Here is a 56541-nt window from a genome sequence, read left to right on the forward strand (position 1 = left end):
ACCGCATCGTCGCCGCGCGCGTCGACGCCGAGCTCGGCGAGGCGGCGGGTGACGGCGTTGTGTGCGGCCTCGGCCTGGCGCTGGGCGGCGCGGACCTCGTCGGCGGCGGCCTCGGCCTCGGCGTGGGCGTCGCGGGCCGCCGCGAGCTGTTCGCGCAGCCTGGCGGCGAGGGATTCGGCGGCGATCTTGCCGTCGCGGGCCTCGTCGACCGCGGCCTGGATCTCGATGTAGGACTGGGCCTTCGCGGATCCGCCATGGGCGGTGGCCGCGCCGAGGACGTCGCCTGCTCGGGTGACCGCGGTGAGTTCGGGGTGTGCGGCGACGATGTCGCGGGCGGCGTCGAGGTCGTCGGCGACGACCATGCCCCCCAGGAGTGATCGGACGGTGCCGGCGATTGCGGAGGACGCCGAGACGGTATCGGCGACGGCCTTGAACTCGGGCGGAACGGTGGCGTGCGAAGCGGCCCCGGCGATCAGGAAACTGGCCTGGCCGGCGTCTTCGTCGCGGAGGATCTGGAGCGCGGCGGCGGCGCTGGAGGCGTCGGTGACGGCGATGGCGTCGGCGAGGCGGCCGAGCGCGGCGGCGAGGACGGGCTCGTAGCCGGGTTCGACCGTCAGGAGCGCGGCGACGGAGCCGAGCAGGCCGGGGACGGCGTGTTCGCGGGCGAGGAGCGCGTCGGCGCCGTCCTTGCGGCGCAGACCGACGGCGAGGGCCTCTTCGCGCGCGCTCCACTGGGAGGCCTCGCGGTCGGCGGCGCGCTCGGCCGCGGTGAGCCGGTCGACCTCGGCCTTCGCCGCCGCCAGGCGCTCCTTGGCGGCGGCGAGCCGCTCGTCGAACTCGGTGTCGGCCTCGACCGCTTCGCCTTCGGCCTCGGCTTCGGCGACGGCCTCGGCGGCCGCCTCGGCGCGCTCCTCGGCCTCGGCGAGGGCGACGGAGGCGCGTTCGAGTTCTTCGGCCGCGGCGGCGGTGCGACTGCGCAGGGAGTCGACGCGGCCGCGGAGTTTGGCGAGCGTCTCACGCCGCTCGGCGGCGGCCTTGACGGCGCCGACGATGCGCTGCTCGGCCTCGGCGAGGGCTTCCTCGGTCCGCTCGCGGGCCTCGACGGCGGTGGCGAGGCGCTCGGAGTCCTCGGCGATGCCCTCGCGCAGCTCGATCTCCTGCTCGCGGATGCGCTGGGCCTCGGCCTCGAGGACGTCGGGGTCGCGTCCGGCGCGGTCGTCGGCGGTGTCCTCGGAGAGGTAGCGGCGGCGCTCGGCGGCGAGCTGGGCGGTGGAGCGCAGGCGCTCGGCGACGGCCTGGAGGCGGTACCAGGTCTCCTGGAGGCGGGCCAGGCGCGGCTTGTCGGCGGCGTGGGCGGCCTCGATCTCGCCGATCTGGGCGGCGAGGCGTTCGTGCTCCTCGGCGAGGACGGATTTGCGCTCGTGGAGGGCCGCTTCGTCGGCGAGGTCCTTGGCGATGTTGGTGCGCAGGCTGTGGAGGTCGTCGGCGAGCAGGCGCAGGCGGGCCTCGCGCAGGTCGGCCTGGATGGTCTGGGCGCGGCGGGCGAGTTCGGCCTGGCGGCCCAGGGGCTTGAGCTGGCGGCGCAGCTCGGAGGTGAGGTCGCCCAGGCGGTCGAGGTTGCCCTGCATGCCTTCGAGCTTGCGCAGGGCCTTCTCTTTGCGCTTGCGGTGCTTGAGGACGCCGGCCGCCTCCTCGATGAAGGAGCGGCGGTCCTCGGGGCGGGCGTGGAGGTAGGAGTCGAGCTTGCCCTGGCCGACCAGGACGTGCATCTCGCGGCCGATGCCGGCGTCGGAGAGGAGGTCCTGGACGTCGAGGAGCCGGCAGCGGTCGCCGTTGATCTCGTATTCGCCCTCGCCGGAGCGGAACATGCGGCGGGTGATCGAGACTTCGGTGTAGTCGATGGGGATGGCGCCGTCGGAGTTGTCGATGGTGAGGGTGACCTCGGCGCGGCCGAGTGCGGGCCGGCCCGTGGTGCCGGCGAAGATGACGTCCTCCATCTTGCCGCCGCGCAGGGACTTCGCGCCCTGTTCGCCCAGGACCCAGGCGATGGCGTCGACGACGTTGGACTTGCCGGAGCCGTTGGGGCCGACGACGCAGGTGATACCCGGTTCGAAACGCAGGGTCGTGGCCGAGGCGAAGGACTTGAATCCCTTCAGCGTGAGGCTCTTGAGGTACACCGGTCAACTCCGTGGCGCGGTCTGCGTGGCTGGGTCGGTCCCAGACTACAAGGCGCCACCGACCTCGACGGGCACATCGGCGGGCCCCGAACACGACAATGCGCGCCGGCTGTCGGGCAGCTGGCGCGCTGGTGTTTCCGTGGCGCGAGTGACGCTAAGTCAACGCAGGCTCTGACAGCCGCATCAACTCCTCGGCTTCCTCATGTCGCACCTCGATCTCGCGAGCGCGAAGCTCGGCGAGCTCGGTCTCGAGGTTGCGTACTCGCGCGCGTAGCTGGACCACTTCTTCCATCAGTCGCTTGCTGGGCGCCTGACCGATGTGGCCGTAGAGGGCTTTCGCCATAGTTTCTCCTTGCGATCGCGTCGTTTGGTGACGGTGGTGTGCGCACCATAAATAACGTCGCATCTACCTGAGTGAATTTTTGTGACTTGGGCCGATTGCTCAAGCCTCGACCAGTGGAGCACGGCTCGTGAACACCGGCCGTCTCTGCATATCATCCGCCTCAACGGCGGTTCTCGTCAAGCTTTACACAGGCTTTGCCCCACGGATTCGACGGGGGTCACATTTAGGGGCTCCCCGGGCGTCGCCGCACCTGATAGGGTGTCCGACAAAACGGAAGATACTTCACGTACTCACCGTAACGAGGCCGCCGCATTCCATGAGCAGACCCAGGGGCGGGCGCCATCGCGACCCCGCCGAAACGCGACGCCGGATGTTCCTCGCGATCCTCCTGGCCTTCGGCCTCAGCACGGCGGCCACTTCACTGTGGGCGGTCGCTTCGCCACCGGGCGAAACCGCCGCCTCCTCCGCCGACGCCGAGCCGACCACGCAGGCCGTCGAGACGCCCTCCGAGTCCGCGCTGCCGGAACTGCGGATCGGCGACTCCTCGATCCAGCCCCAAGAGGCCGAGGAGACGCCCACGACCGAGGCGCCGAGCGAGAGCGGCGAAGCGACCGAGCCCGAGCCCGAGGACAAGGACGAGGCCGAGGACGAGCCCGGGGAACCGGAGCCCGATCCCGACCGCTCCACCGAGGATTCCCTGGTCGAGGCCGTCAACGCCGAGCGGTCCGGGGCCGGCTGCGGCGCCTTGGAGAGCGACGGGCGCCTCGACACCGCCGCGCGGCTGCACGCCGAGGACATGGCGGTCAACGACTACTTCTCGCACACCTCCCAGGACGGGCGCAGCCCCACCGACCGGGCCGCCGAGCAGGGCTACCAGGGCGGCGTCGGCGAGAACATCGCCGCCGGCTACCCGGACGTCGCCTCGGTCATGGAGGGCTGGATGAACTCCGAGGGCCACCGCGCGAACATCCTCAACTGCGATTACGACGTCATCGGCATCGGCATCGCCGACCGCGACGGAACCCTGTACTGGGTGCAGAACTTCGGCTGAAGACCGACATTATCGCAGCTCGGAACCGATCCATACCCCGTTGTGTCGGCCATCCGACTCAAGCCTGGACTCGGCGATTACAACCGGTCATTCTGAGATAGCCGCCTGAATGGGCGCGCGACTGGGGAGGCGGCCAAAAACCTGAAGGACGAGGTGTCAACCGTGCGTGTAATGCTGTACGACCCCAATCAGGTGTTCTCAGCCAGTATCCGACCGCTCCTCCACCGCCGAGGCGACGTCGCGATCGAAGCGAGGAGCGCCAAGGCACTCCTCTCGGAAGAACAGGTCGACTGCTGCCTGGTCGCGCTGGAGGCGGTCTCCCGCAACCGGGTCCTGACCGACTGCAAGCGGCCTGTGTTTCTCATCACCGACCGCGACGACGGCTCGGTGCTGCGCAAGGCCGTATCGGTGTCGGCGGTCGGCATCGCGAGCACCCACATCATGCCGAAAGAGCTGCTCAACGCGATCGACCAGGGGCTCACCAGCCCTCCGTACTACGATCCCCAGCTCCTGCGGGCGGCACTCCAGCCCGCGCCGCTGCTCGGCGCGCAGGACGCCCACGAGCTCGCCCACCACCTGACGCCCCGCGAGGACGACGTCCTGCGCCGCATCGTCCGGGGCGAGGCCACCAGCCACATGGCCGACGCGATGGGAGTCTCGGTCTCGACCGTCCGCTCGCACGTCCAGAACGTCCTCGGCAAGCTCGGCGTGAACTCGCGGCTCGCCGCGATCGCCTTCGCCATCAACTACGGCCTCGATCCGGTGCGTGAGAAGCACCCGCAAATGAGTTAGCGGGATCCGCTCCTCATACTGGAAGGGTGCCGGAACTTCCCGAAGTCGAGACGGTCCGCCGCGGGGTCGATGCGGCCTTCCGCGGCGGGCGCATCAGCGCCGTCGAGGTCTACAACCCGAGAGCGGTGCGCCGCCACCTGCCCGGAGCCGAGGACTTCACCGCGAACCTGAACGGTCTCACCGTCGCCGGAAGCGGCAGGCGCGGCAAGTTCATGTGGCTCCATTTGGACGACGGGCGAGCCCTGGTCTGCCATCTGGGGATGAGCGGCCAGTTCCGCGTCATGGACGCCGGGGCCGAGCCGCACAAGCACCTGCGGGCGCGGCTGCGCTTCGACGACGGCCGCGAGCTGTGGTTCGTCGACCAGCGCACCTTCGGCTTCCTCGAGCTGGCCGAGCTCGAAGGCGCGGTGCCCAAGACGCTCGCCCACATCGCACCGGACGTGTTCGAGCCCGAATTCGACGCGGCGCTGTGCGCGACGAGGCTGCGCGCCAGACGCATCGAGGTGAAGAAGGCACTGCTCGACCAGGCGTGGATCAGCGGGGTCGGGAACATCTACGCCGACGAGGCGCTGTGGCGCGCCGGCATCCGCGGGCGTCGCCTCGGCGAGAAGATCTCCCAGCGCAAGGGCCTCGAACTGCTCGTGCACGTCCGGGAAGTGCTGGAGGAGGCGCTCGCCGCCGGCGGCACCTCGTTCGACGCGCTGTATGTGCGCGTCAACGGCCAGTCAGGGTACTTCTCACGGGAGCTCGCGGTCTACGGCAGGGCCGGTCAGCCGTGCCGCCGCTGCGGCACGCCGATCCGCCGAGAGGTCATCGGGGACCGCTCGGCGCACTACTGCCCGAAATGCCAGCGCTGAGCCGGCCCCGCAAGGCCTACCGCTCGACGAACGCGGCGAGGTTCGCCAGGGAAGAGGCGAGTCCCGCGGCGTGGTCTTCCGCGGAGATCCCGTCCGGGACGTCGGTGGCGACGATATCGACGCGGGTCCCCGCTTCGACGGCCGCGACCTCCCACGTCATGGTCATCGTGCCGGCGAAAGCCGGGTCGTCGGAGACGAAGTCGATCGCCTGAACGACCCGCACGCCGGGGACGACGTCGACGAAGCGGGCCTCGACGACGTCGGAGTCCGCGGTGGACTTCCCCGTGGCGTCGGCCGCGTCGGCATAGGTCAGCACCATCCGGTACGACCCGCCCGGACGGGCGTCGAACCGCTCGAACCTGCCGGTCATCCCGGTCGGAGGAAGCCATGCGGCGAGCGCCTCGGGATCGAGGAGCGCGACCCAGACGTGATCGGGTGGTGCGGCGATGACGCGCGATGCCTGGTCCGTACGTGGCATGGCGCGACTCTAGCAGCCGCGCTGAGAGCTCGGCGACGCTTGCGAGCCGTGATGCGCTAGCGCTGCTTGACGCCGAGTCGCTCGGAGAGCACCCGCCAGGCCAGTTCGGCCGCGATCTGCTCGGCGTCCTTCTTCGAGCCGCCCGTGCCCTCGCCGAACTCCTCGCCGGCCACGACCGCCCAGGCGGTGAACTCCTTGGCGTGGTCGGGGCCCGACTCGGAAATCCGGTACTCGGGCACGCCGAGACCGGAGTCGGCGGTGAGTTCCTGGAGGCTCGTCTTCCAGTCCAGGGCCGCGCCCTGGCCGGCGGCGCGCTCCATGAGCGGGTCGAAGAACTGGTGCACGACGCGCTTGGCCGTGTCGACGCCGTACTGGAGGTAGATCGCGCCGAGCAGCGCCTCGACGGCGTCGGCCAGGATCGAGTTCTTGTTGCGCCCGCCCGAGGACTCCTCGCCCTTGCCGAGGTACAGGTGCGGCCCCAGCCCACCGGCGCCCATGCGGCGCGCGACCGTGGCCAGCGCCTTCATGTTCACCACCGACGCCCGCAGCCGCGCGAGCTGCCCCTCGGGCAGCTCGGGGTGGTTGCGGTAGAGCGCGGTGGTGATCACCAGACTGAGCACCGAGTCCCCGAGGAACTCGAGTCGCTCATTGGTGGGGATGCCGCCGTTCTCGTAGGCGTAGGAGCGGTGAGTCAGGGCGAGACGCAGCAGTTCGGGGTCGATGTCACTGACCCCGAACACCGCTTCGAAATGTTCTACTGCCTTGTCGCCCATGGACGGGAAGTCTTAGACCTCGAGGACCTGGCGGCCCTTGTACGTTCCACAGACCTCGCAGACCTGGTGGCCGCGCTTCTTCGCGTGGCACTGCGGGCACTCGACCAGAGCGACCGGGGCAGCCTTCCACTGCGAACGGCGGTGCCGGGTGTTGCTACGCGACATACGACGCTTCGGGACAGCCACTTTAGAACTCCATACTGTTTCGCTGTGCTATTTCGGTTCGTCGTCGCCATCGGCGTCGGCGAGCCGCAAGGTCTCCAATGCCGCCCAACGCGGGTCCACGGTCTCGTGACCGTGGTCGTCGGGCAGTTCGTCCCAGGGCACGCCGCATTCGGCGCACAATCCCGGGCAGTCGGGCCGGCACAGCGGGGTGACCGGCATTGCCAGCACCAGCGCGTCCCGAACCGCGGGCTCCAGATCGAGCAGGTCCCCCTGGAGCCGCAGAATCTCGTCGGCGTCAGTGGTCTCCTCGGTGGCGGAGCCTTCATAAGCGTACAGCTCCTGCACTTGCACCCTGAGGGTGTCCTCGATGGGTGCGAGGCACCTCGCACACTCCCCCTGCGCCGTGGCCTCCACGTCGCCGTTGGCGAAGACGCCTTCGCCGGCCGCGGTGAGGGTGAGGTCGATGGACAGCGGCGAGGACTCCGGGACCTTGTACACCTCGAGACCGAACGCCTCGGGGGCGTCGACCTCCCGCGCGACCTGCATGGTCGCGCCGGCGCTGTGCCCGAGCTCCACGGTGTCGACCACCATTGGAGAAGCGGGGTTCAGAGCGGTGCTGGTCATGGGTGAACTGCTGTCCTTACCTTGGGAGATGCGCCTCGATCGAGGCCGACCGACAATGCTACCTCAGGGCGCGGGACGCTCCCAAGCGAGGTCGACGGCGCGGAACCGGCGTCCTGTCGCCCCTAGATCTGCGGGAGCGGCTTCTCGTCTTCGGTGTCCTCGTGCTGCTGCGGGGCGAACGAGCCGATCTCGCGCAGCGTGTGCATCTTGTCGCGCCCGCGCTCGACACCGGACAGGGCCCGGTGCAGGAACTGCTCGAAGTTCGCGAGCGTCGTGTCGACGTACTCGTCGACCTCGTCGCGCAGGCGCTGGGCCTCGCCGCGGGCCTCGGAGATGATCCGGTTGCCCTCGTGTTCGGCCGAGACCGTCACCTCGTGGCGGGACACGAGCCTGGCGTGCTCGGCCTCGCCTTCGGAGATGATCCGCTCGGCTTCGCGCTCGCCGGCCTCGATGATCTTGTCGCGCTCATGGAGCATGGCCTCGGCACGGCGGATGTCGCCGGGCAGCTCGGCCTGGAGGTCTTCGAGCATCGCGATGAGTTCGGCGCGATCCACTTTGCAGCTGCGAGACATCGGGACGGCCTTGGCCGCCTCCACATAGGCGATGATCTCTTCGATCCTGTCGAGCGAACCCACCGATTTGCTCCCGTCAATATCCGTCATGGGGTTATTGTCCCGTATTGGAACGTGGAACAGGGGTCAATCCTGGCGCATGCGTTCCACTAGTCGTCTTTGGACGACCTCCGGCACATGAGGAGAGATGTCCCCGCCCCACTTCGCCGCATCCTTGACCATGGAGGACGAAAGAAAAGAATACAGCGGATTGGTGGGCATCATCACCGTCTCAACGCCCCCCAGGCCGTAGTTCATTTGGGCCATTTGCAGTTCGTAGTCGAAATCCGAGACGGCGCGGACGCCCTTGACGATGACGCCGACCCCGTGCTCAGAGCAGAAGTCGACGACGAGGCCCTTGAACGACGCCACACGGACGTTCGGCATATCGGCTGTGGTCTCGCGGAGCAGATCCAAGCGCTCCTCAACGGTGAACACCGCGTTCTTGGAGGCGTTGTGGAAGACCGCGACCCACACTTCATCGTACAACTGCGAGGTGCGGCTGATGATATCGAGATGACCGTAGGTCACCGGGTCGAACGACCCGGGACAGACGGCGTGCCGAGCTTCAGGTTTCACAAAGCGCGACCGTAGCAAAGGGCGGTGGTCCCGTAGCGGCGGACGCGGTCTTCTGCGATCTTCGCGGGCCACGGCACGCTCGCATCGCGGCCGCCGCGCTCGATCACCACGTCGGCGTCGGGCGCGAGCCAGTGGTTGCCCACCAAGGCATCGAGCATCGCACCGATCGCCGCGTCGGTGACCGCGTAGGGCGGGTCGGCGAAAACGATGTCGTAGGGCTCCTCCGGCTCGGCGGCGAGCGCCTTCTCGACAGGGGCGGAAACCACGAGCGCGCCGCTCACGTCGAGGTCGGCGATGTTGCGGCGCAACAGCTTGGCGGTGAGCGCGTGGGACTCCACGAACAGGGCGTGCTCGGCGCCGCGCGAGACCGCCTCGATGCCCACGGCGCCGGAGCCCGCGTAGAGGTCCGCGAATCGGAGCCCTTCGAGATCGCCCCCCGGCGCGAGCGAGTTGAACAGCGCTTCCCGGACACGGTCGGCGGTGGGCCTGGTGCGGTCCCCCGGCGGCGTTGCGAGGCGGCGGCCCTTGAGGGCGCCGGCGATGATCCTAGTCATGGGACCACCACTCTAACGCAGGGCAAGTCCTCGGCTGCTCCCCAAAGCCAAGGAAGCCGCACAGCCCTTCTCCGACCTTCCCCGGGCCAAGGAGACCGCACCGCCCTTCTCCGGGTAGTCCCGAAGCAAGGACGCCGCACAGCCCTTCTCCGACCCTCTCCAAACCAAAGAGCAGCCGCTCAGCCCTTCTCCAGGTATTCCCCGCGGTCGGCGGCGAGGTCATTGACGAGCGCGGCGAAACCCGGCTCGGAGCGCATCTGCGGATCGGCACCGATGAGCTCGATCGCGTCCTGCCTGGCGGCCTCGATGATGTCGACGTCCCGCAGCAGTGACAGCAGCTTGACGTGCGACTTCGTGCCGGACTGGGCGGCGCCGAGGACGTCGCCCTCGCGGCGCTGCTCCAGGTCGAGCTCGGCCAGCGCGAAGCCGTCGGTGGTGGACGCGACCGCGTCCAGGCGCTCGCGCGAACTGCTGCCCTCGGCGGCCTCGCTCACCAGCAGGCACAGCCCGGCATGGTCGCCACGGCCGACGCGGCCGCGGAGCTGGTGGAGCTGCGAGATCCCGAAGCGCTCGGCGTCGAGGATGACCATCGTGGTGGCGTTGGGGACGTTGACGCCCACCTCGATGACGGTGGTGGCCACGAGCACGTCGATGTCTCCGGCGGCGTAGGCGCGCATGACGCGGTCCTTCTCGTCGGAGTCGAGGCGGCCGTGGAGGAGCCCGAGCCGCAGGTCACGCAGCGCACCGGTGCGCAGGAGCTCGATCGTGTCCGTGACCGCCAGCGGCGGGCGGCGATCGTCCGCTCCGCCGTCGTCGCCGTCGTCGCCGCCGACGCGCGGGCAGACGACGTAGGCCTGGCGCCCGGCGGCGACCTCTTCGCGGATGCGGGCCCAGGTGCGGGCCATCCACCGCTCGTCGGTGTAGGGGACGACGTGGGTCGCGATCGGGATGCGCCCGGCCGGGAGTTCGGTGAGGCGGCTGGTCTCGAGGTCGCCGTAGACGGTCATCGCGACCGTGCGGGGGATCGGGGTGGCCGTCATGACGAGGGTGTGGGGCGGACGTTCGGCCTTGGAGCGCAGGGCGTCGCGCTGTTCGACGCCGAAGCGGTGCTGCTCGTCGACGACGACCAGGCCGAGGTCGGCGAAGTCGACGCCGTCGTACAGCAGCGCGTGGGTGCCGATGACGATGCCCGCTTCACCGGAGCGGACCGCGTCGAGCGTGGCGCGCCGCTGGGCGGCGGTGGCCGAGCCTGTCAGGAGCGCGACGCGGGTGGCCTCGGGAGGAGCGCCCAGCTCTCCGCCGCGGGCGAGGTCGCCGAGCATCTCGACGATGGAGCGGTGGTGCTGGCCCGCGAGGACCTCGGTGGGCGCCAGCAGCGCGGCCTGGCCGCCGTGGGCGACGACCTGGAGCATGGCGCGCAGGGCCACGAGGGTCTTGCCGGAGCCGACATCGCCTTGGAGGAGCCGGTGCATGGGGTGCTCGCCGGCGAGTTCGGCGGCGATCTCCTCCCCCACCTGGCGCTGGCCGGCGGTGAGCTCGAACGGCAGCGCGGCGTCGAAGGCGTCGAGGACGGCCCCGCCCCGAGGCCGCGGCGTGGCCGGTTCGACGGCGGCCTCGGCCTTGCGCCGCACCAGCGCGGCCTGCATGACCAGCGCCTCCTGCCATTTCAGCCGCTTCTTGGCGGCGCCGAGCGACTCGAACGAGTCGGGCCGGTGGATCTGGTGGAGCGCGGTGGCGTAGTCCATGAGGTTCTGGCGGGAGCGGATCGCGGCCGGGAGCGGGTCCGGCGGGGCGCCGAGCCGGCCGAGCGCGGTGTGGACGGCCTTGCCGATGTTCCAGGTGGGGAGGTCCGCCGTGGCCGGGTACACCGGGATGAGCGCGCCGGCGAACTCCTCCACCGCCTCGGCGGCCTCGGCAGGGTCGGCGGCGTCCTCAGCGAGGAGGCGGTACTGCGGCGAGTTCAACTGGAGCCGGCCGCGGAACTGGCCGACCTTGCCGGCGAACAGGCCCCAGCGCCCGGGGGTGAGCTCTCGGGCCCGCCAAGCCTGGTTGAAGTAGGTGAGGGTGACGGTGCGGCCCGTCTCGTCGGCGACGACGACTTCGAGCAGGTCGCGCTTGATCGGTCGGCCGCCCTTCTTGACGGCCTTGGGCGGCAGGAACTTCGGCACCGCGGCCCGCACCTGGGCGAAGACGGTGACCTCCTCGCCGATCTGGAGGGAGCCGAGGTCGGCCTGCTCGCCGCGCTGGGCGTAGCGGAACGGGTAATGGGACAGCAGGTCGCCGACGGTCTCGAGTCCGAGTCCCTTGTCGAGGGCGGCGGCGGTCCTCTGGCCGACGACGTCTCGCAGCCGGGTCTCCAGTCCTACGGTCAACGGTCACCTCTCCCCATGCGGCGGCTCGGTTCCAGGATCGTCACTCGGCGCCGATGAGCATGAGCGGCCGGTCCTGCCCGGCGGGCAGCTGCTGGAGCTCCACCAGCGGCCACGCCTGTTCCAAATGATCGCTGAGGGCTGTGACAGTTTCGGGGTCCGACTCGGCGCCGGACAGCAGTGTTATGAGCTCGGCCCCCGCCGAGCAGAGCCGGTCGACCAGGTCGAGGGCGGCCAGGGCCGGGTCGGTTCCGGTGTGGACGACGTCGCCGTCGACCAGTCCGAGGACCTTGCCGTCCTCGAAGCGGACCTCGCCGGTGCGGCAGGAGGCGGCGGCCTCGGCCATGGCGATGACGTCGTCGTCGAAGGGACGCTCGGGATCGTGGACGGCGAAGGCGGCCAGGCTCTGCATGATCGAGCCGGTGGGGATGGCCGCGACGCGGTAGCCGTCGCCGCGTGCCTCGTGCGCGGCCTCGCGGACCGCCTCGATCGCGTCGGCGTCGTCGACCAGGACCACCGCGTTCGGTCCGCCGCCGGCGCGGATGGCCAGCAGCACGTCATCGACGTCGCCCGAGGCGGCCACGCGGCAGCCCTCGGTCTCCAGCAGGTCCCGCAGCTGCGGCAGGGAGGTGACGGCGACGACGGCCCGGTCGAGCTCCTCGGTGTGGTGGCGCGAGTAGGCGTCGTCGAAGCGGGTCACCGAGATGCGGTGCACCCGCCCGCGTTCGATGCCGGCCTCGATGGCCGCGCCGACGTCGTTGACGTGCACGTGGACGTTGAAGGTGGTGACGGACTTGGCGGCGCGCGAGCCGATGATGACGACCGAGTCGCCCAGCTCGGTCAGGCGGTGGCGCAGGTCGGCGGCCTCGTCGACCCCGGATTCGAGCAGGTACTGGACCTCGTAGTCGTACGCCTCCGAGCCGGTCTCGCGCGGCACCTCTTCAACGGGGCCGCCCGAGCGGGTGCGGTGGCGTTCCAGCAGGTCGAGCGCGCCGCTCGAGGTCGAGCCGGTGAGGGCCTCCACCAAAGCCTCCAGCAGGAGCGCGAGGGCGAGCCCGCCCGCGTCGACCACGCCCGCACGGGCGAGTGCGGGCAGCTGCGTCGGCGTGGCCGCGACCGCTTCGGCGGCGCCCTCGGCCGCAGCGCGCGCGGCGGAGACCAGCCCGAACGGCGCGGCCTTGGCGGCGGCCGAGGAGGCGGCTTCGGCGACGGTCAGGATGGTGCCGGCCGTGGGGACGGCGACGGCGGCGGTGGCGGCGTCGGTGGCCGAGCGGAGCCCGAGGGCGAAGCCCTTGGCGTCGACCGAGTCGGCGGTCCAGGCGTCGGCGAGGCCGCGCAGCATCTGGGCGAGGATCACCCCGGAGTTGCCGCGTGCCGACAGCAGCGCCCGGGAGGCGGCGTCGTCGAGCAGCTCGGGCAGCGCCTGGTTCGGCGTCGCACTCCCGAACGCGGCCCGGAGGGTGGCGATCATGTTGGTCGCCGTGTCCGAGTCGGCGACGGGGAACACGTTGAGTTCGTCGACGCCGCGCCGATGGCGGGTCAAGGAGTCGATGCCGCGCGAAGCCCACCGCCGCATCGCGTCGGCGTCGAGGTTCTGCGTGCCGTGCTCTGGGATTTCAGCCACGGGCCATGAGGATACGCCCCCGCCGGGCGGAACGGAACCGCTCGGTCGGGGGCGTCGCCTTACTCGCCGAAGCTGAGGGAGTTGCGGATCTGCTCGACGGACTCGAGCTGCTCGGCCGGGGCGAACCCGGCGTAGCCGACGTAGCCGGCGTCGGTCTCGATCACGGCGGTCAGCACCGTGACGTCTCCCACGGTGAAGGTGTGGAACTCGGCCGCCCTGGCGTCCACCCGGTACGGGGTGGCGGTGAGATCCTCGCCGACCGCGCCGCCGAGGTGCTCGGCGAGCGCCGCGTCGAAGGCCCCGCCCGCGGCGGCGATGTCGGCGTCCTCGCCCAGGCCCAGCCCTTCGGCGTCGAGCGTGCCGACGAAGACGGAGGCGGACTCGTCGGCGGCCGTGGCGCCGCTGGCGTCGGCGAACGCCGCGGGCGCCTCGGTGGCCTCGGCCCATCCCTCACCGGCGAGGAAGCTCAGGCCCGACGCCTCGTTGCCGAACGTCGACAGCTCGGCGGCAGCGGGCACAGTGGTCTGGATGGTTCCGGTCGGCTGGTCGTCCGAGCCGCTGGAGCCGGGGTTGAAGAGGATGAACCCGCCGACGCCGAGCGCGCCGGCGATGACGACGATGCCGATCAGCAGGAACCACAGCGGCCCCTTGCCGCCGCCCTTCTTCTTGCGCTGGATCTGCCCGGGCTGGGCGCCGCCCCAGGCGGGGCCGGCCGCGCCGGAGACCGGCACGAGCTGGCCGCCCTGGGGACCGAACTGGCCCCGTCCCGGCGAGACGGGAACACCCGAGGCCGGCGGCATGCCCGAGACGGGAACACCGGAGGCCGGCGGCATACCCGGGGCCATGCCGGGCATGCCGGACGCGGGCATCGACGAGACCGGCGACATGCCCGGGCCCATGGGCGAAGGCGGGCCGTCGAACGGGGAGATCGGCACGCCGGGCGGCGGCCCGAACGGCGCCTGAGGCTGGCTGCCGGGACCGCTCACGTACTTGACGGTGCCGTCGTCCTCCACGGGCGACTGCTGGTGCGTCGGAGACACGCGCTGGCTCTCCGGCGACCACGGCGGCGGCTCCTCCGTCGGGGGCTGCTCGTTGGGCCGGTAAACCGGAGGCTCTTGAGGAGACTGCGGCGGCTGCCAACCATCGGCCGGCGGCTGCGGGGTGTTGCTCATGATCGACTCACCAAAGAAAATATGGGCATCGGCACATCACTGTATGTGGGTAGCCTACGGGATCTGGCCCAATCCTAGAGTGACCGACGGTAGCGGTCGGCGGCAGCCACCACGGTGCATCCTGGAGGCATCGCCGGAGGTCCGCTCGAGGTCACCAGTGCCGGATTCGCGGCCTTTCGGGTCTGTGACACAGGCCCTTGGCCCTGGATGGGGTGCTCCCTGACAGGTCCGTTAGAATTACCGGGTTGCCCGCCGTGGGGGTGGGCGCTGAAACGTCAAAGCAGGAGTTTGGATTATGTCGAGCGTGTGTGAAGTCTGCGGCAAGCGCCCGGGCTTCGGCAACAACGTGCCGTGGTCCCACAAGAAGACCAAGCGTCGTTGGAACCCGAACCTGCAGACCATTCGCATCGCGACTGGCTCCGGTGACAACAAGCGCCGCGCCAAGGTCTGCACCTCGTGCCTCAAGGCCAACAAGGTGACCCGCTAAGGCCGCAGGCGAAGAGACTTCACGCCGCCGGGGATCTCCCCGGCGGCGTTTCGTCGTGCCGTGCTGGCAGAGCCGGCTCCCGCGCCCCTGCGCCTCGCCACCGGCCTCATTCTTGGGCGGTCCCTCACACCGGGCCGCTTGAGCGGTGCTTCATTGCCGGCTTCGCTACGGTGCTTCTCGAAAGTGGTCCCAACCGAGCGGACCGGTCCAGCGGCGGCCGTCGACGGTCACCCCCGAGCCCTCGTCGACCGCACCGATGCGCCACCAACCCTCGGGCAGGATCACCTCCGGAGGGAACGTCGCGGCCAAGGCGTGATCCTCGCCTCCCGACAGCAGCCACGTGAGCGAATCGGCTCCCAGCGCCTCGGCGGCGTTCGCCATCGGTTCGGGCACATCGAGCGTGCCCGTGTCGACGTCGATCGCAACCTCCGAGGACGCGGCGAGATGCCCCAGATCGGCGAGCAGGCCGTCCGAGATGTCGATCATGGCGCCGGCCCCCATGAGGGCGGCGTTCCTCCCCGCCGCGTACGGCGGCCTCGGCCGCCGGTAAGCGGCGACCAGCGCCCCGGGCGAGCGGAATCCGCGCGAGAGGACGAGCAGCCCGGCGGCGGACCAGCCCACCTTCCCTGCCAACGCCAGCACGTCCCCCGGCCTGGCGCCGCCCCTGGTGACCGGCGCGCGGCCCTCGAGGTCGCCGAGCGCGGTGACGGTGACGGTCAACTGCTCGCCGCGCGTGGTGTCGCCGCCGACGACGGCCGCGCCGACGGCCGCCGCCTCAGCCGCGAGACCGGAGGCGAGCCCTTCGAGCCATTCGGCGGGGGTGTCCTGCGGGGCCGAGACGGCGGCGAGCAGCGCGGTGGGCACCGCGCCCATCGCGGCGATGTCGGCGAAGTTCGCGGCGGCGGCCCGGTGGCCGACGTCGGTGGCGGAGCACCAGTCACGGCGGAAGTGGCGGCCGTCGATGAGCATGTCGGTGCAGGCGACGATCCGACCGTCCGGTGCGGTCACGACGGCGGCGTCATCGCCGGGTCCGAGCTCGACGGCGTCGGTGGCGGTGAAGTGCCTGGTGAATCGCTCGATCAGTTTGAACTCGCCGACCTCGGCAACGGTTTCGCTCACTATCGGTTCCAGTCTCGGGCAGTTGACGGTGCGGTCTGTACTGCGTAATCTTCGCTCAACGGTGATCGTGAGCCCGTCAGGCCCGCCCGTGTCGCCTTCCGGCCGCCGGACCCCTGATCGCCCGTGATCGTAGGGAGACCTGTCAATGGTGCAGGCGTACATTCTCGTGCAAACCGAGGTGGGCATGGCACAAGAGGTGTCCAGAGCCGTCTCGAAGATCGACGGCGTCGTGCGCGTCGACACCGTGACCGGCCCTTACGACGTGGTGATCCTCACCGAGGCCTCCACCGTCGACCAGTTGGGTGCTTCCGTGGTGAGTAAAGTCCAGCGGGTGGGCGGCATTACCCGCACGTTGACCTGTTCGATCCTGCACCTGTGAGGAGCGCCGTGGGGAAGTCGAAGCTTCCGGTCGTGCTGGCGACGGCGGTCGCGGTGCCGGTGGCGGTCGTCGCTGGCATCCTGGTGTTCAATCTCATCGCCCCGGCCGCCGATGACTCCCGCTTCGCCGAGGACGGCACGGACGCCGAGCTCGCGCCGGTGAGCGTCGAGGTCCCGCATCTGAGCGACGAGGACGCGGTGGTGTGCCTCGCGATGACCGCGAAAGCCCCCGAGACCGTGGCGGACCTGCCGGGCCGGCCCGTGGAGGGCGGCGAGCACGCCTCCGAGTTCGTGGTGGCGTACGGCGACCCGGCGGTGGTGGCGACCTGCGGCGTCGAACCCGTGGAGCTCGAGCCGACCGCGCCGATCTACCTGCTGAACGGCGTCTGCTGGTTCACCGAGGAGGACGGCGACGGCACCGAGTGGGTGACCGTGGACCGGCAGGTGCCGGTCGGCGTGACCGTGCCGTCCGAGCACGAACAGCCGGTGGACGTCCTCAACGGCCTGTCGCCGACGATCGCCGACGCGGTGCCGGCGTCCGAGGACGCGCCTTCCAACTGCTCATGATGGAGCGGTCGTTCTTCGCGCGCGATCCGGTGCAGGTGGCGCCGGAGCTCCTGGGCTGCCTGGTGACCGCGAACGGTGTCACGGTGCGCCTGACCGAGATCGAGGCGTACCGACAAGATGATCCGGCGTCGCATACGTTCCGGGGCCGCACCGCCCGCACGGCGACGATGTTCGGCCCACCGGGGCACCTGTACGTCTACTTCACCTACGGGATGCATTACTGCGCCAATCTCAGTTGCGGTTCCGACGGCTTCGGGGCGGGGGTGCTGCTGCGCGCAGGTGAGATCGTCGACGGAGTCGAGACCGCGCAAGCCAGGCGCGGGGAGCGGGTTCCATTCCGTGAGCTCGCACGTGGCCCGGCGCGGCTCGCACAGGCGATGGGCTGGGACCGGCGCGACGACGGGACCGACATGATCGGCGCGATCGAGTCCGGGAACCGCGAGCTCGCGGTGCAGGTCGGCCCGCGCACGGGCATATCAAAGGCCGCCGAGGTGCCGTGGCGCTTCTGGATCGCCGGGGACACGTTCGTCTCCCCGTACAAGCGCCACCCGAAGGCCCCAGCCGCCGAAGAGTTATCAGCGGCGGGACGGTCCATGCCGACTCGGTCGTCGATCCGGTAGCTGGTGCTGTGGATAGCTAGTGCTGAAGATGGCGCTGTAGGCGCTGTTGGCGCTGTTGGCGCTGTTGGCGCTGTTGGCGCTGTTGGCGCTGTTGGCGCTGTTGGCGCTGTACGCGCTGTAGATAGTGCTGTAGGTAGTGCTGGGCAGCGTGGGGAGGCCTGCAATGGCCGCCGATGCGCTGGCGACGACAGTGTCGTGGGCGCTCACTCTGCGCTGAGGCGGCGACGGTGAGGTGGCGGGACGGTCGGGGTCGCTGGCTGGGGTGGGCGCCGATGTGGCTCGGCGTGGGTGCCTGTTGAGACCGGCAATGGCAATCCGGTGCGCTGGCGGGGTCGGTGTTGTGGCTGGCCCGGCTGCGCTATGGCGGCGACAAAAACGGTGACAGGTGGGCTGGTGTTGGTTGGTCGGCGCGGAGGCGGGCGGTGGGCTCGTGCCGGGTCGGATTGAGTTCTGCCGTGAGACGGGTACGGGGTGGCTGATGGTCCGGTTCGGGGCCTGGACATGGAGAAGGGCTCGAACCGGGTGTCCGGTTTCGAGCTGGCCGCTTATGAGGCTCCTTCCCCGCCACGACATCCCGCAGCGGGCAGATTAAGACCGGCGGCGGCCTGTAGTCCGGTGCCGTTGCGGCGCTGACGAGGTCGCGAGTCCGCCTCGGTTCAGTCAGTGGTGTGGAAGTCTCGTATCCCTGTCCCGGTCCCGGTTCGGGTGCCGGTGGTGAAGCCGGTTCGGGTTCGGTCGCGGGTTGGGGTGCGGGTGTGATGAAGCGGGCTCGCACTTTCGCGCGGGCGGCTCTCGCGGCGGCCATGACCTGCTCGGTCTCGGCCTGCTCGGCGGCGGCTTCGAGGTCGGGTTTGAGTGTCTCCGACCATTCTTCGGGGTACAGGCCGGTGGGGAAGGCGTTCGCGATGTCCTCGGCGAAGCCCAGATCCAGGTCGGTGTCGGTGCGCCAGTCCGAGCAGCCGCACTTGAGGTCGGGGTCGGTGTCCTCGTGCCCGTCGTGGTGGACGATCAACGCTTTGCCCGGTCCGGTCTTCTGAATCGACCAGCCGGGGGTGTGGATGCGGCCGTGGTGGAAGCGGCACAGCAGGATCAGGTTCGCCGCGACGGTGGGTCCACCATTCGCCCAGTGGCGGATGTGGTGGGCTTCGGTCCACTGCACGGGGGCGTGGCAGCCGGTCCAGGCGCACCCGCCGGGCTGCTCGAGTTCCAACTTCCTGCGCAGCGCCGAGTTCGGCAGGCGCAGGGCACGCCCGAGTTCGATCGCTTCGCCGGTGCGGTAGTTGAACACGTTGGGGATCACCAGGCCCTCACACGCGAGCAGGCGGGCCTTCCCGAGGCTGATCGGGTCGCCTTCCAAGGTGGCCACGCGTCCGGTGTCGTCCCCAGCCAGGGTCTCGATGTCGACCGACAGGTGCAGGATGGCGGTGTGCCCGTGCCGCTTGGCCGCGTTCGGGTCGGCCCCGTGGGTCGCGAGCACCTGGTGGAACGCCTCGGCCCGGCGATTCGCCGCAGGCGGCAGCGACCCATCCTGGTCGACTTCATCCTGCCGGGGCGGGGGCACGGCGGTGGTCAGGAGCTTGGCGAACAGCTTCCCGGTATCCGCAGACAGGAGCCCGGAGAGGACGAACATGCCGTTCTCGGTCTCCACCAAGTCGAGCCGTTGCAACGACTGCTGCCCGAGCCCGTCCAACAGCTCCTCACCCGAGTCGAGGACGGCTTGGAGCTCGTCGAGCTGGGCGTGCACGTCTTTCACCGTCGCGTGGATGCAGTACTCGGCGACCAGATGCTCCGGCGTCGGGCAGAGCGTGTCCGCGTCGAACGGGGAAGGGACAGGCTCGCGGTAGGGAGTCCGGGCGTACACGCGGAGGGCCTTGGTCGCGTCCAGACGGCGCACGGCCGCCGCGACCCGGTCGATCCGCGCCCGAGCCGACGTGGCGGTCTCAGCGAGGACGGTGAACTTCCCTGCCGTGCGGGCGATCGCCGCAAGATCAGCAGCCGTGCGTAGGTGGAAGTCGAAGGTGGCGACCAGCCATTCGCGGAGCGCGGAGAAGCCGTCGCAGTCGCGGTGGATGTTCCAGGCTTTCGCCTCGATCACCCGGGCGAGGATGTCCGCGTGGAGGGCGTTGATGGCGGCAGCCGCCTCATCGAGATCGGTGTGGATGACCTTGGCGCGCTCGGTCCGCTCGGTCCTGCTGGGCTTCATGCTCGCCTTGGCCATCTGACACCTCCCTCGGTCCTTGAGGTCTCGTACGAACCTGCTGCTTCCGCCGGTTCGTGCTATACCTCTATTCTCCCAGGTCACAAGACCCCTGTCATCACCCATTAGGGTGGGAAAACACTCACGTTTCGACCGCTCAGAGCCACGAGCGCCCTGCGCTGCAAGCGAAACCGGGAACTAAGGAACCGCCCTGGCCGTGCAGAGGCACATCCCACCGGCATGCCCGCTGACCCGACCTCCACAAAGAACTCAGCTCTTCGTCGCCGCCCGGTTGAACCCGCACTCAAACGGACCCGCACCCGACGTCCGACCCCCACAGGCTCCTACCTCGTCGTCGCTGCGCCTGAACTCGCACCCACGCGCACCCCGAGCCGCCTCCGAACGGTGCCCTACGGCGCCCTACGGCGTCCTACGGCGCCCTATGGCTCCCTATGACGGCCTACGGCCACTCGCTCAGCTCCACATCGAAGTGCTGCGAGGCCATCAGCTCCCTAAACGCCTGGTGCGCGTCCGGATCGGCATGGATCTCGGAATTGCGGCCCTCGGCATCGGGCGAGGAGAAGTACACGATCGCCTTCAAACGCGGATAGTGCGCCAACTGCTCGGCGGCCGCCCTGAACACGGTCTCCTGATGGTCGGGATACTCCTCTTCACTGAACACGCCCCACTCGGCGAGCATGATCGGCTTACCCGGATGGTTCTGCCCCACCCAGTGGTAGAACCCGGGCCACGAGCCGTCCTTGGTCTGGTCGATGATCTCGGTGAAATCGGAGTGCCCGTCGTCCGAGAGGGACTGCCCGTACCCCGACAGGCCGATCCAGTCGACGACGTCGTCGCCCGGATAGAGCTTGTCGTGCCAGGGCATGTCCACCCACTTGAGGTAGCCCATGTAGTTCATGACCGTCACGAGATTGTCGACGCCCTGGGCTCGCATGAACTCGATGACGTAGCGGTACATGTCGGCGTAGTCCTTCGGCTCCATCCCCGAGCCGGCCCGCTCGATCACATCGTTCTCCGGCTCGTGGTGGACCGTGAAGAAGAACGGCTTGTCGAAGTTCGTCTTGATGTGCTCGGCCAGCCGCGTGAGATAGGCGTCGATCTCGGGATCGCCGGCGGCGATCTGCGCCCAGGTCGCCATCCGCGGCTTCCAGTTGATGAACAGCGTCCTGGGGTTGTCGGGATCCTCGGTGAGCGCGATCTGGTCGGGAGTGGGGAACAGCCTCCCGTCGGCCCGCTCATAGGCGTGGTAGATCTGCTGCGTGTGCCCGGCATCCTGTTCGAATTCGAGGAAGGCCTCCTCCTTGTCGCGTCCGGTATGGGCGCCGGCGGCGGCGCCGACCAGCGCCCCGCAGCTCGGCATGAGCTTCTCGTCGGTCGCGCACCTGCCGAGGTTGCTCTCGGCTTGGCCGCCTTCGGGCACGAACGGCACCGGGTCGGCCGGGGTCGCAGACGGGCTCGGTGTCGCGCTGGGCGTGGGACTCGGCGTCGGTTCGGGCGCGGAGACGGTCCACAGTCGCGGTCCCCTGTCGTCGACGCGTCCGCCCTCGAATTCGAGGTAGGAGTCGCGGTCGGGGGTGGAGATCGCGAATCCGTAGCGACCGGGCGCGTCGATGGCGCCGGTGACGTCGAAGACGACCTCGGTGGTGGTCGCGTCGACGTGTGCGACGTCCCAGACGCGCCCGTAAGGCGGGGAGGAGGAGGCGGTGAGCGAGCACAGGCACGAGACGGGGCGGACCGAGGAGATCTCGATCATCATCGCCTCGCTGTCGGGCGGGATGAGCACGGGCAGCCGCACCTCGGCGGTGTGGGCGGGCGCCACTGTGGACTCGTCAATGGCGAACTGGAGGTGGGTGACGCTGATGCCGAGGCCGTCGCTGGTGCCGACGGGCAGCGCGCTGGGCTCGGCGGGCGCGGACCCCTCGATGCCGGTGGCGGTGAACGACGCGGCGACGGGTTCGTGTTCGGCGGTCTGCTCGAGTTCGTCCTCCCAGGCGGGCACGGTCTCGGTGGTCCGCTCCCTGTCGGCGCCGACGCCGTAGCCGACGATGAAGCCCGCGAGCACCAGCGGGACGGCGGCAAGGAGGGCGACGAGGCCCCGTCCGGTCCTCAGTGGCAGTCCTGGCTGCGAGTTCGGCTTGCTCATTTCGTCCCCACCCCACGGGAGTCCGGTTGTGACGGTCGCTCAAAATGCGCGAATCAACATGATAACGAACGAGTTGGTCTTTAATGGTCGGTTGACACAAGAACCACGCCCGTATCGGTGATGGTTTCCGGTCGAGCGACACACCCCCGTCACTTATCGGGGCGGTGCCTCGTTACTTGAGCGAGAGCCCAAGAACGAGAAAGGCATTCGCGTTGAGGACCCCTGCCGCCCGCACGCTCGCCGACTACGGCATCATCGCCCGCCGCTCATGGTGGCTCATCGTCGGCACCGTCGCCGCCGCGCTCGCGGCCGGGCTCGGCTACACCGCGGTCACCGAACCGGTCTACGAGTCCACCGCCTCGGTCCTGGTGCTCCCCACCGCTACCGACACGGACGTCGCCGGGGCCCGCACGCCCGGGCCGGTCAACCTCGACACCGAGGCCCAGATCGTCAAGTCCACCGACATCGCCCAGGCCGCCGCCGAGCGCCTGTCGGCGCCCTCCAGCGACGAGCTGTCCAAGCGCGTCTCGGTCGCCGTGCCGCCCAACACGTCGGTGCTGGAGATCAGTTTCCGCGCCGACGACCCCGAGGAGGCGAAGACCGGCACGGTCGCCTTCAGCGAGGCCTACCTGAACCACCGCCAGGCCGGAGCCAGCACCTCGCTCGAGAACGCGATCACCACCGCGCAGACGAGCCTCGACAGCCTCAACGCCGAGATCGCCGACATCGAGCGCGATCTCGACTCGCTCGACTCCGACGCCGACGGCACCGCACTGGAGTCCAGCCTGGACAACCTCAACGGCCAGGCCGGCGAGATCGAGTCCGAGATCGCGGCCCTGGAGGCCGAGCAGGACGCGATCACGCCCGGGCGCATCATCAACCGGCCCGCCGTGCCCGAGGCGCCGGTCTCACCGAACGCCGCGCTCAACCTCGCCGCCGCACTCGGCCTGGGCCTGCCGCTCGGCCTCATGCTCGCCTGGGCGCGGCACCGGCTCGCCCGGCGCGTCGCCTACCCGGTCGACCTCGTCGAACGCTGCGAGCTCGACGTCCTCGGCTCGGTGCCGAAGTCGGTGAAGTTCCAGCGCCGCGAGGTCTTCGCGGCCTACAGCCCCGGCGGGCGGGTCTTCTCCCAGATGCGCAACGTCGTCTCTTCCCAGCTCACCGAATCCCAGCGCGTCGTGGTCGTGGCCGGGGTCGCGCCCGGCCCGGCCGCCAGCGTCGTCGCCGCGAACCTCGCCACCGCGATGGCCCGCGCGGGCGACCGCGTCACCGCCGTCGCCGCCAACCCGAGCACCACCGTGGGCCTGCCCGAGCTGTTCGGCACCGAGTCGGTCCCGGGCCTGGCGGACGTGTGGTCGGGGCGCGTCGACCTCAGCGAGACCATGCGGGCCGCCCCGCGGCAGCCGAGCCTGGCGGTCATCGGGCCCGGCGCCGCCGCTCGCGCGACCGGCCCCACCAGCGAGGCCGCCGCCGAGACGTTCACCAAACTCGCCGAGGCCGGCCGGTTCGTCGTGGTCGACGCCCCACCGCTGTCGTGCTCGGCCGACGCGCAACTGCTGGCCGCGCACGCCGACGCGGTGATCCTGGCCGTCCAGGCGCGGCGCGACACGGTCGGTCAGACCGCCGCCGCGGCCGACGCGATGCGCCAGATCGACGCCTCGATGCTCGGGGCGGTCCTGTTGCCGAACGTGCTGGGGCCCATGAACAACGTGCCGATGCCGGGGATTCGCCGCGAGCCGCCGTCCCGCCCGGCGGAGCCCACCGCCGATGAGACGCCCACGGACTCGCTCGAGGCGGTCGAGGAGCCCACGGAGACCGTGAAACTCGACGCCTCGCAAGCCTCCGCCGGGCGCGCGGCCGAGTCGTGATGACCCTCACCGGAGCGGTGCGGACCGCCCGCACCGCCGCGGCAGCGCCGGGCTCGGTCCCCTCGCGCGAGGGCGCGGCGCTGACGTGGCTGCTCGCCGCCTACCCGCTGTGGTGGGCCCTGGGCATGGGCGTCCTCGTCATTCCGTTGGTCGCCGCGCTCGGGGCCGTTGGGCTGATGCGCCGCAGGACCATCGCCGTCCCGCCCGCGTTCGGCTGGTGGCTGCTGTTCCTGCTGGCCGTGACGCTCAGCCTCGCCAATCTCGGTGTGGACCCGCCCGGCACGGTCGCGGGCTCGTGGATCTCGAATCTTCCGGGCGCGACGTTCCGCCTGGGCTTCTACTGCTGCGTCACCCTGATCGTCCTGTGGGCCTACAACCTCGTCGCCGAGGGGCGCTACCCGAAGGAGCGCCTGATCCGGCTCCTGGCGTGGCTGTTCGTCGTCACCGTCGCCGGCGGCCTGCTCGGCACGTTCGCGGGCGGCTTCGAGTACACCTCGCCGGTGGAGGCGCTGCTGCCGAAGTCGGTGGCCGCCGACGGCTTCGTCCAGTCGCTGGTGCACCCGGCCGCCGCGCAGACGATGGACTTCCTCGGCTACGAGACGCCGCGCCCGGCGGCGCCGTGGGGCTACACCAACACGTGGGGCAACAACTTCGCCATCACCGTCGTGTGGCTGGTGGTGGCCGCCTTCTGCTTCCCGCTGCGGCGGCGCTGGCGCCTGGCGGCCACGGCGCTGCTCATCGTCTCGCTCGTGCCGGCCGTGTACTCGATGAACCGGGGCCTGTGGCTCGGCCTGGCCGCCATCGCGGTCTTCGCGGCCCTGCGGCTGCTCGTGTCGGGCAGGCCCGCCGGGATGGTCGCGCTCGGCGGCGCCGGGTGCGCCGCAATCCTGCTCGTCGTGCTCACGCCCCTGGGGACGGTGGTGCAGGCCCGGCTCGACAACGGCCATTCCGACGACGGCCGCGCCTTCTCCTCCGAGCGCGCCACCGAACTGGTGGTGCAGCACTCCCCCGTGCTCGGCTTCGGCTCGACCCGCAAGACCCTCGGCTCGGGCGAGTCGATCGCCGTGGGCCCCACGCCCGAATGCCCCAGGTGCGGCGGGCGCACCCTCGGCGGCAACGGCCAGCTGTGGCAGGTCATGTTCGCCCACGGCGCGGCCGGGACGGTCACCTACCTCGGATTCGCCCTCACCGTGCTGTGGCGCTTCAGATCCGATCACTCCGCCGTCGGCATCGCCGGCTCGGCGGTCATCGGCTTGTCGCTGCTGTCGATGTTCTACTACAACGCCCTGGTCACGCCCCTGCTGCTCACGCTCCTCAGTTACGTGCTCCTCGCCGCCAACCGAATACCGGTGCCTACGGGAACAACAACGGAGAAGCCATGAGCCGAGCCCTGCAAACGGCCGACGACCTGCGTCGCCGCGCCACCTACCTCGCCGAGGTGGTCGACCAGCTGTATCCCCGGGCGGGTGAGGAGAAGCGCCCGTACATCGTCGTGCCCAACCGGCGCAAGCCGCGCGTCCTCATCCCGGCCGCGAACCGGAAGGTCGCCGCCGGGGCGCTCGCCCGCTACTCGCGGCCCGCCGCCAAGGGCGCCCGCGCCAAGCGCGACGCCGCGGTGTGGGCGCTGCGGCTCGGCCTCGACCGCCTCCTGCTGCCCCACCGCATCCAGGTGTCGGCCGCCGAAGGCATCGACGACCACCTCAGCGCCGTTCTGGGCCACGAGGTCCACCTGAGCATCCACATCGGTCCGGCCCGGGCGAACCGGAAGCCGGTGCTCCAGATCCTCGACGGCGACGCCCGCACCGTCGCCTTCGCCAAGCTCGGCGTCAACGCGCTCACCAGGGAGCTGGTGGAGGCCGAGACCGCCGCCACCCGCCGGCTCGGCGAGTGCTGCCACCTGCGGCGCCTGCGCGTCCCCGAGCTCCTGCACGCGGGTGCCTGGCGCGGCCACAACCTCATGGTCACCTCGGCGCTCCCGGCCTGGACCGAACCGGTCGATACCGGCGAGACCCGCCGCATCGAGGCGATGCGCGAACTCGCCGAGGTGGCCGGGATCGTCCGCTCGCCGCTGGCGGAGTCGGACTACGCGGCCCGGCTTCGCGGCCGGCTGGGGGCGCTCGCCGCGCGCGGCGAGAGCGAGGCCGACACCCTCGTGCACGCCGGCACGACGCTGTTGGACCGGTTCGCCCGCGTCGAGCTCACGTTCGGGGCCTGGCACGGCGACTGGTCGCCGTGGAACACCTGCGAGGCGGCCGACATGATCTACCTGTGGGACCTGGAGCGATTCGAGACCGGCGTGCCGTACGGCTTCGACGCCGTCCACTACCGGCTCCAGGACGACATCGTCACCCACCAGGTCGACCCCACCACGGCGGTCCTGCTGCTCGCCGCCAACTCCTCGGCCGTGCTCGCCCCCATGGGCGTCGCGCCCAACGAGGCCGAGCCCACGACGCTGCTGTACCTGGTGGACCTCGCGGCCCGCTACATGGGCGACCAGGCGGAACAGGCCGGGGCCGCGCTCGGCGCACTCGGGCGCTGGCTGCTGCCCACGCTGCTGCGGCACATCGCGAGGCAGCGCGATGCGTGAAGCACGGCGCGAGGCAGCGCGACGTCTCAGCACTGCGGACTGTTAGGAGCATCGTTTGAGCGAGCGAACACTGCGGGAGCGCGTGCCGACTCCCGTCAAGGCCGTCGTCGGCCATTCCACGCGCACCTTCGGGCGCCTGACCTCGGCGTCCCGGATCCTTCCGGGGCTCCTGATATGCGGCGGCCAGCGCTGCGGCACCACGTCGCTGTACCGGGCCCTCGCGCAGCACCCGGCGATTCTCAAGGCCGTGTGCCACAAAGGCATCCACTACTTCGACACGTCGTACGACCGGGGCCTGTCCTGGTATCGGGCGCACTTCCCCACCAAGGCCGTCGTCAGGCGCGTCGCCGACCACACCGGGCTCGCGCCGATCGGCTTCGAGTCCAGCCCGTACTACCTGTACCACCCGCTCGCCGCGCAGCGCTTCGCCCGCGACCTGCCGGGGATCAAAGTCATCGTGCTCGTCCGCGACCCGGTCGAGCGGGCCTGGTCCCACCACGCGCACGAGGCGGCGCGCGGCTTCGAGGACATCGCCGACTTCGAGGCGGCCGTCGAGGCCGAACCCGAGCGCCTCGCCGGCACCGAGGAACGGCTGCGCCTCGACCCGCACCACTACAGCTTCGCCCACCAGCACCACGCCTACGTCGCGCGCGGACGCTACACCGACTACCTGGAGCCGCTCGCCAAGATGGTGGGCCGCGACCGGGTCCTGGTGCTCGACTCCGGGGAGTTCTTCTCCCGGCCCGAAGACGCGTTCGAGCGGGTCCTGCGCTTCCTCGGCCTGCCGTGGCTCGGCGAGTTCGCGTTCGCCCGGCACAACGCGCGCGGGCGGCCCTCGCCGATGTCGGCGGCGCTGCGGCGGCGCCTGACCGAGCACTACGAGCCGTACGACGCCCGGCTCGCCGAGTGGCTGGGCGGGACGCCGAGTTGGAGACACTGACAGCCGCCAGAACGGGGCCGGAGCGAAACGAGCTGCGCGGGACGGCGCGCGGCGGCATGGTCAACCTCGTCGGCGCGATCATCGCCGGCGGCGGCGGTCTGGCGGTCACCTGGCTGGTGGCCGTGGCGCTCTCCCCCGCGGAGGCGGGCGCGTTCTTCGCGGTCACTTCGGTGTTCCTCGTCGTCGGGGCCTTGGCGCGTCTGGGCACGCCGACGGGGCTGGTGTACTGGGTGGCGCGGCTGCACAAGTCCGGCCGCGACGCGGCGATCGGCTCGGTGCTGCGCACGGGTCTGTGGCCGGCGACGATCGCCTCGGCCGCCGCCGCGGTGGCGCTGTTCGCCGCGGCGCCGATGTTCGCCCGTCCCGAGCTGGTGCGGCTCGTCGCGGTGTTCGTCCCGGCGTCGGTCCTCCTCGAGGCGCTGCTGGCGGTCACGCGCGGTTACCGGCTCATGGGTCCTACGGTCCTGATCGACAAGTTCGGGCGCACGCTGGCGCAGCTGGCCGCGCTCGGAGCGGTCGCGGTGACGGGGACGGCCTCGGCGCTGACGGTCACCGCCGCGTGGTCGCTGCCGTACCTGCCGGCCGCGCTCGCCGCCGGCTGGTACCTGTGGCGTCGCCGTCGATGCCGTATCGAGGCGGGGTTCCCCGACCGGGTGGACGCGCGCGCCTTCTGGGGCTTCACCGCGCCCCGGGCCGTGGCGGGGGTCGCGCAGATCGGCCTGCAGCGACTCGACATCATCCTGGTGGCCGCGCTCGCCGGTCTCGGACCGGCGGCGGTCTACACGGTCGCGACCCGGTTCGTCATCGTGGGGCAGTTGGTCTCGGGCGCGGTCGGGCAGGCGGTGCAGCCCAGGGCCGCGGCGGCGATGGCCGCCGGGGAGGCGCCGTCGGCGCGCGGGCTCTACCAGGCGTCCACGGCGTGGATCGTGGCGCTGACCTGGCCGGTGTACCTGGCCGTGGGGTTCGGCGCCGACTGGTACCTGCGGCTGTTCGGCGGCGAGTACGCCACCGGAGAGGCGCGGACGGTGGTGTGGATCCTGGTGCCGGCCATGATGTTCAGCGCCGCGTGCGGGGTGGTCGACTCGATGCTGGCGATGGCGGGGAAGACCTCGTGGCAGCTGGTCGACGTGACGATTTCACTGGCCGTCAACGTGGCGTTGAACGTGGCGTTGATCCCTTCCCTCGGCGTCGTCGGCGCGGCGATCGCGTGGGCGGCGGCCGTGTTGGTGAATAATCTGATTCCACTCGCGCAATTGTGGCGAACCTTCGGACTCCACCCGTTCGGCGCGTTGACGAGGCGGGCGCTGGCGGCGACCGGCGTCGGTTTCGGTGCGCTGCCGCTCGCCCTTGGCGTGTTCGGCGGGACGTGGGCGCTGCTCGCGCTCGCGGCGGCGGGCGTCGCGTGGGCGGTGGCGCTGTTGCGCTACCGGCACAGGATCTAACACCTTCCGATTTGGGGGATATTCGTGGCTGCCAACTACACCGAGGTCTTCCAGGACCCGACCGCGGTCGAGAAGTACGCCGAGCGCACCTACGCGCCCGGGACGTTCTCGTCGATCGTGAGCTCACGTCAGACCGGCTGGCTGCGAGGGTTCGTGCCGACCGCGTTCGCGCTGCCGCCGGTCCACCATGATTTCGCCTGCGGCACGGGCCGGGTGGCGCGGATGCTGTCGGGCCTGGTGGAGGTCTCGCACGGCTACGACACCTCTGAGGCGATGCTGGCGAAAGGCCGTGAGCTGGGCACGCCCGGCCATGCGCACCTGGTCGGGCCGGGCGGGGCGGCCCCGGAGGTCGTGCCGGGACGGCCGGCGCTGGTGACGGCGTTCCGCTTCGTGCTGAATGTGGACGCCGGGCTGCGCGACCAGTTGTTGGACTTCGCGTCGGCGGCGCTGCCAGACGCCGACGCGGGGCTGCTCATGGTGGAGAACCACGGGAACGCCTCCTCGCTGCGGCATCTGCGCAAGACGTTCGGGCGCGTGGACGCCTCGACGTGGTTCCAGGAGCTGTCGCACGAGCAGATGCGGGCGCTGTTCGACCGGCACGGCTACGAGCTGGTCGGCATTCAGGGCTTCACGCTGTTCACGCAGGGCTGCTACCGGGCGCCGGTGTCGTGGTTCGCGCGGGGTGTCGACGGAGTGCTGGCCTCGCCGCTGTCGAAGCGGTGCACCGACGTCGTGTACGTCGCGCGCCGGCGCTGACGGTCGTACGGCTCGCCGGCTTGGCCGGCCGACGCCGGGAGCGGGGTTCGTCCTCCGCGCTTCGGGTACGACTGAGAGGTCAGTCGGCGTCCCAAGCCAGGAGGCACAGCGATGCGGAACTCGGTTCGGCTGCGGTTGACGGCCGCGGCGATGATGGCGGCCCTCCTCGGAGGCTGCGTCGAAGGCGGTGACCAGGGCCGGGACGGCGAGGGGAGCGGAGAGCCGGGGACCGTGCCGTTGCAGGTGATGGACCAGGGCGGCCAGACGCTCGCGTTCATACCGGTGAGCATCTCCGGCGAGGGACCGTTCCAGTTCGCCCTCGACACGGGCGCCTCCATATCCGCGGTGGACGTCGACGTCGCCGACGATCTCGGCCTGCCGACCACCGGCGAGTCCCGGGAGATGACCGGTATCTCCGGCAGCGGGCGAGTGGAGATCGCCGAGGTCGACGAGTGGCACATGGGGGACGTGGCGCTCGACACGACCGAGATCGCCCTGATCGATCTGCCGGAGCGCGAGCACGGCGAGGATCTCGAAGGGCTGCTCGGATCGGACGTGCTCAGCGGGTTCGGCGAGATCGTCATCGACTTCGACGAACAAGTGCTGCGGCTGCCCGAATACGACGGCGGTTCCTGAGCCGGCTGCCGCTTGCGCCCGCGTCGGCGCTTGACCGCCGGAAGGCCCTCTCCTCGTCGCAGCCCGGCTCGGCCGTTGCGGGGTTCGCAGCCGCCCGGGACAGCACCGCTAGCGGCCCCGCCCCCGCTGGGCGGCGGCCGAGGCCATCAGCCGCAGCGCCTCGGGGACGTCGTTGAGCAGGTAGCGCCGGGCCAGTCGGCGCGGCTCGGAGGCGAGCCGGAACAGCCATTCGGTGCCGCTGCGCTGCATCCATTTCGGGGCGCGGCGCCGGTATCCGGCGATGAAGTCGATGCTGGCGCCGCAGCCGAGGAACCAGGCCCGGGGAGCGACGGAGCGCAGGCGCACCATCACGTGCTCCTGCTTCGGGAAGCCGAGGCCGACGTAGACCAGGTCCGGCGCGGCGGCGTCCATGCGGTCGAGCAGGGCCCTCCAGTGCGCCTCGTCGCGGTCGAAGCCCATCGGCGGGCACCACGCCCCCACGACCTTCAGTCCCGGGTAGCGGCGTTCGAGGACGGCCGCGGCCCGCTCGGTGGGCCTGGCGGCCCCGTCGGGCGTGCCGCCGAGCAGCGCGACCTTCAGGCCGCGGAGGGAGGCGGCCGCCGAGAGGCTCCACACCAGGTCCGATCCGGCGACCCGCTCGGGCAGCGGCGTCCCCGCCACTTTGGAGGCCCACACGAGCGGCGCGCCGTCGGCCACGACCAGCTCGGAGGCCTCGATGATGGCCCGCAGCCGGCGGCTCGCCCTGGAGGCGGCGACGATGTCGACGTTGGGCGTGACGATCTGCCCGCCGCGACCGGACTCGATCGCGTCCAGTACGCGGTCCACCGCCTGATGTTCGTTCACCGGATCGATACCGATGCCTCCCAGGCGGATCCGGGGCGTGAGTACACTGTGGGACTCGCCTTGCCGCGAAGGGCCAAACCGCTCCATGCCATCAGACGCTAAGGCCAGGGGCGGCATTTTCCGGGATTTTTCACTTCAGGGCGTGTCCTCGACCCCACCCAGAGTCGTTATACCGACACAGGGACACGCGACGAGGAGAAGTGGGAGCGGCATCAGTGAGCGTCAAAATCGCCGATACGGCAGAGCAGTCCGATAACCCCGTCAAGGTGGTGTTCATCGGAGGCCTGGGCCGCAGCGGCACGACGCTCCTGGAGCGGCTGCTCGGGCAGCTGCCGGGCGTGATGCCGCTCGGCGAGATCACCCACCTGTGGGAGCGGGACCTGCTGGGCAACGAGATGTGCGCCTGCGGGGCCACGTTCTCCTACTGCGAGTTCTGGCAGCGGATCGGCGAGGCCGCCTTCGGCTCCTGGGAGGACGTCGACGTCGAGCGGCTCGGCGCGCTCAAGTCCACGGTGGACCGCACGCGGCACATCCCGGCGCTGGCCTCCAAGAAGCTCGCGCCCGCGCAGCACCAGCTGGTGCGCGAGTACGTCTCCTATTTCGAGAAGGTCTACCAGGCGGCCGCGGCCGACACGAACGCCCGCGTCGTGGTGGACTCGTCCAAGCACGCCTCGCTGGCGTACTGCCTGCGCTGGTCGCCGAACATCGACCTGCGGGTGCTACACGTCGTGCGCGACTCGCGCGGCGTGGCCTACTCGTGGACGAAGCAGGTGCGGCGCCCCGAGTCGCCCACCGGCGACCAGATGACCCGCTACTCCCCCGCCAAGGCCGCGATGCTGTGGAACGCGCAGAACGCCGCGTTCAGCCTGCTGGCGCGGCGCGGGGTGCCGGTGCGGCGGGTGCGCTACGAGCGGATCATCCAGCGTCCCCGCAAGGTCGTCGCCTCCTTGGCGCGGTTCTGCGACCTCGATCTGGTCGAATCCGACCTCAACTTCATCGGCGACGGCTGGGCCGATCTGGGCCCGAGCCACTCGGCGGCCGGGAACCCGATGCGGTTCACCGTGGGGCGCATCCCGATCCGCACCGACGAGGCGTGGGCCGACGACATGGCCGGCGGCACCCGCCGGATGGTCTCGACGCTGACGCGCCCGCTGCTGGGCCGCTACGGATATCTGGACGACGACGAGGGCGCCCCGCAGGAGCAGCCCGTGAGCGAGGTGGCGAGCGGTGAGTGAATGGCCTTCGATCGGGGTGGTCGTCCCGACGCACGACCGGCCCCGGCAGGTGCGCGCGGCGCTGCGATCGGTACTCACCCAGTTCTATCCCGGCCGCATCGAAGTCGTCGTGGTCTTCGACCGCGCCGATCCCGACGAGGAACTCGTCGCCGAAGGGGACCGCCCGGTGCGGGTGGTGAAGAACGAGCGCACGCCCGGGCTCGCCGGGGCCCGCAACACCGGGATCACCGCGCTCGAGACCGACCTGGTCGCCTTCCTCGACGACGACGACGAGTGGCTGCCCGGCAAACTCCCGGCGCAGGTGGCCGCGCTCGGCACCGAAGCCGAGATGTGCACGACCGCGATCGAGGTCGACTACCGCGGACGGCGCAACGCGCGATTCGCCCACAAGGCCACGATCCGGCACGTCGACCTGCTGCGCTCGCGCATGATGATGCTCCACTCCTCCACGTTCGTCTTCCGCCGCTCGGCCCTGCTGGGCGGCCTCGGCCTGGTCGCCGAGGACGCCCCGGGCAGCCAGAACGAGGACTGGGACATGCTGCTGCGCGCCGCGCGGCGCCGCCCGATCGCCCACGTGGACACCCCCTTCGCCCTGATCAACTGGGCCGGCTCGCACTTCGAGACCAGCTGGGACACCAAGATCTCATCGCTGCGCTGGATCCTCGAGCGGCACCCCGAGATCCACGGCAGCCCCGAGGGCTCGGCGCGCGTCTACGGCCAGATCGCCTGCTGGCACGCCGCCATCGGCGACCGCAGGGAGGCCCTGCGCTGGGCGGCCAAGGCGGCGAAGTCGAACCCGAGCGAGCCGCGCACGGCCGTCGCGGCGGCCGCGGCCGCCGGCATCGTCGGCGTCCCGACGGTCATGGCGGCCCTGCACCGGCGCGGCCGGGGCATCTGAGCCGCGGCCGTTCAGCGCCGGTTCAACGCTTGTCCGCCCGTTATTCACGTCTTATCCGGGGCTTAACGGGCGCACTTCTACCTTGATCCTCAGACCACTTGAGCCCCAAGGGCTCGGACGCCACACCGCTCTGAGGAGAGAAGCCGTGACCCTCACGCTCGCACTCGCACTGCCCATCGACCTGTTCGCCATCACCGTGCTCGCCTGCGCGATCTACTACCGCCGCCACCAGCGAGCCGACCTGGCGCTCGCCTACGTCGCGCTCAACGTCGGCGTCTTCGCCGTCTCGGCACTCATGCTCTCCCAGCAGATCAGCCTCGGCCTCGCGTTCGGACTGTTCGGGGTCCTGTCGATCCTTCGCCTGCGCTCCGACCAGATCTCCCAGCGCGACGTCGGCTACTACTTCACCGCGCTCGCGCTCGGCCTCATCAACGGCATCGGCGGCTCCCGGCCAGTCGTCATGATCGGCCTGACCGCCCTGCTCGTGCTCACCATGTACGTCGCCGACCACCCGCGCCTGTCGGGCCGGTCCCGGCACCGGATCGTCATCCTCGACACCGTCCACCGCGACGAGTCCGGCCTCCGCACCGACCTGGAGCGGCGACTCGACGCCCAGGTGACCCGCTTCGACGTGATCGACACCGACTACGTGCGCGAGACCATGACCGTGGACGTGCGCTTCCGGCCGCTGCCCGCACCCGTCGCGAACGCCGACCGCACCTTCCCGCTCGCGAGGACCCGATGAGCACTCCGCTGGACGCCTTCCCCCCGGTCGACCTCGCGACCGTCGTCGGCGCCGCGAACCTCCAGGTCCGCGTCGACGCCAAATACCTGCTCACCCTCGACGACCACGCGCGGTTCCGCGACCGCCTCGCCGCGACCGGCGCCTGGTCGTGCCTCGAGGTCTCCGGACGCCGGCGCTTCGCGTACGAGACCGTCTACTTCGACACTCCGGATCTGCTCACCTACCGGCAGCACCGCCAGGGGCGACGGCGGCGCTTCAAGGTCCGCACCCGCAGCTACGCCGACTCCGGCGAATGCGCCTTCGAGATCAAGCTCAAGGGCGCCCGCAGCGACACCGTCAAGGAGCGCCTCGACTACCGGACCGCCGACGCCGAGCGGCTGACTCCGGAGGCGGCCGAGCACCTCGCCGCGACGCTGTGGCGCGCCTACCGAATGACCGTCCCGCTCGGGATGGCGCCGCGCCTGCGCACCGACTACCGCCGGCACACGCTCGTCGACCTGGACGATGGCGTGCGCGTCACCTGCGACGAGGACCTGCGCTGCGTCGCCGCTACCGGCGCGGCCACGGCACGGCCGCTGTGTCTGGTGGAGGTCAAGTCGGCCCGGCCCGGCGGCGCGGCCGAGCGGCTGCTGTGGGAGCTGGGGGCCAGGCCCGTCCCGGTCAGCAAGTACTGCCTGGCCGCCGCCGTCCTGTTCCCGCGGCTGCGCGCGAACCCATGGGCCCGCGCGATGCGCGAATGCTTCGGACCGGTCAGCCCAGTTCGAGACGGATGAGCGCGCCGATCCCGCCGGGACCGCGCCCGAAGAAGATCTGCCCGCCCGAGGAGGCGGCCGCCCGGCGGGCGATGTCGAGCCCGAGTCCGGTCGACCCGCCCTCGCTGCGGCCGCGCTCGAACACCGCCGGGTTCGACAGGCCAGGACCTTCGTCGGCCACGTCGATGACGGCCCCGCCCTCGTGGCGCGGGGCCAGGCGCACGTCGAAGGCGGTCCCGTCCGGGGTGTGCGCGAAGACGTTCGCCAGCAGCGCGTCCATCGCCGCGGCCAGCTCCTCGGCATCGAGGCGCACCGGCAGCGGGCCCGGCACGAGCCGCACGCGGCATTCGCGAGCGGTGTCCTCGGCCAGCGCGGACCAGAACTCGACGCGTTCGGCCACCACGGCGGCGGCGTCGCAGCGCCCTTCGGAGCGGCCCGGACGCCGGGCGTCGCGGATGGCGGCGTTGACGGCCCGTTCGACCTCGCCGATCGCCTGGTCGACCGTCTCGCGTTCAGTCGGGTTCGACAGGGATTCGGCTTCGAGGCGGAGCACGGTCAGCGGGGTGCGGAGCCGGTGGGACAGGTCGGCGACGCGTTCGCGTTCGGCTTCGAGCAGTTCCTTGATGCGGTCGGCGAGCGTGTTGAGCGCGGTGCCGACGCGGCGCAGCTCGGCGGGACCGTCGGCGTTCGCGCGGGCCTCCAGGTCGCCTGCGGCCAGGCGCTTCGAGACGGCGGCGAGGTCGTCGAGCGGCACGAGCAGGATTTTGGCCAGCCGCGAGGCGAGGAGCAGCCCGAAGGCCAGCAGCGCCAAGGCGATCGCGCCGAGCAGGAGCCAGGAGCGGCCGACGCCGGCCGTCAACTGGCGGTCGTCCACATAGGCGCGGACGACGACGTTGCCTTCGGGCACGCCGACGGCGAAGAGGATTTCGCGGCCGCCTTCGGTCTCGGCGGTCAGGGAGCGTCCGGTGGCGGCCAGTTCGACGGCCGCGGAGCGGGGCGCGTCGGCGCCGAGGACGGTGCCGTCGGGCCAGAACACCGTCATCGGATGGTCGGTGTCGGCGTTGAGGCCTTCGACCGCGGCTTCCATCGCGGCCTTGTCGGTGATGGCGACGATCCTGGTGAGCGCCTGGGCGTCCTGGGAGGCGCTGGCGACGGCGCGGTCGGCGGCGGTGTTGCGCAGGAGGATGCCCAGCGGGATCGAGAACGCCAGGAGGATGAGGGTGGCGGTGGCGGCGACCAGAAGCGTCAGGCGGGCCCTCATGCGGGCGCCTCGGTCCCGGGGTCGACGAGTTTGACGCCGACGCCGCGCACGGTGTGGAGGAAGCGGGGGCGTTGCGCGGTCTCACCGAGTTTGCGGCGGAGCCAGGCGAGGTGGACGTCGACGGTCTTGTCCGCGCCGCCGAACGGCAGGTCCCACACGTCGGTCAGCAGCCGTCGTTTGGCGACGACCTCGCCGGCCCGGCTGGCGAGGTAGTACAGCAGGTCGAATTCCTTGGGGCTCAGGTCGAGCCGCTGCCCGTCAAGATGGACGAGGCGCCCGCGGGGGTCGACGCTCAGGGAACCGACGGTGACGGTCTCGTCGGTCTGGGAACCGGTGCCGGTGCGGCGCAGCACGGCTTGGATGCGGGCGTCGAGCTGGCGGGCGGTGAACGGCTTGATCACGTAGTCGTCGGCGCCGGCGCCGAGCACGCGGACGATCTCGTTCTCGTCGTCGCGGGCGGTGGCGACGATGACCGGCACGTCGGAGACGCCGCGCAGCATCCGGAGCATGTCGCCGCCGTCGAGATCGGGCAGCCCGAGGTCGAGGACGACCAGGTCGGGACGGTGGTCGACCGCGGCGCGCAGTCCGGTCATCGCGTCGGGCGCGGAGGCGACCTGGTGGTCCAGCTCGCGCAGCGAGCGCAGCAGGGCGGTGCGGACGCGCTCGTCGTCTTCGATCAGCAGCAGCTGTGCCATGCAGGGGACTCTATGCCGCCGGCGGGCCCGATTTCCACCGCCGGAGGTGATGCGGCGGGGACTTAGAGCGCCCTTATCCGCGTCTTAACGTCCGAGGCGGCATGCTGGGGGCATGGAACGGAAGTGGGTTGTGGCGGCTTGGGCCGGCGCGGCGGCGGTGGCGGTGGCCGCGGGGGTCGGCGCGGTGGCGCTGGCGCAGGGCGGGAGCCTGTCTTCGCCGACCGAGCCGATGTCGGAGGAGCAGGTGCAGGCGCAGCTCGACGAGGCCCTGTCCGCGACGCCGGATGGCTCGCCGTCGGCGGAGGCGTCGCCGAGTGCGTCGCCGAGCCCGGAGGTCTCGGACGCGCCGGTGCCGACCGGGCAGCTCGACGAGGTGCCCGGCGGCAGCGCCGACTCAGGCGAGGAGGTGTTCTCCGGCGACGGCGGCACGTTCTTGGCCCGCTGTTCGGGCGCGCAGATCGAGCTGGTGTGGTGGTCGGCCGCGCAGGGCTGGCAGGTCTCCTCGGTCGACGCGGGTCCCGGCGAGGACGTCGAGATCGAGTTCGAGGGCGCGGGCGAGGAGGAGTACACCGCCTCCTGCGCCGACGGCGGGCCCCGGGTGAACGCGCAGTCGGATGACGACGGCGATGACGACGACTAGATCTGGGGCAGTCGCGTGGCGAGGACCGGCGCGAGGAAGACGCCGTAGGTCTCGTTGAAGTGGTGCGAGTCGCGGTAGGCGATCATGTTCCCGACGATCACCGGGCAATGTCCGTCGGCGCAGAACCAGTCGGTGACGTCGATGGTGTGCACGCCGAGACGCTCGGCCTCGGCGAGGACCCGCTGCTCGCGTTCGCGGTGGCGGATGAGCTCGTCGGCCGGTCCACCGCAGGCGGTGAGGTCGTCGAGTTTGGCCGAGACGCAGTCGGGGACGCTCTCGCCGAACTTCGGCGGGTTGGACGGCAGCACGATCTCGGCGCCGGTGCCCAGGAGCCGCTCCAGGGTCCGCTTCCAGCCTTCGATCCAGGTCTGGTCGGCGTCGAGCCCGTCGGTGAGGGGGGTGTTGTTCTCGCTCGAGGCGACCACGATCATGTCGGGGCGCCGCTCCACGAGCTCCTGGATCACCAGCTCGCGCCATTCCTCGCACTGGTGGTAGCGCCCGCCGAGGGCCTCGGCGTTCTTGGCGATCGCGGGGGCCGGGCAGCCGCTCTTGGTGTACGAGGTCAGTTCCCAGCCGCGGTCGCTCGCGAGCCGTTCGAGCGCGGGGAACCATGAGGCGGCGTGCGAGTCGCCGAACAGGACCACTTCGGTGTCGCCGCCCTCCTCGCCGAAGACACACGGCTCGAACGCGACGGTCTCGGTCGCCGCGTGGCAGCCCGAGCCGTAGATCTCGGCGAGGTCGCTCTTGGCGTCCAACGGCGTCGGCGTCAGGTTCGACGGCGCCTCGGTGATCGCGTTGCTCCGGCGGATCAGCTCGTTGAGCTCGGCGACGGTGTCGACCTCGGGCGTCTCGACCGCTTCGCCGGTGCCGACGGCCTGCGGCGCGAACAGCGAGCCGGCGCCGAACGCGGCGGCGGCCGAGACGGCGGTCAGGGCGACGCCGAGGCCGACGCCTCTGCGGGGGCGGCGTTTGCACCAGGAAGCGAACCGCACGGGGTTCTCGACGACCTCGTGGGTGATCGCGGTCAGGCCGAGCGCGGCGGCCACGAGCACGAGGTTGAGGCGGACGGTCGCCTCGACGCCGAGCGCGGCGGGGCCGATCATCAGGATCGGCCAGTGCCACAGGTACAGGCCGTAGGAGCACCTGCCGAGGACCTGGAAGGCCGGGCGGCCGAGCATGCCGCCGGCGCCGAGGCGGGGGGCCGCGCAGCCGCCCGCGATGGCGGCGGCGGTACCGAGGACGGGGACGGCGGCGGCCGTCCCGGGGAAGACGGTGGACTCGTCGAAGCCGAACGACGACCACACGATCGCGGCCAGGCCACCCCACATGAGCAGCGCGGCCGCGAGTCCCGGCATGCGCGCGAAGGCCGTCGCGCCGACCGCGACGAGCGCGCCGATCGCCAGTTCCCAGCCGCGGGTGTGGAGCCCGAAGTAGGACCAGACGGGGTCGTGCCCGCTGAGGACGGCGCCGGCCGCGAAGGTGACGCCGATGATGGCGAGGAGGACGACGGTGAGCCCGTCGCGGACGAGTTCGGGGCGGCGTCGCAGGAGCAGGCCGACGGCGATGAGCAGCAGCGGCCACACCAGGTAGAACTGCTCTTCGACGGCGAGCGACCAGTAGTGCTGGAACGGGGAGGGCGCCTCGTCGCCGTTGAGGTATTCGGTGCCTTCGGCGGCGAGCCGGTAGTTCACGAAGTACAGCGAGCCGGCGAGGGCGTCGCCGGCGATGGAGGCGAACCTGGTCGGCGGGAGCCACAGCCACGAGGCGGCGAGGGTCGCGACGGTGACGGTCGCGGCCATCGGCAGGAGCCGGGTGGCGCGGCGGGCGTAGAAGCCGGCCACGGAGATGCGGCCGGTGGCCGTCAGCTCGCGCAGCAGCAGCGAGGTGATGAGGAATCCGGAGATGACGAAGAAGACGTCGACGCCGACGTAGCCGCCGTCGAGGTGGGGGAACCCGGCGTGGCCGAGGACGACGAGGCCGACGGCGATCGCGCGCAGGCCTTCGATGTCGGGCCGGAACGGGTGGCCCGCTTTCGGCGGGGCGTGCGTCGTCGGGGCGCTCCGAACCGGCGGTTCGGCGAGCTGCGTGGCGGTTGCGCTGGCCATGTGTTCCCTGCGGCGGTAGTGGCGGTCAGTCTCGGTGCCCGGCGAGCCGCGCTCGGGCCCGCTGGGCCACGGTCTTGAGCAGCGAGCTTGAGCGGTGCCGATCGGCTTCGGGCTCGGCGGCCTCGCTTTCGCGCATGGCCACGGACATGCAGCCGAGGACGGCCTCGGCGGCGACGGACGCGTCCAGTCGGTCGTCTCCGGGCTCGGCGGGTTCGATGTACTTGCCGCGCAGCACATCGAGGTCGCCGATGACGCGGACGCCGCTGTCGGCGAGGCGGTCGGCGATGGCCGAGCCGATCTCGGCGGCCCGCTCGAGCGCCCAGTCGGGCGTGGCGATGCGGGCCTCGTCCGGCGGCGGGGTGCGCCCGGTCTTGATGCGCGGCACGACGCCGTAGCGGACGTACTTGCGGAAGACCGCCTTGGACCAGCCGCGCTCGGCGCAGGCCGCGGCGCATTGGCGGACGGCCTCGGTCTCGGCGGCGGTCAGTGAGCGGTTCCCGGCGTTCTTGGCAGGGCTGAGGAGGTGTTCGGGCAGGCCGAGGACGGCCTCGAAGTCGCGCAGGAGCCGGTCGCGTTCGCGGTCGTCGACGACGAGGACTGTGACGTGCTCGGGGCCGGCGGCCTCGGCCCAGCGCTCGACGAAGCGGTCGTGGCGGTGCCGGTGCCAGAACACGTTGGTGGCCGTGTCGTCGGAGTCCTCGCGGAGCAGTTCGGCGAGCCAGTCCGCGTAGCGGGTGGACATGCCGCTCTGGACGTGCTGCTGCCACTGGGAGGGCATGATCCTGGCCAGGGGCCGCAGGGTGACGACGACGCGCACGCTCGGGCCGCCGAGGCCGTCGACGACGCGGCCGCACGCCTCGGCGTCGGCGTCGGCGAAGAACTCGCTGCTGACGACGCCGACGCGGTCGCCGGTGCGCGCGACGGCCTCGGTAAGGCGCCGCCAGGCGGGGCGGGTGGGGTCGGCCGGCCTGGAAGCGACGGCGTCCTTGACCTCGTCGACGGGGTTGCGGCGGGGACTGGGCAGCCAGACCCCGTGCTCGCCGAGGCGCTCGCGGGCGGCGTGGAGGGAGCCCTGGACCGCGGTCGTGCCGGTCTTGTGCGGACCGATGTGGATCACGCGGGTTCCGGGCTCGAACGGGCGGACATGGCGATCGGGGTGGAACGTTGCGTTGGATTCGCCCATGCCCCGGGACGCTACCGACCGAAGATGAAATACACGGGAGGACACGCCATCGCAAGCGCCACGGGCCCTTCGATTATCGCCGGTACGGCCCGTCTTCTTACTGCTATGACGAGCGACACCCGAGATTTCGCAGCAAGTTTCCGCCTCGGTGAGCGAAGCGAGCGGCAGTCGGCGCGCCTCCGAGCAAAGGCCGCGGCCCCCGACTCCGGTGGGAGTCGGGGCCCGCGGCGAGGACTGCGCTCGAAGGCCTTAGGCCTTCTTGCGGAGCTGCTCTTCGTTCTTGTGGAGGTCTTCGAGACCACCGCACATGAAGAACGCCTGCTCGGGGAAGTGGTCGTACTCGCCCTCGGCGATCTTCTTGAACGCCTCCACGGTCTCCTTCACCGGGACGAAGGAACCTTCGACGCCGGTGAACTGCTTGGCCGCGTAGGTGTTCTGCGACAGGAACCGCTCGATGCGCCGCGCCCGACCCACGACCAGCTTGTCCTCTTCGGACAGCTCGTCCATGCCGAGGATCGCGATGATGTCCTGCAGCTCGTTGTACTTCTGCAGGATCTGCTTCACCTGGCTGGCGACCTGGTAGTGCTCGGACCCGACGACCTCGGGCTCGAGGATGCGGGAGTTCGACGCCAGCGGGTCGACCGCCGGGTAGATGCCCTTGTCGGAGATCTTCCGCTCCAGGTTCGTCGTCGCGTCCAGGTGGGTGAACGCGGTGAACGGCGCCGGGTCGGTGTAGTCGTCCGCGGGGACGTACACGGCCTGCATCGAGGTGATGGCCTTGCCGCGCAGCGACGTGATGCGCTCCTGCAGCTCGCCCATCTCGTCGGCCAGCGTCGGCTGGTAGCCCACCGCCGAAGGCATGCGGCCCAGCAGGGCCGAGACCTCGGAGCCGGCCTGGGTGAACCGGAAGATGTTGTCGATGAAGAGCAGCACCTCCTGGTTCTTGACGTCGCGGAAGTACTCCGCCATCGTCAGCGCCGACAGCGCGACGCGCAGACGCACGCCCGGCGGCTCGTCCATCTGGCCGTAGACCAGCGAGGTCTTGTCCAGCACGCCCGACTCGTCCATCTCGAGGATGAGGTCGTTGCCCTCACGGGTGCGCTCGCCGACACCGGCGAACACCGAGGAACCGCCGAAGTTCTGGGCGACACGGATGATCATCTCCTGGATGAGCACCGTCTTGCCCACGCCGGCGCCGCCGAACAGGCCGATCTTGCCGCCCTTGACGTACGGGGCGAGGAGGTCGATGACCTTGATGCCGGTCTCCAGCATCTCGGTCTTCGGCTCCAGCTCCGCGAACGCCGGCGCGTGCCGGTGGATGTTCCAGTAGTCGTCGGCCTGGAGCTCCTCGCCCTCGGCGAGGTTGAGGCACTCGCCGATCGCGTTGAAGACCTTGCCCTTGATGGCGTCGCCGACGGGCACCTTGATCTGGGCGCCGGTGTCGCGCACCTCGGCGCCCCGGACGAGGCCGTCGGTCGGCGCCATGCAGATCGCGCGGACCTGGTTGTCGCCCAAGTGCTGTGCGACCTCCATGGTCAGCGTCTTCGCATCGCCGGTGTAGGTGATGTCAACGTGCAGCGCGTTGAAGATCTCGGGCATGGCATTGCGCGGGAACTCGACGTCGACGACCGGCCCGATGACCCGTACGACGCGCCCCACTCCATCAGTGTCAGTCATCGTCACTCTCTTCCTGCGGCGGAAAGGGCACTGGCCCCGCCCACGATTTCGCTGATCTCCTGCGTGATCGCCGCCTGCCGCGCTGCGTTGGCGCTCCGCCGCAGGGTCTTGATCATGTCTTCGGCATTGTCGGTCGCCGCCTTCATGGCCCGCCGCCTCGAAGCCGACTCGCTCGCGGCGGCGTCGATCAGTGCCGCGTAGATCCGAGTCGTCAGGTACTTCGGCAGCAGGGCGTCGAGCAGCGCCTCGGGGTTCGGCTCGAACTCGTAGTCCGGAAGCAGCACATGCTCGTCGAGCTCGTGCTCCTCCACCTCTTCGATCTCGAGGGGAGCCATTTGACGCGGTTCGGGGGTCTGCGTCAGCAGCGAGACGAACCTGGTGTTGACAATGTGCAGTTCGTCCACTCCGAGGATACCGTCTGCTCCCCCGTCGTCATCGCCGTCGTCCGCGCCCGCCATGAAGGCGGCCAGCAGCGTCCTGGTGATCTCCTGGGCGTCCGAGACCTTCGGCTGCTCCGAGAACCCGGTCCACGACGCCTCGATCGGGCGGTCGCGGAACTGGTAGTAGGACACGCCCTTGCGTCCGGTCACGTACAGGACCGGCACCTTGCCTTCTTCGGTGAGCCTGACGACGAGCTGCTCGGCGGTCCTGAGCAGGTTGGCGTTGTACGCCCCGCACATGCCCTTGTCCGAGGTCACGATCAGCACGCCGGCACGGCGCACCCGCTCCCGCGGCTGGAGCAGCGGGTGGCTGATCGAGGCGTTCGACGCCAGCGAGGTCATGACGTTCGTCATGGCGCGGGCGTACGGCATGGACGCCTCGACCCGCTCCTGGGCCTTGGCGATGCGGCTCGTGGCCACCAGTTCCATCGCCTTGGTGATCTTCTTGATGGACTGGGTGGACTTGAGCCGCTGCCGCAGCACACGAAGCTGCGCTGACATGGCTAACCCCTCTTGACGCGCTTGACGGTCTCGACGTCGACTTCGCCTTCGAGCGCTTCCTCGGGCTCCTCGTTCACGACGATGCTGTCGGCCGAGGCCTTGAACATCTGCTTGAACTTGGCGATGGCGCTCTTCAGGGTCTGCTCGATGTCGCCGGTGACCTTGGTGTTGCCCTCACCCAGGGTGGCGATGACGTCGGCGTGGTTGGCCCGCATGTAGCTGAGGAACTCGCCCTCGAAGCGGCGGATCTCCCCGACCGGGATGTCGTCCAGCTCGCCGGCGGTGCCGGCCCAGATGGAGATGGTCTCCTCCCCCATCGGGAACGGCTCGGCCACGCCCTGCTTGAGCAGCTCGACCATCCGCAGACCGCGCTCGAGCTGCGCCTTGGAGGCCGCGTCGAGGTCGGAGGCGAAGGCCGCGAAGGCCTCCAGCTCGCGGTACTGGGCCAGGTCCAGACGCAAGGAGCCCGCGACGGAGCGCATGCCCTTGGGCTGGGCCGCGCCACCGACACGCGAGACGGACGTACCGACGTTGATGGCCGGCCGCACGCCCGAGTTGAACAGGCCCTCTTCGAGGTAGACCTGGCCGTCGGTGATCGAGATGACGTTGGTCGGGATGAACTGCGAGATGTCGCCGGCCTTGGTCTCGATGATCGGCAGACCGGTCATCGAGCCGCCGCCCAGCTCGTCGGAGAGCTTCGCGCAGCGCTCCAGCAGGCGGGAGTGCAGGTAGAACACGTCACCGGGGAAGGCCTCGCGGCCCGGCGGGCGGCGCAGCAGCAGCGAGACGGTCCGGTAGGCCTCGGCCTGCTTCGACAGGTCGTCGAAGACGATGAGGACGTGCTTGCCGCCGTACATCCAGTGCTGGCCGATGGCCGAACCGGTGTAGGGCGCCAGATACTTCAGACCGGCGGGCTCGTCGGCGTTGGCCGCGACGATGGTGGTGTACTCCATCGCGCCGTGGGACTCGAGCATCGACTTGACGCCGGCGACGGTCGAACCCTTCTGGCCGATGGCCACGTAGATGCAGCGGACCTGCTTCTTCGGGTCGCCGGACTCCCAGTTGGCGCGCTGGTTGATGATCGTGTCGATGCAGACCTGGGTCTTGCCGGTCTTGCGGTCGCCGATGATCAACTGGCGCTGGCCCCGACCGATCGCGGTCATGGCGTCGATCGCCTTGATGCCGGTCTCGAGGGGCTCGGTCACCGGCTGGCGGCTCATGACGTTGGGAGCCTGGAGTTCGAGCTCGCGCTCGCCTTCGGACTCGATCTCGCCCAGGTCGTCGATCGGGTTGCCCAGCGTGTCGACGACACGGCCGAGGAACTTGTCGCCGACCGGCACGGACAAGACCTTGCCGGTGCGCTTGACGCTCTGGCCCTCGGCGACCTTGACCGGGTCGCCCAACAGGACGGTGCCGATCTCGCGGACGTCGAGGTTCAGGGCGAGGCCCATGACGCCGCCCTCGAATTCGAGCAGCTCGTTGGCCATGGCCGAGGGCAGACCCTCGACGATGGCGATGCCGTCGCCGGCGCTGGTGACGGTACCGACCTCTTCACGTGAGATCTCCGGCCGGTAAGACGAGACGTAGTCGTCGAGCGCACTACGAATCTCGTCGGAGGAGATGGTCAATTCAGCCATCTGAACGTAGCCCTCACTTTCTTTCTTAGCAGAGTTCTCTTGCTAGTTACCGGCTGGATCTCAGCCATGAGCCACGGAGTGGCGTCCGGCCAAGGCTTGGCGGGCTTCGTCGAGACGGCGCGAGACGGAGCCGTCCCACAGGTCCGAGCCGACTTGCACCCGGATGCCTCCCACGATCGCCGGATCGACGGTGATCTTGACACCGACGGGGCGACCGTAGACGAGGCTGAGCTTGGCGGCGAGCTGACGCTCACCGGACTCGTCGAGCGGTTTCGCCACGGTCACGTAGGCCACGGCCTCGTCACGGGCCGCCGCGGCGGCCTCGACGAGGTGGGCCAGCGAGGCGTGGAAGCCGCGCCCGCCGATGCCGTAGCAAGCGGCGGCGGCGAGTTTGACGGCCACCGGTTCGGCCTTGCCGTCGAGCAGGCGCTCGACCAGGATGGCCCGGCCCTTGGGGTCGGATCCCGTCGAGTCCAATACTGACGACAGTTCGGGGTCGCCGTCCACCAGGCGCCCGAATCGGAACAGCTGGTCTTCGATCTCGGGAAGGGTGCCTTCCTTCGCCCCGGCCGCCAGCAGCGCCTTGATGGCGAGCTGCTCGCATCCGTTGACGAGCTCGCCGGTGGTACCCCATCGGCCTCGCACCAGCGTGGCCACGATGTCGCTCGCGGCCACGCCGACCTGGTCGGCGAGCAGTCGCCGCGCCAGGCCCTCCCGGTCGTCCGCCTCTCGGGACGGGTCGGACAGGGCGCGACGCAGCCGAGGCTGGTCGACGAGGAACCGCGTCACGTCAAGCAGGTCATCGCCGCAGTCGACGAGCTGCTCGGCCGTCGCCCCGGAGGCGAACGCCTCCAGGGTCTCGCGACCGGCCTCGATGCTTTCGCGTCCAGTCGTCGACATCAGCGTGCTCCGCTCGCAGTCGTGTCGTCGGTCATCTGCGCGAGGAACTGGTCGACGATCCGCTCGGTCGAGGCTTCTTCGGCCAGTCGCTGGTCGATGATCTTCTCGGCCAGGTCCACGGCCAGATTGCCGACCTCGCTGCGCAGCTCGCGGACGAGCTGCTGGCGCGAGGCCTCGATCTGGGCGTGGCCGGCCGCGATGATGCGGTTGGCCTCTTCGCGGGCGGAGGCGAGGATCTCCTCCTTGGACGCGGTGGCGGCGGCACGTGCCTCGTCGCGGATGGCCGCCGCCTCTTCTTGGGCGCCGGCCAGCTTGCGGCGGTACTCCTCGAGCGTCTGGTTGGCCTCTTCTTGGGCCCGCTCAGCTCGCTCGATGCCACCTTCGATCGCGTCGACTCGTGCCTCGAACGTCTTCTCCATGCGGGGGAAGACGAACTTCATGAGCACGAAGCACAGCAGACCGAAGGCGATCGCACCTACGACGATCTCTTGCCAGACCGGGATGAGAATCCCGGCCCCTCCTTCGGCGGCTTGAATCATGATCGCTCCGTTTGTGGTGGGCTATACGGGCAGGACGAAGGCGAGGACCAGGCCGAACAGGGCCAGAACCTCGACCAGCGCGAAGCCCATGAACAGCATCGGGCGGGTGATGCCGGCCGACTCGGGCTGGCGGGCGGTGGCGGTGATCCACGCGGCGAAGACGAGGGCGACACCGATACCGGGGCCGATCGCAGCGAGGCCGTAACCGATGACGTTGACAGAGCCTTCCATGGCGTTTTTCTCCTAGGTGTCAGCGTGGCGTGTCCGTCACGCGCACGACGTGTTCAATTCGAAAATCTGGAGGGGCGGAGGCGGAACTCAGTGTTCGTCCGCGAGGGATCCCTGGATGTAGAGGGTCGTCAGCAGCGTGAAGACATAGGCCTGCAAGAGGATGACGATGAGTTCGAAGAAGGTCATGGCGATGCCGAATGCCCACGAGACCACCGAGATGCCCTGGATGAACACGTTGTCGGACTCGAGCAGCGCGAAGCCGCCCAGGATGAACACCAGCAGGATGAGGTGCCCGGCGAACATGTTGGCGAACAGTCGCAGCGCCAGCGTGACCGGCCGCAGGATGAGGTTCTGCAGGAACTCGATCGGGATCAGGAGCGGGTAGATGAACCAGGGAGCTCCCGGCGGCACGCAGGTGAGCTTGAGGTAGCCGAGGAAACCGTGCTTGCGGACCCCCAGGTAGTTGTAGATCACCCAGGACAGGAAGCCGAGCATCACGGGGAAGGCGATGTGGGCGTTCGGGGAGATCTGCACCGCGGGCACGATGGCCCAGAAGTTCATCACCACGATGAACAGGAACAGGGTCGTCAGATAGGGGGCGAAGCGGATGCCGACCTGTTTGCCGAGCACTTCGACAGCGACCGTGTTGCGGATGAAGCCGTAGGCGGATTCGGCGAACCACTGCCGCTTGGAGGGGACGACCTGCGGTTTGCGGTAGGCCCACAGGAAGAACACGATCAGCACGGCGACGGAGAGCCAGACGGCGAACGTAATCGTGGTGAAGACATTGGCGAGAGCGGTCTCACTGAGGCCTGTGAACCAGTCCCGGTAGTTGAAGCTGTCGGTCCCGGGAGGGAAATGGCCTGCGGCCAGCACCTGGGCTGAGTCGGTCACCGAGTCACGCCTCTCAGTCAGTGTCGGTCAAGTTACTTCGACATTTGCTTGATCAGCAGATACATACCTGCTGCAGCACCGACAAGCATCCCGACCAGGAGTCCGACTTTGGGCAGTCCGAGCCATAGGTCGACGAGATAGCCGGCACCACCCCAGAAGATGATGCCGGACAAGAGATACCCGAGAGCACGCCAGCCCATTTCCGAACCGTCGGGCTGGGGGGTGTCGTCGGGGGATTTCTTGTCGGCCATGTCGGGGTGAACTCTAACAGGACTTGCGTGGCAAGCGAGCGCCGGGCTCGTGAGGGTGAGCAGCGCCGGTGCGCGTTTGTCAACCTCAACGAAACAACGGGTGCATGGCGCGGAGTGCCCGTTCCGCCAATGGGACGACGCGTCACGAGGCGTGCTTATCGAGTTCGATATAGGGGATTTTGGCCCTGTACAGCCAGATTCCGTGCGTCGTCAGCCACGCGAGCGCGCCGCCGATGATGCCGAAGGCCATGGGCCACACCACGTCCCAGCCGCTCGCTCGAACCGCCCAGAGGATGGCGCCGATGACCGCCAACTTGACCACGTACGTGAGCAACGCCACGGGGAGAGTGAGACGAAGGTCAATATTTTCGGCCCAGGCGATCGCCCAGACGGAGCCGGCGAAGCCGAGGGAGACGACCGCGACGCCGAGCGCCGCGCCGGCGGCGGCGTTCGGGCCTTCGGCGATCCAGCCGAGGACGGCGGCCAAGGCCGTCGCGATCCCGGCCACGGCGAAGCAGGGTTTCAAGAATCCTCTCGCGGTCTTCATGAGCCGTCCAATGCGTCGGCGACCGGTTCGAGGGCGTCCTCGAGCTGGTCGGCGATCTGGGAGTAGACGCGGCGGCCCAGGCCCCACGGGTCGGACAGGTCCTCCTCGGGGTAGTCGCCGCGGCGCTCGGCGGCCACGGCGACCACGGCCTTGCCGCGGACCGTGGCGTCGCCCTCGGGGAGCTCGGCCGCCGCGTCCGCCGCGATCTGCCCGAACTGGCGGACGAGGAAGGTCTTGCCGGCCGCCTCGGGGAAGCGGTCGGCGATGTACTCGATGTGGGCGGCGGTGGCGACGAGGATGAGGTCGGAGGCCTCGACGTGCTCACGCTCGATGTGGCGGGCGCTGTGGCCCTCGGAGGCGAAGCCGCGGTCGTCCATTTCGCGAACCGAGTTCTCCTGCATCGGCTCGCCCTCGTGATAGGCGGAGATCCCGGCGCCGTGGTTGTACACGTCGTCGCCGGTGAGGCCGTCGAGGATGCGCTCCGACATCGGCGAGCGGCAGATGTTGCCGGTGCACACGTGCAGGACCGTGAACGGCGCGCTCACCCCTCGCCTCCGAGCTCTTCCGGTTCCACCGCTTCCTCGACCTCCTGCTCCTCGGGGCGCTCGCCGGGGCCGTAGCCGTCGGTGTCGAGGGTCTCGGGCACGATCTTGCGGATCTGCTCGACGCTGAGGGCGCCCTCGCGCAGGACCTGCGGCGGGTCGGCCACGCAGTCGACGATGGTCGACGGCTGGTTGTCCTCCGAGGGGCCGGCCTCGAGGTAGACGGTGACGTCGGCGCCGAGCTGGGCCTTGGCGTCGGCGGCGGTCTCCGCGGGCGGCTGCCCGGTCTTGTTGGCCGAGGAGACGGCCATCGGGCCGGTCTCCTTGAGCAGCTCCAGCGCCAGCGGATGCAGCGGCATGCGGACGGCCACGGTCCCGTCGGTGTCGCCGAGGTCCCAGGTCAGCGTGGGCGTGTAGGGCACGACGACGGTGAGCGGGCCGGGCCAGAACGCGTCGATGAGCTCCTTGGCCGAGTCGGCGATGTTCGAGGCGATGCCGTCGAGGGCACGCTTGGAGCCGATGAGCACCGGCGGAGCCATGTCGCGGCCGCGGCCCTTGGCGTCGAGCAGCGCGCGCACGGCGGAGTGGGAGAACGCGTCGCATCCGATCCCGTAGACGGTGTCGGTCGGGATCACGACGAGCCTGCCGCCGTTCACGGCTCGAGTGGCCGATTTGAGTCCGGTGGCGCGGTCTTTGATCTTCCTGCAGTTGAACAGCCTCACGGCGACTAGCCTAGCTTTCCCGTGGCGAAGCGCGCTCGCCCCGCCAAGTCGTTGTGGTCGGCGACTTCGGTGAAGCCGGAGACGCTGAGGATCTCGGGCGCGGCCCGGCCATGGGTGTCGTCGTGCTCGAAGCCGTACCAGCCTCCCGGTTGGAGCCAGCGCGCGGCGCGCAGCGCCAGCGGCTGGATGACCGCGAGACCGGCCTCGTCGGCGTAGACGGCGCCGGAGGGGTCGAAGTCGACCTCGGGGGCGACCTCGATGTCCATCGGGACGTACGGCGGGTTGGCGACGACCAGGTCCGCCTGGCCGTCGAGTTCGGCGAGCGTGCCGGAGGCGACGGCGTCGGCGAGGACGGGAGTCGCGCCGGTGCCGCGCAGGTTCGACTCCAGCCATTCGAAGGCGTCGGGGTCGATCTCGACCGCCCACACCCGCGAGTCGGGCCGTTCGGTGGCGATCGCGTGGGCCACCGCGCCCGAGCCGGAGCACGCGTCGATGACGGTGCCGCCCTTGGGCAGGTGCTCCAGCGCCCAGTCGACGAGCAGTTCGGTCTCGGGCCTGGGCACGAACACGCCGGGCCCGACCGCGAGCTCGCCGTAGCGGAACGCGGCCGAGCCGGTCAGGTGCTGGAGCGGTTCGCGCTCGCAGCGCCGCCCGACCAGGTCGTCGAACTCGGTCAGCTCGGCGACGGTGGGCGCGTCGGCGGTGAGGAGCCGGCCCCGCCGCAGTCCGCTGACGTGTGCGGCCAGGAGCTCGGCGTCGACACGCGGGGAGTCGACGCCGGCCTTCGCGAGTCTGGCGGCGGCGTCGGCGACGGCCTCGGTCCAGCTAATGCTGCTCATCTCCGCCGGCCATCCGTTCGGCCCGGTCGGCGGCGGCGAGGGCGTCGAGCACCTCGTCGAGTTCGCCGTTCATGACGTGGTCGAGGTTGTACGCGGTGAAGCCGATCCGGTGGTCGGTGAGCCGGTTCTGCGGGAAGTTGTAGGTGCGGATCCGCTCGGAGCGGTCGGCGGTGCGCACCTGCAGGCGCCGGGCGGCGCCGGCGGCGGCCTCGGCCTCCTCCTGCTGCTTGGCGAGCAGGCGGGCGCGCAGGACCTTGAGCGCGGCCTCCTTGTTCTGGAGCTGGCTCTTCTCGTTCTGCGAGGTGACGACGATGCCGGTGGGCTCGTGGGTGAGCCGCACGGCCGAGTCGGTGGTGTTGACCGACTGCCCGCCGGGACCGGAGGAGCGGTAGACGTCGACGCGCACGTCGTGCATGTTGAGCTCGACGTCGACCTCTTCGGCCTCGGGCATGACGACCACGGCCGCGGCCGAGGTGTGGACGCGTCCCTGGGATTCGGTGACCGGCACGCGCTGGACGCGGTGGACACCGCCTTCGAACTTCATGCGGGACCACACGCCGTTGCCGCCTTCGGGCAGGCCCTTGGTGCGCACGGCGATGGAGGCGTCCTTGACACCGCCGAGGTCGGTGGGGGCGTGTTCGAGGGTCTCGACGGTCCAGCCCTGGTGCTCGAAGTAGCGCAGATACATGCGCATGAGGTCCCCGGCGAACAGGCCGGACTCCTCGCCGCCCGCGCCGGCCTTGATCTCCATGATGATGTCCTTGGCGTCGTCGGGGTCGCGCGGGATCATCAGCTCGGCGAGCTTGGACTCGAGTTCGGGGATCGTCTTGCGCAGCCGCTCGGCCTCCTCGGCGAACTCGGCGTCCTCGCCGGCGAGTTCCGTGGCGGTCTCGAGGTCGGACTTGGCGCCGGCGATCTCGGCGGCGGTCTTGGCGATCGGGGTGAGCTCGGCGTAGCGGCGGCCGACGCGTTTGGCCTGGGCCTGATCGGTGTGCAGGGCGGGGTCGCCCATCTGCGCCTCGAGGTCGTGGTACTCGGCGAGCAGTGAGGCCAGGCGGTTGTCGGCGGCGGTAGACATGGGTGGTCCCTTCGAGTCAGAGCCGATCGGAAAGTAGATATGGACACAAAAAGCGCGCAGCGCCCGTGTCAAGGACACGAGCGCTGCGCAGCGAAGCTACTTGCCGGCCTCGGCTTTCTCCTGGGCCTTGGCGTAGCGGGCCTTGAACTTGGCCACGCGACCGCCGGTGTCGAGGATGCGCTGCTTGCCCGTGTAGAACGGGTGGCATTTGCTGCAGGTCGCCGCCTGGATCTTGCCGCTGGCCATCGTCGAACGGGTGGTGAAGCTGTTCCCGCAGGAACAGGTCACCTCGGTGACGACGTATTCAGGGTGAATGCCCTGTTTCATTGCTTCCCTTTCTCTCGGTCGCCGGGTCGGCTCGCGCCGTGAACCGGTACCGCATCGGGCCTCGACACTCGAGGCTCTTGGTTCTGCCACTGTACGGCTCCGCAAGCGTCGCCATGGCCACGCGCCCCGTCGGACGCGCCAGCACACCATTCTAGGCCGTGAGGCCGCTCTCAGCCAGAGCGGCCTCACGGGTGCGCTGCGCTAATCGCCGGGCGTCGTCTTCACGATCTGCATGAGGAACTCGGCGTTCGTCTGCGTCTTCTTGAGCCGGTCGATGAGCAGGTCGATGGCCTGCTGCGGCTCGAGCGACGCGAGCACGCGGCGGAGCTTGAGCATGACCGCCTGCTCCTCCGGGCTCATCATGAGCTCGTCCTTGCGGGTGCTCGACTGGTGGACGTCGATGGCCGGCCAGGTGCGCTTCTCGGCGATCTTGCGGTCGAGCTTGAGCTCGGCGTTGCCGGTGCCCTTGAACTCTTCGAAGATGACCGTGTCGCCCATGGAGCCGGTCTCGACCAGCGCCGTGCCGAGGATCGTCAGCGAGCCGCCGTGCTCGATGTTCCGGGCCGCGCCCAGGAATCGCTTCGGCGGGTACAGCGCGGTGGAGTCGATGCCGCCCGACAGGATCCGCCCCGAGGCGGGCGAGGCGTTGTTGTACGCCCGGCCGAGCCGCGTGATGGAGTCGAGGAGGACGACCACGTCGTGGCCGAGTTCGACCAGGCGCTTGGCGCGCTCGATCGCGAGTTCGGCGACGGTGGTGTGGTCCGACGGCGGGCGGTCGAAGGTCGAGGCGATGACCTCGCCCTTGACCGAGCGCTGCATGTCGGTGACCTCTTCGGGCCGCTCGTCGGCCAGGACCACCATGAGGTGGCACTCCGGGTTGTTCGTGGTGATCGCGTTCGCGATCGCCTGGAGCACCATCGTCTTGCCCGCCTTGGGCGGGGAGACGATGAGGGCGCGCTGGCCCTTGCCGATCGGCGCCACCAGGTCGATGACCCGGCAGGTGATCGCGTTCGGCTCGGTCTCCAGGCGCAGACGCTCCTGCGGGTACAGCGGCGTCAGCTTGTAGAAGTCCTCGCGGTTCTTGGCGTCGTCGGGGCTCATGCCGTTGACGGTGTCGAGGCGCACGAGCGGGTTGTACTTCTCGCGGCGCTGCTGCTTGCCGCCGCCCTGCCCGTTGCCCTCGTCGTTGCCGCCGCCGCGGCCGGGCTTGACGGCGCCGGTGATCGCGTCGCCGCGACGCAGCCGGTGCTTGCGCACCTGCGACATCGAGACGTAGACGTCGTCCGGGCCGGCGAGGTAGCCGGTGGTGCGGATGAACGCGTAGTTGTCGAGGATGTCGAGGATGCCGGCGACCGGGACGAGTTGCTCGTCGTTCTGGTTGCCGCCGCGCTCGAAGTCCTCGGTGCCGCGGTTGTTGTTGCCGCTGGAGCGGCGGCGGTCGGAGCGGTCCCGACGCTTGCGGCGGCGGTTGCCGTCGCCCTGGTCGTCGCGGTCGCCGCGCTGATCGCGCTGGTCGCCTCGCTGGTCGCGGTCTCGCTGGTCGCCGCGGCGCTCGCCCCGGTCCTCGCGCTCGGTGGTCTCGGACTCCTCGGTCCGGCGCTCGGCGCGGGACTCGGACTGCTCGTTCCGCTCGCCGCCGCGGACGCGGCGTCGGCGGACCGGGCGGTCCTCATCGGACTCGTCCGTGGCTCGCGTGGACGTCTCGGTCGCTTCCGCCTGCGCGGAGGACCGCTCGTCACCGGCGGGCTCGCGGGTGTCGCCTTGTTCCTGGCGGCGTCGCGGCTGCGGCGGTCCTGCCGGGCGGGTGGCGCGTCGAACGGCGCCGCCCTTGGCGTCGACGCCTTCGTCGGCGCCCTCGGTGGAGCCGCCGGCAGTGCTTTCCGCGACAGCGGTCTCGGTCGGGGCGTCGTCGACGGTGGTCGACGAGACCTCATTGGTCGGTGTGTGTTCGGAGTCAGGCACTGGCGGGGCCTCCTGTTCTGCGCTGGCACCGCCGGTCTCCGAGCCGTCTGCCTGCTGCGTCTGGATGGCCGCGATGAGTTCGCTCTTGCGCATCCGGCCAACGCCGGTGATGCCGAGCGATTGCGCCATCTGCTGGAGCTCGGGCATCAGCATAGAGGCCAAACCGGTTCCTGCCCGGCGACGCTTCTTCGTCTCCGGGAGCGTTCCCGGAGCCGACGCCGCACTGCTATTCCGGTCCGACGTCGTGCCGGTGGTGTCGCTCAATGGATTCCTTCCCTGGCGGACAACTTCGAATTGAATTCGAGGAGTTTCCGCGTCTTTCAAATAGCCGCAATGCCGATGTTCTGGTTTGCGTCCCGCCATCGCGTCGCCCACCGCGCGCTCATCGAATGGTCGCGGTGGTTGTGGTGCAACAGCTGGTCCTGGGTACACCCTGGGACAGTCGGCTGAGCAGACGGTCCCTGCTCCGACGGAGCATCTGGGTCTGCGACTCCACAGCCCGCGAGAGATGATCGACGCGCACGGTGCGAAACGTGATTGCGATCCTCGCCGGGGCCGAGGCCCCAGCGCCACACGTGGAACTTCACGGATGCGAAGTCAGAGCTGTGCCATGTCACGCTAGAGCTATGCAAAGTCACAAATCCATGATTGAGGGTGATGACCCAAACAAGAGATCAGGCGTGCGCTGGATGCGCCGCAGCTGTTGTGACTACAAGCATAATCAAGGCTTCAAGCAGTCACGACACCGGGTGGTCGTCTACGGGGAATAGTAGCGCATCTGGCCCACTATCACCAACGGACCCGAGGATCACTTGCCTTCGGCCCTGGGAATGCCTGCAGAACCATCAGTTGCCCCTGCTAGGGACGATCGCGGCCCCGTCGGCGACGTCGAGCTTCAAGCATGTGAAGCCCTCGGGCTCGTGCGGTACGGGCCCACCGTCGACGCTCAGGGCGATGACGGTCGGTCCCGCCCCCGAAACCGCGGCCGCCATCCCAGCGGAACGCAACTCCTTCAACAGCCGGGTGCTCTCCGGTATTCCCTCGGCACGGTAGGGCTGGTGGAGCCGGTCCTCGGTGGCCTCGAAGAGCCGCGAGGGCTCACGGGTGACCGCGTCGACCAGCAGGGCCGCCCGCGAGAGGTTGAAGACCGCGTCGGCATGGGAGACGTGCTCGGGCAGCGCCGCGCGGGCGGCGGCCGTCAGGCCCTGGCGCGAGGGCACGAACACCCACGGACGGATGAGCGGCGAGGGCTCGAGCGCGGCCGCCCGTGCCCCGTCATCAGTGGTGTAGGCAATGGTGAAGCCGCCCAGCAGGCACGGCGCGACATTGTCCGGATGACCCTCGATCGCACCGGCCAGCGCCAGCTTGTCGGCCTCGGACATGCCGGCGCCGGCGAGCTCGTCCGCGAGCATGACCCCGGCGACGATCGCCGCCGAGGACGAGCCGAGCCCGCGCGCGTGCGGGATCCGGTTGCGGCAGTGCAGCCTCAGGCCGGGGGCGGGTACGCCGAGCGCCGCGAAGGTCCGCAGCATGGTCGCCGCGACGAGGTGGCGTTCGTCGCTCGCGACGGTGCCGGCGCCTTCGCCTTCCACTTCGACGCGGACGCCGGAGGCATCGGTCTCGGCGGTCACCTCGTCGAACAGCCCCAGCGCGAGACCGAGGGAGTCGAAGCCGGGGCCGAGGTTGGCGCTGGTGGCCGGCACGCGGACGGTGGCCGAGCGCCTCATAGGCCCAGCGCTCGGGCGGTCTGGACGACGTCGACGGGCACCGTCTGCGGCTGGGGCGCGGTGGAGACGGCCCAGTCGGGGTCCTTCAGGCCGTTGCCGGTCACGGTGCACACCACGGTCTGTCCCTTGTCGAGCAATCCGGCTTCGGCCTGCTTGAGCAGCCCGGCCACGGAGGCGGCACTGGCGAGCTCGACGAAGACGCCTTCAGAGCGGGCGAGGAGCATGTAAGCGGCGTGGATCTCGCGGTCGGTCGCGGCGATGATCTTGCCGCCCGACTCCTTCTCGGCGTCGAGGGCCTTCGTCCACGACGCCGGGTTGCCGATGCGGATCGCGGTGGCGATGGTCTGCGGGTGCTCCACGACGTGGCCGTTCACGATCGGCGCGGCGCCGGCGGCCTGGACGCCGAGCATCTTCGGCAACTTCGTGATGTTCCCGGCCTCGCGGTCCTCGTTGTAGCCGAGCCAGTAGGCGGTGATGTTCCCGGCGTTGCCGACCGGCAGGCAGTGGACGTCCGGGGCGTCGCCGAGGACGGCGGCGACCTCGAACGCGGCGGTCTTCTGCCCCTGGATCCGGTTCGGGTTGATGTGGTTGACGAGCGTCACCGGGTAGTCCTGGGAGAGCTTGTCGGCGATGGCGAGGCAGTCGTCGAAGTTGCCCTCGAGCTGGAGCAGCTTCGCTCCGTGGACGAGGGCCTGAGCGAGCTTGCCGAGGGCGATCTTCCCGGCCGGGACGAGCACGGCGCAGGTGATGCCGGCGCGCGCGGCGTAGGCGGCCGCGGAGGCGGAGGTGTTACCGGTGGAGGCGCAGATGACGGCCTTGGAGCCCGCTTCGACGGCCTTGGAGACGGCCATGGTCATGCCGCGGTCCTTGAAGGACCCGGTCGGATTGAGCCCCTCGACCTTGAGGTAGACGTCGCAGCCGGTCTTCTCCGAGATGACCGGGGCGGGCACCAGCGGCGTGCCGCCTTCCTGGAGCGTCACGACGGGGGTGGCGTCGGTGACCGGAAGCCGGTCCCGGAACTCTTCGATCAGGCCACGCCAGCCGGGGCGCATTGCAGATTCGGACATGTCGTCCTATTCTCCTTCGACGCGCATGACGCTGGTGACCTGGCGGACCGACGTCAGCTGCGACAGTTCCTCGACGGTGTCCGACAATTGCCTGTCGGCGGCGATGTGGGTGACGACCACGAGCTGGGCCTCGTCGCCCCTGCCCGACTGGTGGACGGTCGCGAGGCTGACCCCGTGGTGGGCGAAGGTGGCCGCCACGCGGGCGAGCACGCCGGGCTCGTCGACGACGTCGAGACTGACGTGGTAGCGGGTGCGGGCCTCGCCGATGGGTTTCACCGGCACGTCCGAATAGGCGGCCTCGGGAGGGAACGCCGTGATCCCGCCGCGCTTGTTGCGCGCTACGGCCACGATATCGCCGAGCACGGCGGAGGCC

The 56541-nt window shown here is 70.2% G+C and carries 57 protein-coding genes (1 of these 57 running past the window's edge); 19 read left to right on the top strand and 38 right to left on the bottom strand.

Annotated features, from left to right (window positions below):
* Positions 1–2177: chromosome segregation SMC family protein (locus ACYVK3_RS00940; protein ID WP_460495356.1), on the bottom strand; the 2177-nt coding region annotated here is incomplete at its 3' end.
* A 154-nt stretch (positions 2178–2331) separates the two neighbouring features.
* Positions 2332–2520 (bottom strand): hypothetical protein, encoded by a 189-nt coding sequence (locus tag ACYVK3_RS00945; protein WP_460495357.1) that lies wholly within the window; start codon positions 2518–2520, stop codon positions 2332–2334.
* A gap of 316 nt (positions 2521–2836) precedes the next feature.
* On the opposite strand from ACYVK3_RS00945, the gene ACYVK3_RS00950 reads away from it, so the two are divergent.
* The 3 genes from ACYVK3_RS00950 (at position 2837) to mutM (ending at position 5220) form a co-directional block, all read left to right on the top strand.
* Positions 2837–3571 carry a CAP domain-containing protein gene (locus ACYVK3_RS00950; RefSeq protein WP_460495358.1) on the top strand — a complete coding sequence of 245 codons (735 nt, stop codon included), beginning with the start codon at positions 2837–2839 and terminating at the stop codon, positions 3569–3571.
* Positions 3572–3742: 171 nt separating this feature from the next.
* Positions 3743–4363, top strand: a complete 621-nt coding sequence (locus ACYVK3_RS00955; protein ID WP_460495599.1) for a helix-turn-helix transcriptional regulator — start codon at positions 3743–3745, stop codon at positions 4361–4363.
* A 26-nt stretch (positions 4364–4389) separates the two neighbouring features.
* Positions 4390–5220 carry an Fpg/Nei family DNA glycosylase gene (gene mutM, locus ACYVK3_RS00960; protein ID WP_460495359.1) on the top strand — a complete coding sequence of 277 codons (831 nt, stop codon included), beginning with the start codon at positions 4390–4392 and terminating at the stop codon, positions 5218–5220.
* Between the two features lie 16 nt (positions 5221–5236).
* On the opposite strand, the gene ACYVK3_RS00965 is transcribed toward mutM, so the two are convergent.
* The 10 genes from ACYVK3_RS00965 to ACYVK3_RS01010 all read right to left on the bottom strand — a co-directional run bounded on the left by ACYVK3_RS00965 (position 5237) and on the right by ACYVK3_RS01010 (position 14037).
* The gene (locus tag ACYVK3_RS00965; RefSeq protein ID WP_460495360.1) at positions 5237–5698 is read right to left on the bottom strand and encodes an SRPBCC family protein; all 462 of its coding nucleotides are present in this window, start codon (positions 5696–5698) and stop codon (positions 5237–5239) included.
* Positions 5699–5754: 56 nt separating this feature from the next.
* Positions 5755–6471, bottom strand: a complete 717-nt coding sequence (gene rnc / locus ACYVK3_RS00970) for a ribonuclease III family protein (protein WP_460495361.1) — start codon at positions 6469–6471, stop codon at positions 5755–5757.
* A gap of 12 nt (positions 6472–6483) precedes the next feature.
* Positions 6484–6657, bottom strand: coding sequence for a large ribosomal subunit protein bL32 (rpmF, locus tag ACYVK3_RS00975; protein WP_460495362.1), 174 nt, complete (start codon positions 6655–6657; stop codon positions 6484–6486).
* A 27-nt stretch (positions 6658–6684) separates the two neighbouring features.
* On the bottom strand, positions 6685–7260 hold the full coding sequence (locus ACYVK3_RS00980) for a YceD family protein (RefSeq protein ID WP_460495363.1): 576 nt from the start codon (positions 7258–7260) through the stop codon (positions 6685–6687).
* A 122-nt stretch (positions 7261–7382) separates the two neighbouring features.
* On the bottom strand, positions 7383–7895 hold the full coding sequence (locus ACYVK3_RS00985) for a hypothetical protein (protein ID WP_460495600.1): 513 nt from the start codon (positions 7893–7895) through the stop codon (positions 7383–7385).
* A gap of 63 nt (positions 7896–7958) precedes the next feature.
* Positions 7959–8450, bottom strand: a complete 492-nt coding sequence (coaD, locus tag ACYVK3_RS00990) for a pantetheine-phosphate adenylyltransferase (RefSeq protein ID WP_460495364.1) — start codon at positions 8448–8450, stop codon at positions 7959–7961.
* On the bottom strand, positions 8447–9004 hold the full coding sequence (gene rsmD / locus ACYVK3_RS00995; protein WP_460495365.1) for an RsmD family RNA methyltransferase: 558 nt from the start codon (positions 9002–9004) through the stop codon (positions 8447–8449). Before rsmD ends, coaD begins: the two co-directional genes overlap by 4 nt.
* Positions 9005–9183: 179 nt before the next feature.
* A complete protein-coding gene (recG, locus tag ACYVK3_RS01000) occupies positions 9184–11376 on the bottom strand; it encodes an ATP-dependent DNA helicase RecG (RefSeq protein WP_460495366.1) in 2193 nt (730 codons plus the stop codon).
* Positions 11377–11416: 40 nt separating this feature from the next.
* Positions 11417–12997 (bottom strand): DAK2 domain-containing protein, encoded by a 1581-nt coding sequence (locus ACYVK3_RS01005; RefSeq protein WP_460495367.1) that lies wholly within the window; start codon positions 12995–12997, stop codon positions 11417–11419.
* Positions 12998–13056: 59 nt separating this feature from the next.
* Entirely contained in the window at positions 13057–14037 is a 981-nt protein-coding gene (locus ACYVK3_RS01010) for a hypothetical protein (protein ID WP_460495368.1), read from the bottom strand.
* Positions 14038–14464: 427 nt separating this feature from the next.
* Between ACYVK3_RS01010 and rpmB the strand changes: the two genes are divergently transcribed.
* Positions 14465–14656 (top strand): 50S ribosomal protein L28, encoded by a 192-nt coding sequence (gene rpmB / locus ACYVK3_RS01015; RefSeq protein ID WP_026922383.1) that lies wholly within the window; start codon positions 14465–14467, stop codon positions 14654–14656.
* Positions 14657–14821: 165 nt separating this feature from the next.
* Here the strand turns inward: rpmB and ACYVK3_RS01020 are convergent, their stop codons facing one another.
* On the bottom strand, positions 14822–15775 hold the full coding sequence (locus ACYVK3_RS01020; protein ID WP_460495369.1) for a thiamine-monophosphate kinase: 954 nt from the start codon (positions 15773–15775) through the stop codon (positions 14822–14824).
* A gap of 145 nt (positions 15776–15920) precedes the next feature.
* Between ACYVK3_RS01020 and ACYVK3_RS01025 the strand changes: the two genes are divergently transcribed.
* Genes ACYVK3_RS01025 through ACYVK3_RS01035 form a run of 3 tightly spaced genes read left to right on the top strand, consistent with a single transcriptional unit; the run spans position 15921 to position 17340 of the window.
* Positions 15921–16154 (top strand): Lrp/AsnC ligand binding domain-containing protein, encoded by a 234-nt coding sequence (locus ACYVK3_RS01025; RefSeq protein WP_460495370.1) that lies wholly within the window; start codon positions 15921–15923, stop codon positions 16152–16154.
* A gap of 8 nt (positions 16155–16162) precedes the next feature.
* Positions 16163–16720, top strand: a complete 558-nt coding sequence (locus tag ACYVK3_RS01030) for a DUF3515 domain-containing protein (RefSeq protein WP_460495371.1) — start codon at positions 16163–16165, stop codon at positions 16718–16720.
* Positions 16717–17340: a DNA-3-methyladenine glycosylase gene (locus tag ACYVK3_RS01035; protein WP_460495372.1), complete on the top strand. Its 624-nt coding sequence runs from the start codon at positions 16717–16719 to the stop codon at positions 17338–17340. Before ACYVK3_RS01030 ends, ACYVK3_RS01035 begins: the two co-directional genes overlap by 4 nt.
* Positions 17341–17698: 358 nt before the next feature.
* Here ACYVK3_RS01035 and ACYVK3_RS01040 read toward each other — a convergent pair whose 3' ends face one another.
* Both ACYVK3_RS01040 and ACYVK3_RS01045 read right to left on the bottom strand, forming a co-directional pair.
* Complete coding sequence (locus tag ACYVK3_RS01040) at positions 17699–19558, bottom strand: HNH endonuclease signature motif containing protein (protein ID WP_460495373.1); 1860 nt, start codon at positions 19556–19558, stop codon at positions 17699–17701.
* A gap of 439 nt (positions 19559–19997) precedes the next feature.
* Complete coding sequence (locus ACYVK3_RS01045) at positions 19998–21701, bottom strand: glycoside hydrolase family 26 protein (RefSeq protein ID WP_460495374.1); 1704 nt, start codon at positions 21699–21701, stop codon at positions 19998–20000.
* Between the two features lie 212 nt (positions 21702–21913).
* On the opposite strand from ACYVK3_RS01045, the gene ACYVK3_RS01050 reads away from it, so the two are divergent.
* From ACYVK3_RS01050 to ACYVK3_RS01080, 7 genes are all read left to right on the top strand, one after another.
* Positions 21914–23569 (top strand): Wzz/FepE/Etk N-terminal domain-containing protein, encoded by a 1656-nt coding sequence (locus ACYVK3_RS01050; RefSeq protein WP_460495375.1) that lies wholly within the window; start codon positions 21914–21916, stop codon positions 23567–23569.
* Positions 23569–24951, top strand: a complete 1383-nt coding sequence (locus ACYVK3_RS01055; protein WP_460495376.1) for a hypothetical protein — start codon at positions 23569–23571, stop codon at positions 24949–24951. Before ACYVK3_RS01050 ends, ACYVK3_RS01055 begins: the two co-directional genes overlap by 1 nt.
* Positions 24948–26156 carry a hypothetical protein gene (locus ACYVK3_RS01060; RefSeq protein WP_460495377.1) on the top strand — a complete coding sequence of 403 codons (1209 nt, stop codon included), beginning with the start codon at positions 24948–24950 and terminating at the stop codon, positions 26154–26156. The genes ACYVK3_RS01055 and ACYVK3_RS01060 overlap by 4 nt, the downstream gene beginning before the upstream one ends.
* Positions 26157–26211: 55 nt before the next feature.
* Positions 26212–27096 (top strand): sulfotransferase family protein, encoded by an 885-nt coding sequence (locus tag ACYVK3_RS01065; protein ID WP_460495378.1) that lies wholly within the window; start codon positions 26212–26214, stop codon positions 27094–27096.
* Positions 27084–28538: an MATE family efflux transporter gene (locus ACYVK3_RS01070; protein WP_460495379.1), complete on the top strand. Its 1455-nt coding sequence runs from the start codon at positions 27084–27086 to the stop codon at positions 28536–28538. The genes ACYVK3_RS01065 and ACYVK3_RS01070 overlap by 13 nt, the downstream gene beginning before the upstream one ends.
* A gap of 24 nt (positions 28539–28562) precedes the next feature.
* The gene (locus ACYVK3_RS01075; protein WP_460495380.1) at positions 28563–29294 is read left to right on the top strand and encodes an SAM-dependent methyltransferase; all 732 of its coding nucleotides are present in this window, start codon (positions 28563–28565) and stop codon (positions 29292–29294) included.
* Between the two features lie 111 nt (positions 29295–29405).
* Complete coding sequence (locus ACYVK3_RS01080) at positions 29406–29930, top strand: aspartyl protease family protein (protein ID WP_460495381.1); 525 nt, start codon at positions 29406–29408, stop codon at positions 29928–29930.
* A 108-nt stretch (positions 29931–30038) separates the two neighbouring features.
* On the opposite strand, the gene ACYVK3_RS01085 is transcribed toward ACYVK3_RS01080, so the two are convergent.
* Positions 30039–30755 carry a WecB/TagA/CpsF family glycosyltransferase gene (locus ACYVK3_RS01085; RefSeq protein WP_460495382.1) on the bottom strand — a complete coding sequence of 239 codons (717 nt, stop codon included), beginning with the start codon at positions 30753–30755 and terminating at the stop codon, positions 30039–30041.
* A gap of 233 nt (positions 30756–30988) precedes the next feature.
* Between ACYVK3_RS01085 and ACYVK3_RS01090 the strand changes: the two genes are divergently transcribed.
* The 4 genes from ACYVK3_RS01090 (at position 30989) to ACYVK3_RS01105 (ending at position 34424) form a co-directional block, all read left to right on the top strand.
* Positions 30989–32008, top strand: coding sequence for a sulfotransferase (locus ACYVK3_RS01090; protein ID WP_460495383.1), 1020 nt, complete (start codon positions 30989–30991; stop codon positions 32006–32008).
* Complete coding sequence (locus tag ACYVK3_RS01095) at positions 32001–32906, top strand: glycosyltransferase family 2 protein (RefSeq protein WP_460495384.1); 906 nt, start codon at positions 32001–32003, stop codon at positions 32904–32906. The genes ACYVK3_RS01090 and ACYVK3_RS01095 overlap by 8 nt, the downstream gene beginning before the upstream one ends.
* A 145-nt stretch (positions 32907–33051) precedes the next feature.
* On the top strand, positions 33052–33651 hold the full coding sequence (locus ACYVK3_RS01100) for a DUF4956 domain-containing protein (protein ID WP_460495385.1): 600 nt from the start codon (positions 33052–33054) through the stop codon (positions 33649–33651).
* Entirely contained in the window at positions 33648–34424 is a 777-nt protein-coding gene (locus ACYVK3_RS01105; protein ID WP_460495386.1) for a polyphosphate polymerase domain-containing protein, read from the top strand. Before ACYVK3_RS01100 ends, ACYVK3_RS01105 begins: the two co-directional genes overlap by 4 nt.
* Here ACYVK3_RS01105 and ACYVK3_RS01110 read toward each other — a convergent pair.
* Positions 34402–35664, bottom strand: coding sequence for a HAMP domain-containing sensor histidine kinase (locus tag ACYVK3_RS01110; protein ID WP_460495387.1), 1263 nt, complete (start codon positions 35662–35664; stop codon positions 34402–34404). The two genes, ACYVK3_RS01105 and ACYVK3_RS01110, sit on opposite strands and share 23 nt — an antisense overlap.
* Positions 35661–36359, bottom strand: coding sequence for a response regulator transcription factor (locus ACYVK3_RS01115; protein WP_460495388.1), 699 nt, complete (start codon positions 36357–36359; stop codon positions 35661–35663). Before ACYVK3_RS01115 ends, ACYVK3_RS01110 begins: the two co-directional genes overlap by 4 nt.
* A 112-nt stretch (positions 36360–36471) precedes the next feature.
* On the opposite strand from ACYVK3_RS01115, the gene ACYVK3_RS01120 reads away from it, so the two are divergent.
* Complete coding sequence (locus ACYVK3_RS01120; protein WP_460495389.1) at positions 36472–36999, top strand: hypothetical protein; 528 nt, start codon at positions 36472–36474, stop codon at positions 36997–36999.
* Here the strand turns inward: ACYVK3_RS01120 and ACYVK3_RS01125 are convergent.
* The 20 genes from ACYVK3_RS01125 to ACYVK3_RS01220 all read right to left on the bottom strand — a co-directional run.
* Complete coding sequence (locus ACYVK3_RS01125; protein ID WP_460495390.1) at positions 36996–39104, bottom strand: acyltransferase family protein; 2109 nt, start codon at positions 39102–39104, stop codon at positions 36996–36998. The genes ACYVK3_RS01120 and ACYVK3_RS01125 overlap by 4 nt on opposite strands.
* Positions 39105–39129: 25 nt before the next feature.
* The gene (locus ACYVK3_RS01130) at positions 39130–40287 is read right to left on the bottom strand and encodes a hypothetical protein (RefSeq protein ID WP_460495391.1); all 1158 of its coding nucleotides are present in this window, start codon (positions 40285–40287) and stop codon (positions 39130–39132) included.
* Between the two features lie 249 nt (positions 40288–40536).
* Positions 40537–41964 (bottom strand): F0F1 ATP synthase subunit beta, encoded by a 1428-nt coding sequence (gene atpD / locus ACYVK3_RS01135; RefSeq protein WP_460495392.1) that lies wholly within the window; start codon positions 41962–41964, stop codon positions 40537–40539.
* Positions 41965–41966: 2 nt separating this feature from the next.
* On the bottom strand, positions 41967–42905 hold the full coding sequence (locus ACYVK3_RS01140; RefSeq protein ID WP_460495393.1) for a F0F1 ATP synthase subunit gamma: 939 nt from the start codon (positions 42903–42905) through the stop codon (positions 41967–41969).
* Positions 42906–42907: 2 nt separating this feature from the next.
* Positions 42908–44542 (bottom strand): F0F1 ATP synthase subunit alpha, encoded by a 1635-nt coding sequence (atpA, locus tag ACYVK3_RS01145; RefSeq protein WP_460495394.1) that lies wholly within the window; start codon positions 44540–44542, stop codon positions 42908–42910.
* Between the two features lie 60 nt (positions 44543–44602).
* Positions 44603–45442, bottom strand: a complete 840-nt coding sequence (locus ACYVK3_RS01150) for a F0F1 ATP synthase subunit delta (RefSeq protein WP_460495395.1) — start codon at positions 45440–45442, stop codon at positions 44603–44605.
* Positions 45442–45984: a F0F1 ATP synthase subunit B gene (locus tag ACYVK3_RS01155; protein WP_460495601.1), complete on the bottom strand. Its 543-nt coding sequence runs from the start codon at positions 45982–45984 to the stop codon at positions 45442–45444. The genes ACYVK3_RS01150 and ACYVK3_RS01155 overlap by 1 nt, the downstream gene beginning before the upstream one ends.
* Before the next feature lie 18 nt (positions 45985–46002).
* A complete protein-coding gene (locus tag ACYVK3_RS01160; protein WP_100446671.1) occupies positions 46003–46212 on the bottom strand; it encodes an ATP synthase subunit c family protein in 210 nt (69 codons plus the stop codon).
* 87 nt (positions 46213–46299) lie between these two features.
* Positions 46300–47106: a F0F1 ATP synthase subunit A gene (gene atpB, locus ACYVK3_RS01165; RefSeq protein WP_460495396.1), complete on the bottom strand. Its 807-nt coding sequence runs from the start codon at positions 47104–47106 to the stop codon at positions 46300–46302.
* A 32-nt stretch (positions 47107–47138) separates the two neighbouring features.
* Positions 47139–47357 (bottom strand): AtpZ/AtpI family protein, encoded by a 219-nt coding sequence (locus ACYVK3_RS01170; RefSeq protein WP_460495397.1) that lies wholly within the window; start codon positions 47355–47357, stop codon positions 47139–47141.
* Between the two features lie 142 nt (positions 47358–47499).
* Positions 47500–47865 (bottom strand): hypothetical protein, encoded by a 366-nt coding sequence (locus tag ACYVK3_RS01175; RefSeq protein WP_460495398.1) that lies wholly within the window; start codon positions 47863–47865, stop codon positions 47500–47502.
* Positions 47866–47900: 35 nt separating this feature from the next.
* Positions 47901–48449, bottom strand: coding sequence for a low molecular weight phosphatase family protein (locus tag ACYVK3_RS01180; RefSeq protein ID WP_460495399.1), 549 nt, complete (start codon positions 48447–48449; stop codon positions 47901–47903).
* Positions 48446–49168 (bottom strand): L-threonylcarbamoyladenylate synthase, encoded by a 723-nt coding sequence (locus tag ACYVK3_RS01185; RefSeq protein ID WP_460495400.1) that lies wholly within the window; start codon positions 49166–49168, stop codon positions 48446–48448. The genes ACYVK3_RS01180 and ACYVK3_RS01185 overlap by 4 nt, the downstream gene beginning before the upstream one ends.
* 5 nt (positions 49169–49173) lie before the next feature.
* On the bottom strand, positions 49174–50007 hold the full coding sequence (prmC, locus tag ACYVK3_RS01190; RefSeq protein WP_460495401.1) for a N5-glutamine methyltransferase family protein: 834 nt from the start codon (positions 50005–50007) through the stop codon (positions 49174–49176).
* Positions 49994–51085 carry a peptide chain release factor 1 gene (gene prfA / locus ACYVK3_RS01195; protein ID WP_460495402.1) on the bottom strand — a complete coding sequence of 364 codons (1092 nt, stop codon included), beginning with the start codon at positions 51083–51085 and terminating at the stop codon, positions 49994–49996. Before prfA ends, prmC begins: the two co-directional genes overlap by 14 nt.
* Before the next feature lie 96 nt (positions 51086–51181).
* Positions 51182–51412, bottom strand: a complete 231-nt coding sequence (rpmE, locus tag ACYVK3_RS01200; RefSeq protein ID WP_460495403.1) for a 50S ribosomal protein L31 — start codon at positions 51410–51412, stop codon at positions 51182–51184.
* A 201-nt stretch (positions 51413–51613) separates the two neighbouring features.
* Positions 51614–53527, bottom strand: coding sequence for a transcription termination factor Rho (gene rho, locus ACYVK3_RS01205; RefSeq protein ID WP_460495602.1), 1914 nt, complete (start codon positions 53525–53527; stop codon positions 51614–51616).
* A 692-nt stretch (positions 53528–54219) separates the two neighbouring features.
* Positions 54220–55101, bottom strand: a complete 882-nt coding sequence (gene thrB, locus ACYVK3_RS01210; RefSeq protein ID WP_460495404.1) for a homoserine kinase — start codon at positions 55099–55101, stop codon at positions 54220–54222.
* The gene (gene thrC, locus ACYVK3_RS01215) at positions 55098–56168 is read right to left on the bottom strand and encodes a threonine synthase (protein WP_460495405.1); all 1071 of its coding nucleotides are present in this window, start codon (positions 56166–56168) and stop codon (positions 55098–55100) included. Before thrC ends, thrB begins: the two co-directional genes overlap by 4 nt.
* A gap of 6 nt (positions 56169–56174) precedes the next feature.
* Positions 56175–56541, bottom strand: the final stretch of a protein-coding gene (locus ACYVK3_RS01220) for a homoserine dehydrogenase (RefSeq protein WP_460495406.1). It continues 911 nt past the right edge of the window; the window shows 367 of its 1278 coding nt (coding positions 912–1278); its start codon lies beyond the right edge, outside the window; the stop codon is at positions 56175–56177.

This window comes from Glycomyces tarimensis (genome assembly GCF_054776215.1).

Bases quoted from the DNA above. Each gene is read 5' to 3' on its own strand.
- ACYVK3_RS01170 (WP_460495397.1), bottom strand. From the start codon at position 47,357: ATGGCCGACAAGAAATCCCCCGACGACACCCCCCAGCCCGACGGTTCG.
- ACYVK3_RS01140 (WP_460495393.1), bottom strand. From the start codon at position 42,905: ATGTCAGCGCAGCTTCGTGTGCTGCGGCAGCGGCTCAAGTCCACCCAG.
- ACYVK3_RS01105 (WP_460495386.1), top strand. From the start codon at position 33,648: ATGAGCACTCCGCTGGACGCCTTCCCCCCGGTCGACCTCGCGACCGTC.
- rnc (WP_460495361.1), bottom strand. From the start codon at position 6,471: ATGGGCGACAAGGCAGTAGAACATTTCGAAGCGGTGTTCGGGGTCAGT.
- thrC (WP_460495405.1), bottom strand. From the start codon at position 56,168: ATGTCCGAATCTGCAATGCGCCCCGGCTGGCGTGGCCTGATCGAAGAG.
- ACYVK3_RS00980 (WP_460495363.1), bottom strand. From the start codon at position 7,260: ATGACCAGCACCGCTCTGAACCCCGCTTCTCCAATGGTGGTCGACACC.
- rpmE (WP_460495403.1), bottom strand. From the start codon at position 51,412: ATGAAACAGGGCATTCACCCTGAATACGTCGTCACCGAGGTGACCTGT.
- prfA (WP_460495402.1), bottom strand. From the start codon at position 51,085: ATGTCTACCGCCGCCGACAACCGCCTGGCCTCACTGCTCGCCGAGTAC.
- ACYVK3_RS01125 (WP_460495390.1), bottom strand. From the start codon at position 39,104: ATGGCCAGCGCAACCGCCACGCAGCTCGCCGAACCGCCGGTTCGGAGC.
- ACYVK3_RS01035 (WP_460495372.1), top strand. From the start codon at position 16,717: ATGATGGAGCGGTCGTTCTTCGCGCGCGATCCGGTGCAGGTGGCGCCG.
- ACYVK3_RS01120 (WP_460495389.1), top strand. From the start codon at position 36,472: ATGGAACGGAAGTGGGTTGTGGCGGCTTGGGCCGGCGCGGCGGCGGTG.
- ACYVK3_RS01110 (WP_460495387.1), bottom strand. From the start codon at position 35,664: ATGAGGGCCCGCCTGACGCTTCTGGTCGCCGCCACCGCCACCCTCATC.
- ACYVK3_RS01080 (WP_460495381.1), top strand. From the start codon at position 29,406: ATGCGGAACTCGGTTCGGCTGCGGTTGACGGCCGCGGCGATGATGGCG.
- rsmD (WP_460495365.1), bottom strand. From the start codon at position 9,004: ATGACTAGGATCATCGCCGGCGCCCTCAAGGGCCGCCGCCTCGCAACG.
- ACYVK3_RS01055 (WP_460495376.1), top strand. From the start codon at position 23,569: ATGACCCTCACCGGAGCGGTGCGGACCGCCCGCACCGCCGCGGCAGCG.
- ACYVK3_RS01025 (WP_460495370.1), top strand. From the start codon at position 15,921: ATGGTGCAGGCGTACATTCTCGTGCAAACCGAGGTGGGCATGGCACAA.
- ACYVK3_RS00950 (WP_460495358.1), top strand. From the start codon at position 2,837: ATGAGCAGACCCAGGGGCGGGCGCCATCGCGACCCCGCCGAAACGCGA.
- ACYVK3_RS01150 (WP_460495395.1), bottom strand. From the start codon at position 45,442: ATGTCGACGACTGGACGCGAAAGCATCGAGGCCGGTCGCGAGACCCTG.
- ACYVK3_RS01160 (WP_100446671.1), bottom strand. From the start codon at position 46,212: ATGGAAGGCTCTGTCAACGTCATCGGTTACGGCCTCGCTGCGATCGGC.
- atpD (WP_460495392.1), bottom strand. From the start codon at position 41,964: ATGACTGACACTGATGGAGTGGGGCGCGTCGTACGGGTCATCGGGCCG.
- ACYVK3_RS01045 (WP_460495374.1), bottom strand. From the start codon at position 21,701: ATGAGCAAGCCGAACTCGCAGCCAGGACTGCCACTGAGGACCGGACGG.
- ACYVK3_RS01060 (WP_460495377.1), top strand. From the start codon at position 24,948: ATGAGCCGAGCCCTGCAAACGGCCGACGACCTGCGTCGCCGCGCCACC.
- prmC (WP_460495401.1), bottom strand. From the start codon at position 50,007: ATGAGCAGCATTAGCTGGACCGAGGCCGTCGCCGACGCCGCCGCCAGA.
- ACYVK3_RS01115 (WP_460495388.1), bottom strand. From the start codon at position 36,359: ATGGCACAGCTGCTGCTGATCGAAGACGACGAGCGCGTCCGCACCGCC.
- ACYVK3_RS01130 (WP_460495391.1), bottom strand. From the start codon at position 40,287: ATGGGCGAATCCAACGCAACGTTCCACCCCGATCGCCATGTCCGCCCG.
- ACYVK3_RS00945 (WP_460495357.1), bottom strand. From the start codon at position 2,520: ATGGCGAAAGCCCTCTACGGCCACATCGGTCAGGCGCCCAGCAAGCGA.
- atpA (WP_460495394.1), bottom strand. From the start codon at position 44,542: ATGGCTGAATTGACCATCTCCTCCGACGAGATTCGTAGTGCGCTCGAC.
- ACYVK3_RS00955 (WP_460495599.1), top strand. From the start codon at position 3,743: ATGCTGTACGACCCCAATCAGGTGTTCTCAGCCAGTATCCGACCGCTC.
- rho (WP_460495602.1), bottom strand. From the start codon at position 53,527: ATGCTGATGCCCGAGCTCCAGCAGATGGCGCAATCGCTCGGCATCACC.
- ACYVK3_RS00965 (WP_460495360.1), bottom strand. From the start codon at position 5,698: ATGCCACGTACGGACCAGGCATCGCGCGTCATCGCCGCACCACCCGAT.
- thrB (WP_460495404.1), bottom strand. From the start codon at position 55,101: ATGAGGCGCTCGGCCACCGTCCGCGTGCCGGCCACCAGCGCCAACCTC.
- rpmB (WP_026922383.1), top strand. From the start codon at position 14,465: ATGTCGAGCGTGTGTGAAGTCTGCGGCAAGCGCCCGGGCTTCGGCAAC.
- ACYVK3_RS01040 (WP_460495373.1), bottom strand. From the start codon at position 19,558: ATGGCCAAGGCGAGCATGAAGCCCAGCAGGACCGAGCGGACCGAGCGC.